Raw genomic sequence first — 50723 nt, forward strand, 5'->3', positions numbered from 1 at the left:
TTCACTTTCAAATTTTAACGAAATTGACATCGATGAGGTCAATTTTAAAGTGAATGTTGAAAAAATTTAATATGTAGCGTATTGTTTTTTTTTGAATTTCAATTAATAATTTAATTAAAAAGATAAGTAACATGCAAGACGAGAGAGTAAGATACAGCGATGCTGATTTACAGGAATTCAAATTAATAATAAAAGATAAAATAGAGAAAGCAGAAAAAGATTTGCAACTCATTAGAGAAAGTTTTATCAACGACCAGAATAATGGAACAGATGATACTTCACCTACCTTTAAAGCTTTTGAAGAAGGTGCAGAAACTCTTAGTAAAGAGCAAAATTCAATTTTGGCAGGTAGACAAGAAAAATTTGTTCGCGATCTCAGAAATGCTCTCATTAGAATAGAAAATAAAACCTACGGTGTATGTAGAGTAACAGGAAAACTGATCCCGAAAGATAGACTTCTGGCTGTTCCTCACGCTACCTTAAGTATAGAGGCAAAAAATATGCAGAGATAATACCTGTACTATTTTTTAATTTTAAACAAAAATTGGGTTTATAGAATGTTAACGTAACATTTTTGTAAACCTGATTTTTAATTTTATATAAATACAACTTTAAAAAAGAGTGATTTTCCTTTTTTATAAAAAACAACAATCAATACATAATGGAATCTATTATAGTACATACTAAAAATGCAATGGAACTTTCCGCACTAAGAACAGTGCTAAAAGATATGAATATCGAGTTTGAAAAATTCCATACCAAAAATGTTTTTCACAACAAGAAAACGATACAAAAAGTTATTAGCAAAAAAAATGAAAAAATAGGTAAACCATTTAAACCAAAAGGATAATCATGAAAAAGATTATTGCGATCACTCTTATTATATTATTAATAGATCAAATATCTAAAATATACATAAAAACCAATTTTCAAGTTAACGATTTTGTATCTATAATGCCTGGCTTCAAACTTACTTTTGTAGAGAATCCTGGGATGGCTTATGGATTTCATTTTGGAGGAATTATTGGTAAATATTTTTTGGTAATTGTAAGAATCTTCCTGATTGGAGGAATGGTGTATCTCTTCAAAAATTGGCTACAAAGAGGAGAATCCAATTACTTGATCATCCCAATGTCGATGATTTTTGCCGGTGCTATAGGAAATTTAATCGATGGAATGTTCTACGGGCTTATTTTTGATAGTGGAACGGTATATGACGAAAGCATCGACCAATGGATTGGATATGGTGGAATTTCTAAATTAGTACCATTTGGACAAGGCTATTCTTCTTTCATGAGAGGTTGTGTAGTTGATATGCTACATTTCCCATTGGTAGATTTTACTTTACCAGATAGTTGGCCAGTTATTGGTGGTAAACATATAGAGTTTTTTAAATATATCTTCAATGTAGCAGATTCTGCCATTACCGTAGGAGCAGCATTTTTATTAATATTTAGAAAGAAAGCATTTCCTAATGGACTAGAATTCTAGAAAATATAAAAGACAATGAAACTATCTTTTAAAAATAGTATTAAAATATTCCTGCTGCTTATCGTAGCAGGAATACTTTTTATTGCATTTGCCAATTACAATATTAGGAAGGAAAGTGATCCTTATTTGTACGATAAAATCGTAGAACTAGCAGAAGTACCTGTACCCAAGACAGCTTTACTTTTGGGAACTAGTAGAACGCTGAGTGATGGACGAAAAAATTTGTATTTCTACTATCGCATAGAAGCTGCAGTAGAACTCTATAAAAGTGGAAAAATAAATAACATCATCGTAAGTGGAGATAATGGTAAGAAAAGCTATAACGAACCAGAAGATATGCAGCTCACACTGATGGAATACGGGATTCCGGAGGATAAAATATTTTTAGACTTTGCCGGTTTTAGAACTCTGGATTCTGTAGTTAGAGCAAAAACAATTTTCGGACAAAATCAACTTATTATAATTTCTCAGAAATTTCATAATGAGCGTGCTGTATTTTTAGCAAGAAAAAACGGCATCCAAGCTTTGGGATATAACGCCACAGACGTCAACAAACAAATGGGACTGAAAACCAATACCAGAGAATATCTAGCGAAGGCAAAAGTATATTGGGATCTTATATTGGGTGTAAAACCGAAATTTGGAGGTGATAAAGTAGTGATTCCACAATAGAAAACACAGTGTGGCAATATCATTCTATTTGTAATAGGAATTAAATAGAATCTCGTAAATTTGTCAATCAAATTATTTTTATAAAATCAACAATCAATGTCAAGAATTCTTACCGGCATACAAGCCACCGGAACACCGCATCTTGGTAACTTACTAGGTGCTATCATCCCTGCTATAGAGCTTTCTAAGCAAGAGGGAAACGAGTCTTTTTTATTCATAGCCAACCTGCATTCTCTTACTCAGATAAAAGATGCTAAAGAGCTAAAACAAAATACTTACGAAATTGCTGCGGCTTGGCTTGCTTGCGGCGTTGATACGGAGAAAACTTTTTTCTACAGACAAAGCGATATCCCAGAAACGTGCGAATTATCTTGGCATTTATCATGTTTCTTCCCTTACCAAAGATTAACGCTAGCACACTCTTTCAAAGATAAGGCAGACCGTTTGCAAGATGTAAATGCAGGTTTGTTTTCTTATCCTATTTTGATGGCTGCAGATATCCTATTGTACGATGCAGAAGTAGTACCTGTAGGAAAAGACCAATTGCAACATCTAGAGATTGCCCGCGATGTGGCGTCTAGGTTTAATAACCAAATGGGTGAAGTTTTGTTATTGCCACAAGCAGAACTTCAAGAAAACACCAAGTATGTACCAGGCATAGATGGTCACAAAATGTCTAAATCTAGAGGAAACATCATCAATATTTTCTTACCAGAAAAACAATTGAAAAAACAGGTAATGAGTATAGAAACAGATTCTAAATCTCTAGAAGACCCAAAAGATCCTACTACAGACAAAACATTTGCTATTTTCGAGCTTATTGCAACCCCAGAACAAACCGAAGAACTTCGTGCAAAATACCTTGCAGGTAATTTTGGGTACGGACATGCAAAACTAGAATTGCTGAACCTTATTCTTACAAGATTTGAAAAAGAAAGAGAATTGTTCTCTTACTACATGGATAATCTTGATGTATTGGAAGAAAAACTTCAAGAAGGAGCCAAAAAAACTAGAGTAATTGCTAATGATACCATAAAAAGAGTAAGGGTGAGTTTAGGAGTTTAGAATACTACTTTTTTGACACCATAAAACAGTGATATCCATCATTGTATTCATAAACAATATCCCAATTGGGGTATTGTTTTATAATAGTCTTTATGATAGATAAACCCAAACCTGTGGAGCTTTGTTCTGTACCTTGTTTGTAAAATCTATTGAATATTTTAGCCTGATCCAAAGGCGCATCCAAACCTGTATTCTTTACAATTATCAAATTTTCTTTAATTTCAATTTCAAGTTCGCCATCAACTTTATTATATCGAATTGCATTTTTAAGCAAATTTGAAAGTAAAATTATGGCTAAATCAGGATCAAAGTTGGCAGAAAACTTTTCTTCCTCTATAACGTGTGTCGTTATTTCTTTATGTTCTATATAATCTTCGTAGTCTAATAACAATTCTTTTATAATATCATTAAAAATTATGTTTTCACTTTTATTAAACTGATTATTTTCAATTTTAGAAAGCATCAGAAGAGATTTGTTTAGGCTCGTCATGCGGCTCAAATTACTTTTCACTTCGCTCATTAGTTTAAGATGATCTTCGCTCAACTCATCATTTCGCATGGCAAAATCTAATTTATTAATAGCAATAGCCAAAGGTGTTTGAAGCTCATGCGAGGCATTTTCAATAAACTGCTTTTGTTGTAGAAAAACCAATTCATTACGACCAATCATACCTTCAATTTCGGTATTCAAATCATTAAACTCTTTGATGGCATACGTCTTCTTTTCATACACCGAATGCTGACCAAACTGATATTTTTTAAGGTTATTCAGAATGTGGTAAAATGGTTTTAAAGCTTTATTCAGAAGTAAACCATTTACCAAAATTACACTGATAACCAAAAGGAAATACAGAATTACCAATGCTGTAGTCAGATCGTAGATCAGTTCATCCTCCTCCACAGTAGAGGTACGTACCACCAACTTTTGGTATTTCCCATATTGATCTATAAAATCGGTCTCCAACACTCTATAAGGCTCATCTTCATCATCATACTCCATATAATACATCTTATTATAGAGTTTGTTTTTTTCGGTATATTTCAGCGGAGAAACCGGATTGATATTGAATTCATTAAAACCAAATTCGTTATTTTTTAGTAAATTCGGATCTACATAAACTGCTTTTATCAGCTGTATTTTTCTATTTTTCAGTCCGTCATCTACATTATCATACACCTCATCCAAAATATAAGCATAATACAACGCTGCCCATACAGCAATTACAGCCAATAGAATTAGCGTAAGGTATTTTATGGTGTAATATTTTAGAGAAATCTTCATTATAAAAATTTATAACCAATCCCGTATACTGCTTGAAAATCTGCTTGAGAATTATTTTGTTTCAGTTTTTTTCTAAGATTTTTTATTTGAGAATAAATAAAATCCAAACTATCAGCCTGATCTATATAATCTCCCCAAATTGCTTCTGCCAACATTGTTTTTTGCAAAGTTTTATCAGGATTAATGATGAAATAATACAAAAGATCGTACTCTTTTCTATTCAACACCAATTCTACATCATCTATCTTCACCTTTCTAATATCCGGAAAAACAACTATATTTTTGTATTGAATGGTATTTTCTCCGTCCTGATATTTTCTCCTAATAACCGATTTTACACGAGCTAATAATTCTGCTAGGTGAAATGGCTTTGCCAAATAATCGTCTGCCCCAACTTCTAGTCCGTTCACTTTATCATCCACAGAATCGTTTGCCGAAAGAATAATGACAGGATCTTTTTTGTGGCTGTTTTTAATTTCTCTCAAAAGATCCATTCCGTTTCCATCAGGAAGCATAATATCCAACAAAATACAATCGTATTCATAAGATATTATTTTTTCTAACCCCAATTGGTAATTTTCGGCAGTTTCTACAAGATATCGTTCGGCTTCTAAGAACTTTTGTACAACCGTTCTTATCTCGGGTTCATCTTCTACAAGGAGTATTTTCATAATGTGACCTCTTATATTATTCTACAAAATTACCTCTTAGAATTCTTAAGAGGTAATGTATTGGTGAGCGTTAAAATATTAATCATCTATTCTTGTAAAGTTTCCATTTGCATCAAATTCCAAGTCCAAACCATTAGAAAGTTCTGCTTTATAAGAATAAGTTTTTCTTTCTATTTTGATGATATGCGTGTTTGGAAATGTTTTAGCAATATGATTTCTTATCCCTGCGGGAATAAAATTGTAAGGCACTTTTTGGTGTTTACCATCTACTTCTTTCCAATTTCCCTTGCCATCAAATTCTATCTTCATACCGTTTGCCATATGGATTTTATATTCATCCACACCAAAGATTTCTCTATCTTCTAAGATACTACTCGTTTTTACGTTTTTAAAATTGGCTTTAATAAATTTCTGTGCGTTTTGTGGCAATTGGGTGTAAGTAATCGCTCTATCTTGAGCAAAAACCAAACTTCCTACTAATAAAAATAGTATACTAAATGCTGCTGTTACTTGTCTAAAATTTTTCATAATTTTTATTTTTGTTGAATTTTAATACTGCAAATTTCTACAATCATTTAGGAAAGATTTAGGAACAAAATAATATCATTACGTTTTACAAATAATTTTTAATTTCAGATAATTGATAGACCGATTTTAAATTTTCCTCTACTCTATTTTCATTCAAAACATCAAAGAAAATAACATCCATACCAAACTTTTGCGCGCCTGTAACATCAGCAATCCAATCGTCACCAATCATTATACTTTCATTTTTTTCGGCACCAGCTAACTGCAGAGAATACTCGAAAATTTTGGAATTTGGTTTTCTTATTCCAATAGAATCTGCACTTGTAATTGTACTAAAATACTTTGAAATGCCAGATAACAAACACTTTCTCTCCGTAACTTCTTGGAAGCCATTAGAAATAACATGGAGTGTGTAATTTTTATTATTCAAATAATTAAGCAAATCTTCTGCTCCATCCAAAAGATGATTGTATAGCAGAATGGTATCCAAAAAATGGGATTCAAAATACTGAGAAAGCGCTTCATCATCTACACTAAAACTTTTGAAAGTATCATAAAATCTGTGTTTTCTTAGATAATCTTTATCAATGATTCCGTCTCGGATTTTTTCCCACAAAACTTCATTCACGTCATAGAATACACGATGAAACTCCTCGAAATCTATAGCGTATAATTGCGCAATTTTTTGTTGCTCGAAAAGGTCTTTTATAGTGAGATAAGCGTTCTTGCGATGATCCCAAAGGGTATTATCAAGATCAAAAAAAATGTGCTGAATTTTCATACAGCACAAAATTACTCATTAATTTTTTGTGATTTGACATAAATTATTTTTAATCTTTATCACTTCTAGATTTTTAGAAAATCTCAGTAAAAAATCAATAATTTCTTTTTTTGGTTTTAAATTTTTTGTTTTCAAAAAGTCATTTGATTTCATAGGCAAATTGTATTTTCTTAAAAACGCAAAATTATAAAAATTATTGCCTTGTGAGCATAATATTGTTTTCGTCCATGATTTTTCTAAGATTGATCAATGCATATCTCACGCGTCCCAAAGTTGTATTAATACTCATATTAGTTTGCTCTGCAATCTCCTTGAAGCTAAGACCATCATAAAATCTGAGTTTTATCACCTCCTGCTGATTTTCGGGAAGATATTGTAGCATTTTTTGTAAATCATCCTGTATTTGGTTGCTAACCAATCGGTCTTCTATATTTTCTGAAGGCTCTCGTATCAGATCGAAAATTGAATATTCTTCATTGTCAAAGGTAGTTTCAGATACTTTTACGGTTTTAGATTTGGCTCTGAAATAATCGATAATTAAGTTGTAGGCAATTCTTTTTGCCCAAAGTATAAATTTACCTTCTTCACTATAACGCTTCTCTTTTAGCATAATAATAATCTTCATAAAGGTATCCTGAAAAATATCATTGGCAAGCTGCTCATCGTTTATTTTGTACAATATAAAGGTAAAAAGCTCTTTTTGATGACGATGAATTAGAAGAGACAATGCTTCTTCTTTACCATTTTGATACTGAGAAATAAGTAGACTATCTGTAGATTTCATGACTTTTCTTTTCTATTATTATTCCTAGACAAAATTTCTCGGCAAGTAACCAAGTGATAATAATGTCGCGAAATAGATTTAAAGTAAAGTCTTCTCGATAAATAAAAATTATGCCGTAAATATATATAAAATATTAATAACTGTTAACAATTTGTTATTATTTTATATACTATTTATAATTAAACTCTACTTTAGCATATCGTGTAAGAAGGTAGTTGGGATATTTAGTGTAAAATTGATATTTAATCCTTTTAGTTCTTTTCCGTTTAGATTTGAAATAGGGAAAGCATAACCTCCCGTAAGATCTAGAATCCCGAATAAGCTGACACCAATTTTTGGAGCTACATACTTGTTAGTTCCTTCCACACCTGCTAAGAAATAATAAGAGTGATAGAAATCTACATTTTTTTCGAAGTTCAACAGGATATCAGCTTGTATTTTTGGCATAATGGCATATTTCGAATGGGTAGAACCCATCAATGCAGAAGCACCTAGACGATAGATCATATCATCATTTTTTAGAAATAACAATTTTCCTCCTACTTCACCAAAGCTTTGGTTTTGGTATACGTAACCTACATTTACCAATTTGTGTACTGTGAGCTGAGCTTTCGCAAAACTACTCATCACCACCATTACTCCAAAAGCGAGAACCCAACAAAAGTTTTTCATGATATTGTATTTAGAATGTAAATTTAAAAAAACTGCTTTATCACAAGTAGGATAAAGCAGTATATATAGTAACTAAGAAAGTATTAAACTCCGAAAGCGGCTTTTATAGCTTCTACTTTATCTAATTTTTCCCAAGTAAAGAATTCTAGTCCTGTAAGAGTAAGCTCGTTCTTTTGTCCCTTATTAAAGGTTTTATCTGCAATATAGTGCTCTCTTCCCATGTGCCCGTAAGAAGCAGTTTCTTGATAAATAGGGTTTCTCAATTTCAAGTTTTGCTCTACTGCATAAGGACGAAGATCAAAAATAGTTGAAACTACTTTAGCAATTTCCCCATCATTGATGTCTACTTTAGCTGTACCGTAAGTATTAATGTACAATCCACAAGGTTCTGCAACACCAATTGCGTAAGAAACCTGAACCAATACTTCGTCAGCAATACCTGCTGCTATCAAGTTTTTTGCAATGTGTCTGGTAGCATACGCTGCACTTCTATCTACTTTTGATGGATCTTTACCAGAAAACGCTCCGCCTCCGTGCGCACCCTTTCCACCATAAGTATCTACAATGATTTTTCTTCCTGTAAGACCCGTATCTCCATGAGGTCCTCCAATCACGAATTTCCCTGTAGGATTGATGTGATATTTAATTTCATCATTAAATAATGCTTGTATTTCCAAAGTTTGTTTTGCAACCACTCTAGGAATAAGAATATTTTTGATGTCTTCACGAATTTTTTCCAACATTTCTTGTTCTGGAGCAAAATCATCATGCTGAGTAGAAACCACGATAGAATCTATTCTTACTGGTTTGTGATCATCAGAATACTCAATAGTTACTTGGCTTTTTGCATCAGGACGAAGGTAAGGAATCTCGGTATTTTCTCTTCTTAGAGCAGAAAGCTCTTTCAAGATTGTGTGAGCCAAATCTAATGCCAAAGGCATGTAGTTTGCCGTTTCGTTGGTAGCGTACCCGAACATCATCCCTTGGTCACCTGCACCTTGTGCGTTGGCTTTGGTTTCGAAACTTTCGTCTGCAGCTATTCTATCTACTCCTTGGTTGATATCAGGTGACTGCTCATGGATTGCTGAGATTACTCCACAAGAATCTCCATTGAACATGTATTCTCCTTTTGTATATCCAATACCATTGATAACGTCTCTTGCAATGTTTTGTACATCTAGATAAGCATCAGATTTTACTTCACCTGCCAATACCACTTGCCCAGTAGTTACCAGTGTTTCGCATGCCACTTTAGAAGCTTTATCGTATGCCAAAAAATGGTCAATTAATGCATCGGAAATTTGGTCGGCAATTTTATCTGGATGCCCTTCTGAAACAGATTCAGATGTGAATAAATAAGACATATTTTTCTTGTATTTTTTAAATTAAAATAAATGAAGAAAAAAATGATGAATTGCCCAAAATAGCTAAAAAGAATTACTGTTTTAGCGATTTTTTAGAGAGGTTGCAATCAGGTCAAATTTTTCCTCGTTAATAAACTTCAGCAAATTTAAGTACTATTTTTTTAATACTCAAAACTTTTATATGATAAATGTCTATTTCTTCACATTGATTGATAAAGTACCAATCAATTATGGTTTTATGTTTACAAAATCTTTTGGATTTTCGTTGTAATTCAATGTATTAGCAAGGGAATTTCTAATGAATTCTGATAACTCATCAATAATCTTTTGCTTAAAAGTAGGTTTGTAATAGATAATGCTAATTTCTCTGAAAGGATAAGGTTTTTTGAATCTAAATACTTTTTTCTTTTGGTCTCCAGAAAGCTGATTGAGTGCTAACTCTGGTAAAACACTGATGCCTCCTACTTTATCTATCATATACACCAAAGTATGAATGTTTGCAGCGGTAAACTCTAGATTTTTTGGCTTTAGACGATTTTCTTTTAGGTGACAAATATTTTCAAACTGATTTCTCAAGCAATTGCCTTCTTCTAGCAGCCAAACTTTCTCTGTATTGATCTCTTCTGGAATAACAAAACTGTTCTTCTTCTCGGCATCTGTAGTATCTGAGCTATAAACCATCAGTTCTTCATTGAAAAGGAAATCTCTATAGAATTCCCCAGCAGTCTCGTATGGAGTAGAAATAATACCCGCATCCAATTCTCCTGCCTTTAGAGCTTTGATAAGATTATCAGTAGTCATTTCTTTTACATTCATTTTAATCTTAGGGTTTTGCTCCAAAAAACTAAAAATCTCTGTAGGAAGGATAAATGAAGAAACGGTAGGAATAATTCCGAGATTAATGGTTCCTCCTAAGATATTATTCAGTAAATTAGCCTTGTTTTTAAGCTCATTTACAGACTCAATGATCACCTTGGCTTGATCTATAATTTGTAACCCAACGTCCGTTGTACGAATGGGATGCGTAGTTCTATCAAAAACTTTGACATCTAGTTCGTCTTCAAACTTTTGTATCATTGCACTTAATGTAGGTTGGGTTATAAAACAGGCTTGTGCAGCTTTACCAAAATGCTTGTACTTATCTACAGCGATAAGATATTCTAATTGCTGAATGTTCATTGATTAATATTATCTATTACAAAGATATAATGTTTTTGTAATAACTAATTATAAAAATTTTTAAATTTATTTTGAAGCTTTTAATAGCAAAACTTTATCATCATTAAAAAAACAAAATTCAAAACATATAATATGAATTCTAAAAAATTGACGACAAGTAGTGGCGCCCCATACTACGAGCACCAAGATTCTCAAACCGTAGGAGCAAGAGGTCCTGTATTGTTGCAAGACTTTATACTACAAGAAAACTTGGCCCACTTTGTAAGGGAAAGAATACCAGAAAGGATAGTACATGCCAAAGGTAGTGGTGCCTACGGGAAGTTTACAGTTACCCATGATATTACAAAATATACCAAAGCAAAAATTTTCTCACAAATAGGGAATACTTGCAAAATGTTTGCTCGTTTTTCTACTGTAGGTGGAGAAAAAGGAAGTGCTGATACGGCAAGAGATCCTAGAGGATTTGCTTTGAAATTCTATACACAAGAGGGCAATTGGGATTTGGTAGGAAACAATACCCCAGTGTTCTTTATTAAGGATGCAAAGAAATTCCCCGATTTTATTCATACCCAAAAAAGAGTTCCAAAGACCAATCTGAAAAGTGCAACCATGATGTGGGACTTTTGGAGTCTGAATCCCGAATCTCTTCACCAAGTTTTAATCTTGATGTCGGATAGAGGAACACCACAAGGTTATAGACATATGCATGGCTTTGGCTCTCATACTTTTTCTATGATTAATGAAGATAACCATAGGACTTGGGTAAAGTTTCATTTTAAATCTAAACAAGGCATCAAAAACTTTACTGATGCTGAAGCAACGAAAATGGCTGGAGAAAATCCCGATTATGCACAAGAGGATCTTTGTAATGCAATAGATAATGGCGAATTTCCTAAATGGACTATGTACATCCAAGTAATGACAGAAGAGCAAGCCAAAGAGTTTAGATGGAATCCTTTTGATATTACGAAAGTATGGTTTCAAGAAGATTTCCCACTTATTGAAGTTGGTGAAATGGAACTGAATGAAATTCCTGTCAACTACTTCGCACATGTAGAGCAATCTACGTTTTCACCTAGCAACTTGATTAATGGAATTAGCTTTTCTCCAGATAAAATGTTGCAAGGTAGATTGTTCTCCTATCCGGATGCACATCGTTATAGAGTTGGCGTTAATGCTCATCAATTGGAAGTAAACAGATGTCCATTTGCTGTTAATAATTATCAAAGAGATGGCTATATGGCAGATTCCTCATTATACCAAGATCAACCCAATTATTTCCCGAATAGCTTTGATGATACCGTAGCAGATAGTGCTTATAAAAATTTGGATTACGAATTGGACAATAGCCGCGTTGCCAACTACAACCGCAATGAAAACGATAACGATCATTACACACAACCAGGCTTACTTTACACCAAGGCATTAAACGAAAAAGATAGAGAAAATCTTGTGAATAACATCATTGGAAGCATGAGCAAAATAGACGGACCGAAGAGAAATGATATCATCAACAGGCAAATGTGTCATTTCTTCAGAGCAAATATAGAGCTTGGCATGAAAGTAGCATCAGGGTTGAAAATTAATATCGACTCTAATATGATGAATCATATGAAATAGTGATTAAATAATTCATATATTTTTAAGAATTATCAAAATTTTCTTCATTATTTATTAAAAAAGCATTAATTTGCAGAGTGTAAAATCTTAAGAACTAGTATGGCTTATCATAATATATTATTATCAAAAGAAGAAAAAATAGCTTCAATCACGATCAATAGACCCGAAAGCTTAAATGCTTTAAACGCTGTTACAATAAAAGAACTGAGTATTGCGTTAGATGAACTAGAGAAAGATACAGAAGTAAGGGTTATCATCATTACTGGAAGTGGTGAAAAATCCTTCGTGGCAGGTGCGGACATTAAAGAGTTTATAGATTTTGATCAAGAGAAAGCAGAACAATTAGCCATCAATGGGCAAGCTTCTGTATTTAATAAAATTGAAAACTTATCCAAACCCGTCATTGCAGCCATCAACGGTTTCGCACTTGGTGGAGGGTTAGAACTTGCGATGAGTTGCCACATCAGATACGCTTCCGATAATGCTAAACTTGGGTTACCAGAAGTGACCTTGGGTCTTATACCAGGATATGGTGGTACACAAAGATTACCAAAATTGGTAGGAAAAGGACTCGCCAACGAAATGATCTTTTCTGCAAAAATGATTTCTGCATCTAGAGGAAAGGAAATCGGGTTGGTAAATGAGGTTTTCCCTATCACTGAATTATTAATTAAAACAAAAGAACTAGCCAAGACCATTAGCAATAATTCTCCGATGGCTATTTCTAAAGCGATTATAGCAACGAATCTATCTGACACGGATAAGGGTTTTGAAACTGAGATTAAAAGTTTCGGTGAACTCTTTGAACTAAACGATAAGAAAGAAGGAGTTTCTGCTTTTCTAGAAAAAAGAAAGCCTAACTTCTAATTATCATTTTTAAAATTATTTCGAAAAAAAACAAACCGATGCAGATGTATAATAAGTTTGACAAAGCTTATCTAAAAATGGCTCTCGAATGGGCAAAACTTTCCTACTGCGAGAGAAAACAGGTAGGAGCTCTTGTGGTAAAAGACAGGATGATTATTTCAGATGGTTACAATGGTACTCCTTCTGGTACCGAGAACTGCTGTGAAGACGCTGATGGGAAAACACATTGGTACGTACTCCATGCAGAGGCAAACGCTATATTGAAGCTGGCAGGTTCTACACAGTCTGCCAAAGGGGCAACGTTATATCTTACGTTATCACCCTGCAAAGAATGTAGCAAACTAATATTACAAGCTGGCATTTCGAGGCTTGTTTATATCAATGCCTATTCGGACGATGAAGGAATAGCGTTCTTGAAAAACCATCATATTGAAATAGTGCAAGTTTCTGAAAATGAATTATAAAAAATAAAACACAATGACTTGGGATGAAAAAATTAAAGATTTTGAAATATTTCTTAGATTCGAAAGAAATTTTTCAGAAAACACACTCGACGCTTATGTTCGAGACATTAAAAAACTTAAAGAATACGCAGAAGAGCAGCTAGAAGGCATTGGGCCAGACACTATCTCTTATGACAATTTGCAGGAGTATATTTTTAAGTTGTCTAAACTAAAATTTAGCGAAAGATCTCAGGCAAGATGGATCTCCTCTATTAAGGCATTTTTTAAATATCTTTTAGAAGATGAAGTGCGTACGGATAATCCTTCTTCGCTATTGGAAGGTCCAAAATTAGGACTATACCTTCCAGATACTCTGAGCCTATCAGACATCAACAAAATTATTGATGCCATAGATGATAGTACAGAAATAGGACAGCGTAACCATAGTATTATTGAGGTATTATATGGGTGTGGTCTCCGTGTATCTGAACTTATTGATGTTAAAATTTCTAATATTAACTTCAAAGAAAACTACATCAAAGTAGTAGGTAAAGGGAATAAAGTGAGATTTGTACCATTAGCAGATTATACCGCACAATTACTTCAAAGATACATTGTAGAAGTAAGAGCTAAAAACAAAATCAACAAAAAATTTGAAGATATTTTATTCCTAAACAGTCGTGGAACCTCTATGTCTAGGGTGATTATATTTATAATCATCAAAGAACTTACGGATAAGGCAGGAATTAGCAAGAAGATTTCTCCTCACACTTTTAGACATTCATTCGCAACGCATTTGCTTCAAAATGGTGCCGACCTAAGGTTTATCCAAGAAATGTTGGGACATTCTAGCATTACAACTACCGGAATATATACGCATTTGAAAACTGAAGAATTGAGGGATGTAATTTTAAATTATCACCCAAGAAACAAAGCCAAAACTGTATAATGAAAATACTAAAATACTGCCCTAGCTGTGGAAAAGAGACATTGCAATGGGATGGCGAAAAGAAATGGAACTGCCCGTCTTGTAATTTTAATCTGTATAATAATGTGGCAGGCGCGGTAGCGGTAGTGATACGTTGTGAAAATGAAATATTTTTTACTCGAAGAAACCAAGAGCCTAAAAAAGGCAAATTGGATTTAGCTGGAGGTTTTGTAGATCCTAAAGAAAGTGCTGAACATTCTTGCAAAAGAGAACTTTTTGAAGAACTACAGCTGGATGTTGATACAAGCATGCTAAAATATCTTACCAGTCTACCCAATGTATATCAGTACAAAGAAATAGACTACAATACCATTGATTTGTTCTACGAGTATACTGTTCCCGAAAAATTCCAAGTAAGTTTGGAACTGGCAGAAATATCCGAAACTGTATGGATTTCGATGAAAGATATTTCACTAGATGACCTAGCTTTCGATTCTCAGAAAATATTTTTCAATGAATATCTGAATCCATAATTTTTGGATATAAACATTATGAAACCTCACATTATAAAGTCTTTATCACTGAAGAAACTCATTATGTGAGGTATTTTTATGTAAGAATTTAGTATTTCTTTGTCTTCTGCAATTCTTCAAAATACGCAATCAATAAGGCACGTTCGGCATCCGTAAGTTTGGCTTCATCATGATACACCAAATAGCCTGGCAATGGCATATTTTTATTCTTCAGAGCTTGTATCGTACCATCTACTATATTATCTTTTAGATAGGGATTATAAGTAGTCCAGGTAGAGAGATTGAATCTTCTTCTACCCTCATTCACATGGTTTTTAATAGACCATGAGATAGGCGCTATAGAAGCGTATTTCGGGTATACTGTCTCATCAGAATGACAATCGTAGCAAGCTCGTTTTAGAAGTTCCTTAACCTTCGTTGGAGATTTTTGCACATCCACGAAGTTGGTGGTACGATCTACTGGTTTGTTCACTTTATCTATTGGTATAAATTGTATCAACGCAAATGACACAAAAGTCCACAGTAGTATTTTTTTAAACGTTTTCATTATCTTATGGGTTGTAATTGCCCTGTATTATTAAAGTTTCTATGGTTATTCAGATTAAATTCCTTTGAATTTTGATTCAAAGAATTATCATTATCATTTTTGGGTTTAGCTGTTGCTTTAATACCATCAAAAACCCTTTTATCAGTAAGATCCCAATCTTCCTTGGATTCCCACAAAGGCCTCGCGATTACCATTTTGTAGAAAACATAAGAATCTTCAGCAAAAATTTCTTTGGCAAAATCTGCTTCGTCCCAATTTTTGTTTTCGTTACTATCTACCAAAATTTTCGCAATGTATTCTCCCGGCTTTATAATACCAAATTTCACACTATTGCCTTTAGTATATTGTTGGTACACCACTTTCTCGGATGAATCTAGCAACTGTAACCAATAGCTGCTACTTGGTGCATTAGAAATCGTAAATTCTATGCTTCCATAATTTTCAATCTTATCAGCCTCAAAATCGAATCTTTTGGATTCGGCATTTTTTTCGTAATATGAGGAAGCGGTAGTTTTTGGTATTGTAAGTTGATATTTTTTTCCTGGAACAAAATCCGAACTGATGAGAACCTGATAAGGATTGGTAGGAGAAATCTTTGCAGTGAACTCCTGCGTCGTTAAACTATCTACTTTCAGTGTCCATTTTTCCGGTTGTATCTGGTCTAAAATATAATTAGAAACAATTTTAAATTCAGTTTTTGGAGGTAACAATGCTCCACCATTATCACTATTTAGATCCATCTTATTTTTAGAATTGTATTTATAAAATAAAGAGGCTGGACCTTTTAGCGTATCTGCTTCATAAGTGAATTTCAAATTCTCTGTTACAGTTTGTCCGATATCACTTTTTACAGCATCAAACCATATCCTTACAGAATCAGAGTATGCATTATGCGTTACTTTATAGTCTTTTAATTTCTCATTTAGTGAGTTGATTTTAACTTCCTTTGGTTTTCCTAAAAACGTCATAATAATACCTCCTTCAATTTCTTTCATTTGGTCGTATTTCACTGTGCTTTTAGTAGGATAGAGACTCAACTTCATGCCAGATATAGATTTATCTATATCCAACAACTCCTTTGTAAATGCTACTTTTTCTTTTCCAGAATCGAATATAGAGTTTTCATTTTGATCATCAAATGCAAGAATTCTATACTTTCCCGGAGAGAGATAATTTAGTTCGAAATATCCATCATCATCTACTTTGGAGATATAATAGGGTTTTTGTTTGTAATTTATAGTATCTTTTACCTGATACAAACCTACTACTACTTTATTTTCACCGCTATTTTGTTTTTTGATATTCAAAACATCTTTTACATCACCAGCTACGTACAAATCGTCTAGTTTTTCTCCTGTAGAAAAAGCGAAATTATAATATCTAAGGATGTTGCTTTCGTTATTATCAACGATCGAATTTCCGAAGTTAAAGTTGTAAGTCGTATTTGCTTGTAGCGTATCAGACCATTGTATAACCAAATATTTGTTAGCAATATTAGAAGGTAAAATTCTTGTAATATTTTTAATCGGTGGCGAAATTATTAGATTTTTGTTGATGTCTTTTAGGGTTATATATTCATCAAAATCTATTCTCAACTCTTTAATATCTCTTCGAACATTAATTCTTGTAGTATCAATATTAGAACTCAAAAATTTGGGAGCTAAGGTATCTTTCGTACCACCAATAGGAGATCCTACCCTTGCACAAGAGTGCAAAATAAGACCAAAAACCAATAAGAGAAGAAATCTTTTCATGAAAATATTTACGCAAAATTAAACATTATTCTCCGAAACTTTCATTTCCGGATTTCAAAGTATCTTGGCTATCATTCATCACACTGAGAATCTTATCTCTTTGTGCAGGAAAATCTTCGAACAAACTAGAAAGTGCCAAAGCAGTATATACTCTACCAGAATATCTATTTCCGATAGCGATAATGGTTACTTTAGATTTTAATAGATGGGCAAATACCGAATTGGTACCATGCCACCAACCATTGTGGTATGTTAGTTTTTCTCCATTATCAAAAATTTTCATTCGGAACCCCAATCCATAGTTATTCATCCCTGCTTTTTCATTGCTATAAGGCTGAAAAACCATATCCATCAATTCTGGTTTTAGAAAATCTTTAGAATACATTGCTTTAGAAAAATTAAGCAAATCTCTAGGCGTTGTATAGACATTTTTGTCGCCATAGATAAGGTCTAGACGATCTAGCGGATACAATTTGTTGCCCACTGTATAAAAAGATTGTGCAGCTGTAGGAATATCCTTTTCCTGAAAAATATAAGAATCTTTCATTTTCAAAGGAGTAAATACCATCTCTTGCATTGCTTGTGGGAAAGATGTTTTGGTCACCTTTTCTATCAATAAAGCCAACAACGCAAAATTGGTATTACAATACATAAAACCCGTGTTAGTAGGTCTTGCCAACTGTGGTTTGTACTGGATAATCATATTCAGCACATCTTGGTTGGTAATAAAGGGTTTGGATAATTCTGCTGGCGCAGGAGTAATTTTGGTAATAAAATATTCGTATTTGGGTAAACCGCTTCTTTGCGACAACAAACTTTGTACAGTAACTTCTGGATAAGGAAATCCTGGAAAATACTGAGTGATAGGATCTGAAAGTTGTATTTTCCCAGCTTCTACCAATTTTAGCATCGCCATTGCCGTCATTGTTTTGGATACTGATGCTACATGTAGAGCTGTATTTTTGTTAATCGGCATTTGTTTGCCTTCTCTTGCAAATCCTCTATAATTCTCGTATAAAATTTGATCTCCTTTTGCCACAAGCAATCCACCACTTAGATCGCCTGCATCCCATACTTTTTTGTAGTACTGATCTATATAATTGACGATATAATCCTTATTAGAAAGGGTAACTTCCGAAGGTGTAAATATTTTGTCTAAATCTACATTTCCGTAGTTGGGCAGATTGGTAGTACTTTGTACTTTAGATTCTTTATTTGCAGATTTATCTTTACAAGAAAAAAAGAACAAAGATATAGTGGTAGCAAGGATAAGATTAAACTTCTTCATGGGGGTTTCAAAAAATGAATGGCAATTTAATAAAACTCAATATCAAATGAGATTGAGCGCGATAAATTGTGAATTATTTAACATAATTAAAATATCATTATACTACAAAAGAAGCCAAAATCTTATCTACAATAAACTGTGCTAATTTTTCTTTGCTTTGGTGCGTCCATCCTCCAATATGTGGCGTAAGAAGCGCTTTCTCAGATTGCAAAAGATAAGTGAAGTCCTCGTTTTCAACTTCTATATTTTCGAAGGATGATTTTTCGTATTCTATAACATCTAGGCAAGCTCCTTTCACTTTTCCAGATTTCAAAGCTTCAACGAGGTATTTCGTTTCCACATTTTTTCCTCTTGCAGTATTTACAAAGTAAAAATCGTGTTTCATGTCTTGGAAGAATTTCTCATCAATCATATAATGGGTTTTCTCTGTAAGAGGAACATGCATACTAATAATTTGTGCGGAATTTTTCAATTCTTCCCAGCTTACTTGTTCTGCATATTCGTCTGCAATATTAGGTAAGATATCGTAGAAAATAACTTTGCAACCAAAACCCGAAAGTCTTTTTGCCGTAGCTTTTCCCATATTTCCATAACCAATAAGCCCAAAAGTTTTCCCCAACAATTCATCGCCACGATTTTCTTCGCGAAGCCAAATTCCGTTTTTTACCTCTTGTGAAGCAATAAACAAACGATTCATCAGCACCAAAAGCATCCCAATTACATGTTCTGCTACAGAATCTCTATTACCCTCTGGAGAGTTGATCAATTTAATTCCTAACTTTTCAGCCACAGGAATATCGATATTTTCCATACCTGCGCCTACTCTAGCAATAAATTTTAGGTCTTTACCTTTCGTTAAAAAATGAGCATCCAAAGGAATTCTACTCCTAATGATTACCCCATCATATTGATGTATTTTCTCGCAAACCTCATCGTAAGAGGAAGCAAAATCTTCTTCTAGCACAAAGTTTTTGGCTAAAAGTTGCTCGGTAATTAAAGGATGATTTTTATCTAAAAGTAGAATTTTCATGAGTGTAAATTGATCTTGTTTAAAACAATACAAATTTAACACTTGAAGACTGAAAAATTGATTCTAAAAATATATATTTTTGTTAAAAATCCACATGATGAAACCATCAAAAATAAGTGTAGTATTTCTTTATTCAAGTTTTGCAATTGTAATCATTCACTTTTTGATTCTATCAATTATATTCAACAAAATTCCAGAAACTGTTCCAACACATTATTCAGGAAGCAATCCAGATGCATTCGGACCTAAAAATACACTTTGGTTAGAACCAATAATAAGCGCCATTATTTTACTGCTAATTTCGTTTTATATTTACAAGCTGAAAACACCCAATTCATTAGATTCATATTTAGAAAATTCTGAGGAGGAAGCAATAAAAAACCGACAACTTTTGTTATCGGTTTTAGAGTTAGTAGTGATACTTATAATCAGTGCAATATCTTTTATTTTTCTTCTTGAGGCTCGCTGAATAGTTTTTTAAGCTCTACAGAATCCAAAGGGTTCATTCTACCAGATAAGATAAGAGAAAGTTCTTTCCTTCTTAATGCGGCTGCATATCTTTCTATTTCTAGCTCTGTTTCTGGTACCATATCTGGGATTGGTATTGGTCTATTGAACTCGTCTACCGCCACAAAAGTATAAATCCCTTTATTAGTTTGTACTTTTTTATGATTGATAGGATCATCCAACCATACATCTACATAAATTTCCATAGAAGTAGAGAATGCTCTAGAAACTTTAGATTCCATCACTACAATTCCACCTTCTGGGATTGGCTGATCGAACGATACATGATTCACAGAAGCTGTTACCACTCTTCTTTCACAATGTCTAGTAGCAGAGATAGAAGCACATCTATCCATTCTCGCTAATAATTCTCCACCAAACAGGTTTCGGAGTTGGTTGGTATCGTTCGGGAGAACAATATTCGTCATGATCGTTAGCGATTCTGATGCTGTTTTTACTTTTGCCATTTAGATCTTCTTTTGTAAGGAGTTTTGGGGTTGATAACTTTTGGGGTTGCTTTTAGGATAGAATCCTTTCTTATAGAATCTATTTTTATAGAATCTGCTTTCTTTATTAATGTAGAATCTATCTTGATAGGAGCTACTTTTTCTATTCTTTGAGTTTTGGTTTTGATGGATACCTCATCAAAAGACTTTTTACCAAACAGAAATTCTCTTTGTGTAAAACCAAAATACCCAATTGCAGATACAGGCACTATGACTAAAAATAGCCATAAGATGGATTTTCCTAGTTTATAATCTTTCTCTGTATTTTGTATTTTTTCTGATGTATTGCCTTGGTGAATATCCGCAAATTTGATTTCTTCTAAACCATAAAAATCGGGATGATCTGTTGCCAACCTATTTCCCTTGAAATGCAAATCGCCTTCCTCCAAGAAAAAGCTTCCTAAATCCTGAATTTCTAAAGTTTGATCCGATTGTATTTTCTTTTTCCAAAAATCTACCTGAATTTGCAATTCGTTTTCCGCGGCTTCTTTTGTTATCCCTTTTTCTGAAATAATGAACTGCAACAAATCATTAGAAACTGCCTGATAATCGGGGTAGAAACTAATTTTTGTAGAGGGAGGAAGTATACTTCCTGTTTCAGAGTTGAGAATTGCCTTGGTGTTCTCCATAGAAAACACGCCAAACTTCGGAACTATTACAGTTCCAAATTGTTTGAGATAATTGAGGATACAAGCAGAAATATTCATTTGGACGCAAATTTATAACTTTTTCGTGAGTTTTAAATATATTTATTTTTAATGAAAATATACATAAAACGCATTTTAAAAATATTTAAATTTAAAATTCAATCTCAAAAAAGAGTTTACCAATTCCTTTAGTTTTTACTGAATTTTCCAACTAATCCCGAACATAAAATTAGTTCCTGCTTGCGCAAAATAGATAGGATTATGATCGTAAACGTATCCGTTGTTTACGTATTTTTGGTTGAATATATTATTGACAAGTAATTTCAGAGCAATATCATTTTTATTGATTTTAAACTGATACTGCGCATTAAAATCGGTAAGAAGATAATCTGACAATTGCAATTTTGAAGATTCTGTATTATCTAGATATTGTTTCCCGACATATTGATTAGATAGTCCGAATTGGAAATTTTCTGTAGGATTGTATTTTAAATTGATATTAGCAATAATAGTTGGCGAAAAAGAAATGGATGTATTTCCCAATGTATTGATAGTAGCTGCATTTTCAGATTTGAAATCTATATTTTTGTTCTGGCTAAGACTCACATTACCTGACAACTCCCATTGTTTGGATAATTTTGCCAAAGCACCGATTTCAATTCCTCTCCTGTAGCTTTCTCCTGAGTTGGTTCTTATAAATTCTCCAATATTATTGATCTGTCCATTCAGCACCAATTGGTTGAGGTAGTACATATAATATAGATTGGTAGTAAAAGATACTTTGCCAAATTGCTTTTCTATACCAGCCTCGAAATCATGCAGTTTTTCTACTTTCAGATTGTTGTCTGCCATCAGATCATCACGATTCGGTTCTCTTTGAGCCAAAGCGTAGGATACAAATATTTTCCCAGCTTTTATTTTATAATTAATTCCGGCCTTAGGATTAAAGAAAGTCCACTTTTTATCCAAGTCAGCACCCTCGTCATCACCCGCCAAAAGTACAGTAGTTTTATAGTTGATATTTCTTAGTTGCAGGTCTCCAAAAATTTCAAAATCATTTATTTTCACCAAAGCTTTTGCAAAACCACTTACTTCATCTTTTCGAGATTGATTAAAATAATATTCATGATCTTTTATGTGAGGAAAAATAACATCAGTTACCCTTCCAAAATGATCACCTTTGTATTGATTGGCAACTAATCCGAAATTCAAATCTACTGAATCAAACTTTCCGTACAAATTGGATACGACTCCATAAAAATCATTATCCAACCATTTTTTTCTAATAAAATCTGAACTCTTTATAATTGAGGAATCATCTATAATATTAGGAAGATTGTATCTGGAAAATTTATTGTCTTGTTTGTAATTTTCATAATATCCTTTTCCTTTGGTATAATGTAAAGTAGTTTCTAAATTCCAATGATCATTAAAGCCTTGTTGCCACATCATTTGATAATGGTTTTGTCTATAATTATCGGTTTCATTATCATAAAAGCCTACTACATTTTGCCAGTCCGTATCATATATCGCTCCAGAAAGATTAGTTTTGGGTTGAGAGTCCCAAGTTGCTCTATCAATACCATTCCAAGCTTGGTACGTTTTTTCTTTTCCCCCAAATGCCATAAATCTTATTTTCGTTTTTTTGTCTTCAAATAATGCGGTAAAATTATAAGAATTAAGGTCAGCAAAAGCACGATCTATATATCCATCAGAATGGATATGGGTGTATCTTCCCATAAGAGAAAGTCGGTCTTTCCAAAATTTTCCCGTTCCAATTTCTCCCGAATATTTATAAGTTCCAAAAGATCCGTAGCTATCGTCGGTTTTTACATAAAAATGCTCTTCTGGATTATTAGAAATTACATTTACACTTGCTCCAAATGAAGAAACGCCATTGCTAGAAGTTCCTACACCACGCTGAATAACGATTTGAGAAGCCGAGCTTGTAAGATCTGGAACATTGACGAAGAAAGTTCCCTGACTTTCGGAATCATTGATGGGAACTCCGTTCATCATTACATTAATACCTCTTGCTTCTACTCCACGAATTCTAAAACCTGTATATCCTACTCCGTTTCCTGCATCAGAAGTCGAAATAATAGACGTTTGATTTTTCATCAAAATAGGTAAATCTTGTCCTAAGTTTTTAGAATCTAAAACCTTCTTTACATTAATGATTTCCTTGGCGACAGGAAGCCGCTTGGTAAAGCGTATGGCCTCTATATCCTTACTGATAATAGAATCTGTTTTTTGTGTTTGTGCAAAACAAAATGAACTTGCGGTAAGTCCTAAAAAAAATAAACCTTTCATTCTTATAAATTTTTAAAATTTAATGGAATAAAAGGGGTGATTATAAGCAATGTAACAATTTATAAATCTATCAATTACCAAAAAATTGTTTAATCTACAAATTGGTAAATTGTTACATACTAAAAAAATTCCCTAAACAGCATTACCTGTTCTAGGTTCATTGGGTATAATCTCAGCCTTTATTGAAAAGCACCCCTTTAATTTCAACTACGAAAATACAAAAATATTCTATATTAATAGGCTTTATTATTCACGTCTACGAAATAATAATTCTTATCATCTTTCGTCACCTCAAACATTTTTCCAAGTTTCCAGCTAAAATTTCGTTTAATATCCGAATACATAAACGGAATGATAATATTATTATTAATATCTATTATCCCAAACTTGTTATTGAGCACTGCTATAATCATCGGATCATTTTGATCTTCACTTTGCAAAATAAAAAGGAGATCGTATTTCGGCGCCAATTTCAATTTGTTGTAAGGCATCTGGTTATTAATTTTCACCTCTTCTATAATACCATATAGTCCGTTTTCCTTATATGCTTTAAAATTTTGCTTTTTATACGCAGATGTACATTTTCCTAAATGTGAATTATCATATTGATAAACTTTTTTACCTTTTTTATCAATTCTGTAGGATATTTTATTTTTTTCTACAGTAGCATACTCCGCTGTGCCAAAACTTTTAGCGTTCTCATTTTCAGAGTTTAAAAGGTTGCAATCTTCAGCAAAAAACATAGCAATTTCGTATTCTGCAGGAATTACCATACGACTAGAATGATTAATATAACCATACTTTCCCTTATTTTTTTGCGGAATCAATAATGGTGCATTTTTACTAAAAGTGATAATCTTTTCGCTGGTAAGAGTATCAGAGATGGGCCTGGAATATGCACGAGATTGAGATAAGTGACTACCATTCACACTATTACCCTTGGCAAAAAAAGACATGGGAAGTAGTATGAAGAGTGCTCCATAATTTTTAATCATAATTGTGTGTGTTTTGTTTTCGATGCAAAAATAGAAAATATAAATATAAAATTTATATAGAATCTAAATAATTTAAAGGTTTAAAAAAATTTAAAAGTCGTAAATTTGGGGAACATTTATTACTAACTAAATTTTTATAGAGAAAGCCTTATGATTGGAAAATCAGACGGATAAGACTTCTATTATTATTATGAGTATTTATACAGATTATCTTAAAGAGATTGAAGAAAGAAAAGGTCTAGGATTACACCCAAAACCAATTGATGGTGCTGAACTAGTAAGCGAAATCATCGCCCAAATTAAAGACGTAAACAACGCAGAAAGAGAAAACTCTCTAAAATTTTTCATCTATAACACACTTCCAGGTACTACACCCGCAGCAAGTGCTAAGGCTCAATTTCTAAAAGAAATTATTCTTGGAGAAGAGGTAGTATCAGAAATTACTCCTGATTTTTCATTCGAGTTATTATCTCATATGAAAGGAGGTCCTTCTATTGAAGTTCTTTTAGATTTAGCTTTAGGAAATAATGAAGTTATCGCTAAGCAGGCAGGTGAGGTGTTAAAAACTCAGGTTTACCTTTATGACGCAGATACAAAACGCTTAAAAGATGCTTATGATGCAGGTAACGCTGTAGCAAAAGAACTTTTAGAAAGTTATGCAAAAGCAGAATTCTTCACAAAACTGCCTGAAGTAGCAGAAGAAATAAAAGTGGTAACGTATATCGCTGCAGAAGGTGATATCTCTACAGATCTATTATCTCCAGGTAACCAAGCACACTCTGGTTCGGACAGAGAATTGCACGGACAATGTATGATTACTCCAGAAGCTCAAGCGGAAATTACAGCGCTTAAAGCTCAGCATCCAGATGCATCTGTAATGCTTATTGCAGAAAAAGGCACAATGGGTGTAGGTTCTTCTCGTATGTCTGGTGTTAACAACGTTGCACTTTGGACAGGGAAACAAGCTTCTCCATACATTCCTTTTGTAAACATCGCTCCAATTGTAGCAGGTACAAACGGTATTTCTCCTATTTTCTTAACTACGGTTGATGTAACTGGAGGTATTGGTATCGATTTACAAAACTGGGTGAAGAAAACGGACGAAAACGGAAATGTAGTTCGTAACGAAGCTGGTGACCCAATTTTAGAAGAAGTTTATTCTGTAGCAACTGGTACTGTATTAACAATCAATACAAAATCTAAAAAATTATACAACGGTGAGGTAGAATTAAAAGATATTTCTAAATCTTTCACACCGCAAAAATTAGAATTTATCAAAGCAGGTGGTTCATATGCTATCGTATTTGGTAAAAAAATACAAACTTTCGCGGCTCAAACTTTAGGAATCGAAACTCCTCTAGTTTTTGCTCCATCTAAAGAAATTACGAATGATGGTGTTGGATTAACAGCAGTAGAAAAAATCTTCAATAACAATGCAGTTGGTGTAACGCCAGGTAAAGTATTACATGCAGGTTCTGACGTAAGAGTAAAAGTAAACATTGTAGGTTCTCAGGATACTACTGGATTGATGACTGCTCAGGAACTAGAAGCTATGGCTGCTACTGTAATTTCTCCAGTTGTAGATGGTGCTTACCAATCTGGTTGTCACACTGCATCTGTTTGGGACAAAAAAGCACAAGCTAACATTCCTAAATTGATGAAATTTATGAATGACTTCGGTTTGATTACTGCTCGTGATCCAAAAGGAGAATATCATGCAATGACGGATGTTATCCACAAAGTATTGAATGATATTACAATTGACGAATGGGCAATTATCATCGGTGGTGACTCTCACACTCGTATGTCTAAAGGAGTTGCTTTCGGTGCCGATTCTGGTACTGTAGCATTAGCCTTGGCAACTGGTGAGGCGTCTATGCCAATCCCAGAATCTGTAAAAGTAACTTTCAAAGGAGAAATGAAATCTTATATGGATTTCCGTGATGTAGTACACGCTACACAAGCTCAGATGTTACAACAATTTGGTGGCGAAAACGTATTCCAAGGTAGAATTATCGAGGTTCATATTGGTACTTTATTAGCTGACCAAGCATTTACATTTACAGACTGGACTGCAGAGATGAAAGCTAAGGCATCTATCTGTATCTCTCAAGACGAAACTTTAATTCAATCATTAGAAATTGCGAAATCTCGTATCCAAATTATGATTGATAAAGGTATGGAGAACAAAAATCAAGTTCTTCAAGGTCTTATCGACAAAGCAAACAAACGTATCGAAGAAATAAGATCTGGTGCAAAACCAGCCCTTACTCCAGATGATAACGCAAAATACTATGCAGAAGTTGTTATCGATCTAGATATTATCAATCAGCCAATGATTGCAGATCCAGACGTAAACAACGCTGATGTTTCTAAGAGATATACGCATGATACTATTCGTGAATTATCTTTCTACGGAGACAACAAAACGGTAGATTTAGGTTTTGTAGGATCTTGTATGGTTCACAAAGACGATTTAAAAATCGTTTCTCAAATGTTGAAGAATGTAGAAGCTCAAAAAGGTGAAGTGAAATTCAATGCACCATTAGTAGTTGCTGCACCTACTTACAACATCATCGACGAATTGAAAGCGGAAGGTGATTGGGAAATGTTACAAAAATATTCAGGTTTCGAATTCAACGATAACGCTCCAAAAGGTGCTGCACGTACAAAATACGAAAACATCATGTACCTAGAGCGTCCAGGTTGTAACCTATGTATGGGTAACCAAGAGAAAGCTGAGAAAGGTGATACTGTAATGGCTACTTCTACTCGTCTTTTCCAAGGTCGTGTAGTAGAAGACAGAGATGGTAAAAAAGGTGAATCTTTACTAGCATCTACTCCAGTGGTTGTACTTTCTGCTATTTTAGGTAGAATCCCAACAATCGAAGAGTACAAAGCTGCTGTAGAAGGCATCAACTTAACCAAGTTTACTCCAATTTCTTGTCACTAAGAAATGACCAATAATATTAGAGAAAGCTACCCAATTTGGGTAGCTTTTTTTTATTTCGGGCGGCTGCTAAAGCATCGGGCTGTCCGTTACTAGTCCTCGCACCAAGGCTTTCCAACATCAATTCCAATACTTCCCCAAATCCATGCTGTGGGCTATCCATTACCATCCCTGCCGAAAAAATTACACCCCATTAATATGAATTTAAGAGATGATAAATTTTATAAATTAGTACATTTGAATCCTACAACTACTCTATTATGCTATATAAATATAAAAATATAATTTACACACTAAACTCATCCTATTTCTAATCATATTTTTCATTTTTGCTTTATTATTATTTACGGGAAAAGATGAAAATTATGATTTCCAGAGACAGTCTATAAAAATAAATAGAATTTATAGTAAAATAGATGGTAAAATATTCGCATCAGTTCCAAGCAATGGAGACTATTTGATACAAGATGCAAACGAAAATTCTTTTAGAACATTTGGAAACTCTATTAAGGATAATCAAATTGGGTTTGATGACAAAAACGTATATGCAGGAAATATGATTTTAGAAGACCTCAAGCCTCAAAATCTAAGAGCATTGGGTAATAATTACTATACAGACGGAAAAACCACCTACTATTGTTCAAGCATTTCAGATAACAATCCAAAAATGTCTGTAGTCGGATTTTTTATAAGCTATACTGGTTATAATTTGGGACTTAGCCAAAAACCTAAAACATATTGGTATCCTCATATAAAATTGCCATCAAATATTACTTACCAATCATACGCTAATTATGAAATTGCTATAAGTTCAGAAAAAGCGTATTTCAAAGGCCTAGAAATGCCAAAAGCAATTCCACTACAATTGAAACCTATCTTATTAAAAGAAAACAATGGACGCAATAGAGAAAGTTTACAATATTTCACTGATGGAAAACACGTTTACTTTGAAGAAAAATTGTTGGATTTACCTTATAACCCTCACCTATACCAATTAGATATTGCCGGTGACCTCCCTTCTAGACAGGCTTATTTGATAGATCCTCTACATGGAAACGTTATAGTAAATGATGAACAATTTAAAGCTTCAGACGCACCTTACAATTTATTAGGGCGAACTTTTAATCATAGCAGTCACTTGATTTTCAAAGGAAAAAACGGCTTTTATTATTACGATTATGATGATAAAAAAATCAAAAAAGCATCTAAAAATATATTTGGCGATAAGAAAATAAATCTACTTAGCGATGAAGTTTTTGAGATTGATAATAAAGTATATTTTTTAAGTTCAAAAGAAGTATGGAAAAAGAAAGGTGGATTAATAAGTAGAAATACAGAGTTTTTATTATTAGAAGATGTTCCAGCAAATCAATTAAGCTATTTTTCAAAATTGAAAAATAATTCTGGTAGCATTTGGAGAAGTGGAGATCGCTATTTCTATTTTGAAACTTACGGGAGCTTAAGTAGATCAAACAGTGCTATCTATGAAATAAAAAATTTAGCTACCGCGAATAAACTTATTCAATTAGATGTCATTAGAAATGATGATTTTTTGAATTTGATAAATAATAAAGAATTGATTGAGCCTAAATCGAAGGTGATCTTTAGCGCAATTTCAAAATATCATAATGATAACTTTAAAATTTTTATTTACATCATTCTATTCGGTGTAATTGTATACGGAATTTTAAAATTATCTTTAAAAGACAAAGACCTACCTCCCTTTGAAATTATTGGAAATACCTTAATAATAAATAATTTATTTTTTAAAAAATACCAAATAGAAACCCTCAAAAATATTCATTTTTCAATAAAAACAAATTTCAGAAATGGCTATTCTGGCTTAATGAAAATTGAAACTGTAGATGGAAAAAAATCAAAAAATTATATGTTTGTACCAAGGTTCACTATCGGATATGTATCTAGAGCAGTAATTATTAATCATATCTACGATTTACAAAAAACACTTTCTGAACACGGAATAAACTCCCATTTCGAAGATTGAATTGAATTGTGGTTCATTTCCAATTCCAACTTATTTATTAAAACACTCATCATCAGTATCATCCTTTACTTTTTGCAAACAAATGAATATTATGTCTTTTATCAAAATCTACATCAGTGATTGTACTTTCTGTAGAAGGCATCAACTAAACCAAGTTTACTCCAATATCTTGTCACTAAGAAATGACCAATAATATTAAAGAAAGCTACCCAATTTGGGTGGCTTTTTTTTATTTTGGGCGGCTGCTAAAGCATCGGGCTGTCCGTTACTAGTCCTCGCACCAAGAGCTTTCCAACATCAATTCCAATACTTCCCCAAATCCATGCTGTGGGGTATCCACTACCATCCCTGCCGCAACAGCAAACCGTATAAATTTATACCTATATTTTAAGTTGAGGGATAATTTAGGAACAATATTTACATTTAACAATAGAAATTAATTCAATAATTCTGAGGTTATAATTCTCGTGCAATATTCTGCACCCAAATATCTCGGATCTCCATGTTTTTCAGACCAAAATCCATCCAACGTATTCTCGTCCAAACAACGATAAACTGCAACTCCTTTGAAGATTTTCTTATCATCACCCAAATAATGAAAATTAATCACGAGAATATCATCTCTGAAAAATCCATTGCCATACTGTGTGTGATCTCCAATTCTCCACTCAGCGACAATTCTACTATTTTCATCCAACTCCAAAGTCAATACCCCTTCATAAGAATATCCTTCACTATCATCCTGATTTTTGCCTTCAAAATAATATTGTCCTACTAATTCTTCAACATTCATTTTTTCAACTTTACTCTTCAAAATTACTATATTTCCAATATCAAATCAATGATTTTTCATGAGTCTATTGCAATTCATCAGGATTCTTCAGATAAAACCGAACTTAATTTCATAATTTTTATTGTAAATAAAATGAAAAATTTGCTACAAACAAACACTATAAATAACGTGGAAACAGCAATCCTTAAAAACTCATCAAAATATCGATTAATACAACAAAATTGGCACGAAATTATCTGTAACAAAATTTAATAAAATACAAAAAACTGGAGTATTATTTATAATAATTCCAAAGAACCTATTAACAATCAAAGGATTAAAAATTATTTGTAATTTGTAGTACCTTAAAAATCAAAATTTAAAACAATAAAAATCACTTATATGACATTCGATATTGATATGATCAAAAAAGTGTATGAGCGTTACCCAGAAAGAATCGCAGCAGCGAGACAGGTAGTGGGAAAACCTTTGACACTTTCAGAAAAAATTCTTTACACTCACCTTTGGCAAGGAAACCCAACGCAAGCTCATGAAAGAGGAAACTCTTATGTAGATTTCGCACCAGACCGTGTAGCGATGCAAGATGCAACAGCACAGATGGCATTATTACAATTCATGCAAGCTGGAAAAACCAAAGTAGCTGTACCTTCTACCGCCCATGCAGACCACTTGATTCAAGCGAGAGTTGGCGCAGAACAAGATTTACAAGAAGGATTAAACAAAAACTCGGAAGTTTTCAACTTTCTAAGTTCCGTATGCGATAAATACGGAATTGGATTTTGGAAACCTGGAGCAGGTATTATTCACCAAGTAGTTTTAGAAAATTACGCATTCCCAGGAGGAATGATGATTGGTACCGACTCTCACACTGTTAATGCAGGTGGACTGGGAATGGTAGCGATTGGTGTTGGTGGTGCTGATGCAGTAGACGTAATGGCAGGTATGGCTTGGGAACTGAAAATGCCAAAACTAATCGGTGTAAAATTAACTGGTAAAATGAGCGGGTGGACTTCTGCAAAAGATATTATCCTAAAAGTAGCTGGAATCTTGACGGTAAAAGGAGGAACAGGTTGCATCGTAGAATATTTCGGCGATGGCGCACAATCTCTTTCTTGCACTGGAAAAGGTACCATCTGTAATATGGGAGCAGAAATTGGAGCAACTACTTCTACTTTTGGATATGACGATTCTATGAGAAGATATCTAGCTGCAACTGGCAGACAAGATGTTGTAAATGCAGCAGATGCAGTAGCAGAACACCTTACGGGTGATGCTGAAGTGTATGCAAACCCTGAACAGTATTTCGACCAAGTGATAGAAATTGATCTATCTACCCTTTCTCCTCACCTTAATGGACCTTTCACACCAGATTTGGCAACACCAGTAGCAGAATTTAAAGAAAAAGCAATAGCTAATGGTTGGCCAATAGAAGTAGAATGGGCACTTATTGGTTCTTGTACCAATTCATCTTACGAAGATTTGTCCAGAGCTGCTTCTATTGTAGAAGATGCTGTAGCAAAAGGCGTAAAACCAAAAGCAATCTTAGGAATTAACCCTGGATCAGAGCAAGTAAAATTCACGGCAGAAAGAGATGGATTTTTAAACTCGTTTAGAAAATTTGAAAATACAAGAATATTTACCAATGCTTGTGGACCTTGTATTGGACAATGGGATAGAGAAGGCTCTGAGAAAGGAGAGAAAAACTCTATTATTCACTCATTTAATAGGAATTTCGCGAAAAGAGCAGACGGAAATCCAAATACCCACGCATTTGTTGCATCACCAGAAATGGTAGCAGCAGTGGCAATTTCTGGAAGATTAGATTTTAATCCAATCACAGATACTTTAACCAATGAAGCAGGTGAACAAGTAAAACTTAATGAGCCTAATGGTTCCGAGCTTCCAGCAAAAGGCTTTGCGGTAGATGATAACGGCTACCAAGCACCTTCTGAAGATGGTTCTAGTGTACAAGTTGTTGTTTCTCCTACATCTGATAGACTTCAATTATTAGAAGAATTCCCAGCATGGGACGGACTCAATATTACTGGTGCTTATGTTTTAATTAAAGCATTTGGAAAATGTACTACAGACCATATTTCTATGGCTGGACCTTGGTTGAAATACAGAGGTCACTTAGACAATATCTCGAATAATATGTTGATAGGCGCAGTAAATGCTTACACTATGGAGACTAATAAGGTGAAAAACGAACTTACTGGTGCTTATGATGAAGTTCCGAAAGTTGCGAGAGCTTACAAAGCAGCCCAAATTGCCTCTATTGTTGTAGGTGACGAGAACTACGGTGAAGGTTCTTCTAGAGAGCACGCAGCTATGGAACCAAGACACCTTGGAGTAAAGGCAGTTTTGGTAAAATCTTTCGCGCGTATCCACGAGACCAACCTTAAAAAACAAGGAATGCTCGGTCTTACGTTTGCCAACAAAGCAGACTATGATAAAATAAGAGAAGACGACGTTGTGAATTTCTTGGATTTAACTGATTTCGCCCCTGAAAAACCATTAACGTTAGAATTTGTACACAATGATGGAACAAAAGATATTATCATTGCCAATCATACCTATAATGAGGCGCAGATTGATTGGTTTAAAGCAGGATCTGCATTGAATTTAATTAAAAGAATGGAGTCTAACTAAACTCTTCTTAAATATTTTACTAAAACCGTTTCTTTAGAAGCGGTTTTTTTATTTTAGTTTAGAAATTAAATTCTGCTTAAAAGTTTCTCCTATTGGGCATTCAAAATTATAAATTATACATCGTTGTTTGGGAATCTATTGTTTTTATTTTGTTCAAATAGCCACCTGATTGGTTCATACATGTATTATATCCAAGTGAAAAATAACCTCTAAACTTTTATAGAGCTTTATTGGGCATAAACCAGTTTAGAAACCAATAATAGATTATTAAGATGAAAATTTTAAAATAAAATATTAATTAATAATTAGCACCCTAAATGTTCAGTAATTTACAGTTACTTTTGTTATATAAATTAAAAATAAACTTTTATATTGTATTATTGAAAACAATCCATCACTACACATTTGTTTTTCTCGTACAACTATAAATAATTAATGCACAAATAATGATAAGATTCTTGGTTAGCCTTTTTCTTCTATTTTATTCGGCACACTTTTTTTCACAAGCCACAATTGATGAGAGTAGAAGAAGATTATTTTATGATCGATATCAAGAGTTTATATTAGACAATACAAAAGCTTCAATAGTAGGGAATGAGATGATCAAACTCGCCCAAACGCCTTATGAAAGTTCTATTTCCTATCTTACTGTTGGTAGGTATTACTATGATAATTGTGATTATGTAAAATCAGTAGACTACCTTCAAAAGTCTTATGATTTTGCGGCCTCGGTAGACTCTGTAGACACCCAATTGGATGTTCTTACAAACCTCATCCCCGCCTATCGAAGAGCAGGTCTTACACTACAATCTGATGAGAATTTCAGTCTTTTGAAGAAAGTAGCAAAAAAAGCTACAGAGAATGTACAGAAGATGTACATTTCATTTGCTCAGGCAAAAATTGCAGATATAGATCGTGATTTTTGTACCTCGGCAAAAGTGAGGAAAGACTTCTTTGACCATTTGAAACCTATAGACAAGAATGCGGATATCGATTTGCGATATAAATTTTCGGTTCTCAATCAGCTTTGTTATGTACAAATCAAATGTGGAACCATCGCTATTGCAAAGGAATCTATGATTTTACTGGATAAGATGTACTCTAAGATAGATAAGAGTAAACCTATTAAATTGATTGATTTTTACTACCTCAATAAAGCGCTTATACATAACCTAGAGGGTAACAAAAAAATGGCTAAGGAAAACTTTGATGTCGCTACAGAAATCGCTTTAAAAACAGAGACTAAGGTAGTAATAAAAGACATACTAACGGAAAGATTAAACGCGAACATAGATGCTGCTGAAGAACAATTAAAGTTCACTAAAATAGTTTCAGAGATTGATGCTAAAATGGTAACTGTAACCCAAAATCTCACCTATAAAGAATCTATGATGCAAAATCTGACATTTAAAAGGTTAGAACAAAAATCTAAAATTCTTATTTCCATTTCCATCATTGCCTTTATATTAATGATTATAGTTATTGCAGTCTTCAGATATAATCGTAAAAAAGCACAAATGAGATTTAATGAAATAATTCGAGATTTAAATAATTCAAAAAATAATATTACGCAAAAATCTGGTAATTATAAAGAGAATTTAGCTACAGATATCATTAAGAACAATGATACAGAAATAAATATACTAAGAAAATTAGAATCTTTCGAAAGAAAAAATCTCTTTACTACTAAAGGAATATCTAGTGCACAGATGGCAGTAATGCTAAAGACCAATACAAAATATTTAAGCCATATCCTTAAAAAATATAGAAATTCAGATTTTCCAAATTATATTAATGATCGTAGGATAAACTATATTATAGATGAATTGAATAATAACCCTCTCCTTTTGAAATACAAAATTTCTGCATTATCAGAACTGTGCGGATATACATCACATAGTCAATTTACTATGATTTTTAAATTAAAGAAGGGGGTTTCACCGTCTCAATTTATTTATTTCCTATCAAAAGAAAATAATGTTTTATAAGATAAACTTTTTTCTTTGCTCTGGAGTAGGCAAAACACAATGATCCGTCCCTATTTTTTTTCTATTTCTAGCAACGAGATCATACATTGAATCTTTGATGACTTGGGGAAAGATTTTTAGAATATTCAAAATTATCAAAATACCTCCCAAAGTATTCCCAATTTTGATAACGGCATCTAGTTTTTTTCTAAATTTACCATTTTGCTCTAATAGATACAATGTATCTAAATTCACAGATTCTAAATTATTTTTATGCAAAAAATCTTGACCAAAATCACTTTGAAGTGAAGCAAAATTGAATTGATCTTTATGATCTCTATCTAAAATCCATTGTACCCAAAAATTGCAGAATCCGCAATCTCCATCATACAAAACTATGTTTTTTGTCGTATCTATCATTTGAATTATTATTTTTTCAAAAGTCCTTCTGTCAAGCTTTGCCATTGCATTTTGCTAAGACCAAAGAAGCCACCACTAGCAACTATTTTATTTCTTACACGCTTCCAAATTTGTCCTTTTTTATTATTGGGCAACTCGTTTCTTCCATGGATAGAAAATTGTAAGATACCCGATTTTTCAATTAAAACAAAAGTGTTAGAACTTTCATCCGTCAGAAAGTGTGCCACAGTCTCATTTTTTGCTCCAGGGCAAGGGTAAGGCACCAATTGAAAAACCACCATCTTCTCTTTGGTTGTATAATTTATTTTCAAATTTCGAATTTGAACCCAATCATATCCTTTTTCAAAGAAATTGAACAATCCTGGCACTTTTATTTTTATTAAATCACCATTGCTAGGATCTCTATCTAAAGTATTTCCTTGGCTATCAACGTGTGAAAATTCTGCTTTTTCTTTTCCAGAATAATTTGCCCAATGGTTGATATCAAATAGTCTGTCCTTATAGATTTCAAATGTTACTTTGCTTTTTAGGCTATCATTTATTTCAATGCAATACAAGGAATCACAGAGCTTTCCTTTGTTCTGCTTAGGAATCCATCTCGATACGTCTATTCTCTTAACCATACTCAAATTTACATCTTTATATATAAATTATCAATGTATTATACACTTATTATGATCAAATAATCTTTTTATGGTGATATCTGTATATTTTTTAAATAATATGGAATTAAAACAAAAAAGCGACTCATTTTCATGAGTCGCAATAGTAAAATAAGATAAGGCCAGCTTATTTCTTAATCACCTTATGAGATGAAATAGACCCGTCTTTATAGGTAAGTTGTAAGATATACAGCCCTTCTTTAAGATCAGATAAATTCACAGAATTAGCAGTAACTTCATTTATCTTTCTTATCACTCTACCAGAAATATCCATCACTGACAATGATTTTGCATTAGCAATATCTGATATAGAAATCACATCATGGAAAGGATTAGGATAAACCTTAATTTCGTTCTTCTTTGTTGCCTCAGAAGTTCCTAGACATGCTGCATCTAATGTTGCAGTTACCTGCTGACGTGGAGATTCGCATTTAGCAGAAACTTTCCAATTATAAAGATAATAGTAAAATCCAGTAGTAGTAGTATCTTTCATTGTACATATACCCGAAAGAATATACGGGAAAGAGTAATTAGCCGCACCACTTTCTCTAATGAAATTACCAATTGTGGTAGATTTAGCTGTAACCACAAGTTTATAATCGGTTCCGGCTGGAACAGCAAAATTCAAAGGAACTGCATTATATGCTCCTGTCGGACTAACTGCTACATTCTCTGTTGCAGATGCTAAGGTTGCTCCTCCAGCGTTTCTCAATTCTATGGTAATAGTTCCTGTTGTATTCGAAGCATGCATAGGATACACGTCAACGGTTTCTATCATCATATCCTGATGCGCATCAAAAATCATCCCTAGATTACTTACTCCACTGTTACCTGATGTAGATACAGGAACAGATATCCCCACATATCCTTGTGATCCTACAGATGAGGAAACCCAATAGTTAGTTGTAGCTGTAAGAGCAGGCGTAGTAAAAGTAGTACCTGTTGCTAAAGGGGTGGCAATTGTATTATCTTCATACCAATTGATTGTTGCTCCAGAATCAGTCATTGCACTTAAAGTTGCTGTTTGACCAGAACAAAAAGTTGCGCCCGTTACAGCTGACAATGATGGTGGCTGACAAATAGTATTAAATGATGAACCATCTAGCGACCATGCACTCATTTCAGTAGCAGAACATTTTGATCTTATCCATACAAAATATTGAGTTAAGGGCAGTAGCCCTGTTATTGTTGTTGCAGTAGACATTACTCCTGTAATAGATGGAGATGTAGAAGCTGTAGGTGAAGTATTTGATGTGGAATAATATATCTCATATCCATTGGTTGGAATTGGCGTAGCTGCATTCCAAGCAATGCTGATAGAATTGCTAGTATTTGCAGTTGAAGTAATTCCAGATGGCGCAAAACATGTTGGCACAGCTTCCCAATATAATTCGTCTATATAAAAGTATTTTCCATCATTAGCCGTTCTCAAAGCAAGACGAGCACCTGCTGGAATGGTAACTCCTGCAGGAATTTGATATATTTTCTCATCATTACCTAAACTCCATGCTGTATTAGTAACTAAGATATCACCTAATAAATTGAAGGTAGTCATATCATTACCATTCGTAACATAACCTACTTGTAATGTTCCGGTACCAGCAACGGTAATTCTAGTACGAAAACGTAACCAATGTGTACCCGCATTTAAATTATCTAATTCTGGTAAAACTGCCACTGAAGGGGTATACGTTGACGTGGCACTGGTATACAAATAAATTCCTTTCGCACCAGCTGCTGGTGTTGTTGTAGATGTGGTAAGAGTACCAGGTAATGAGGAACTCACTAATCTATTCCAACACAAAGGCAAGTATGCACCCGTAGTGGAATCCTCAAAGCCAGTATAATAAGAAGATACTGGTCCACAAAGTGTTTCTACTTTCAATGCATCTGTCCATTCGCTTTTTTGCGTTACAGAACATAATGATCTTACATATATATAATACGTCGTTCCCGAGGTAAGAGTAGACAATTGTACAGAATTACCAGATATGTTAGATAGAGATGCTACAGTCGTAGCATCTGGCGCTGTAGCACTCGTACTATAATATACCTCGAAACCCGAAGAAGGCATAGGTGTTGGTGCTTGCCAACTTATTGTCATACCGTTTGTGGTAGGTGTATTACTTGATAACTTGGTGGGACGAAAACACGAAGGCGGAGTCCAAGTATAGGTAAGACCAGAAGAAGGCATACCCGGAGTTGCAGCCGTAGTATTGAAAGCTTGCGTACTCGTTGCTGCAGTCCCTATAGACGAATTACCAAATAGAAGACTTGTTGCATTAAACCTATTATTGTAATCTGCTATTGTTTCTCCTCTTAATCCCATTTGTGCAGTTCCTGAGATAGCACTACTACCTAATGCATAAGATCCATTATCATATACCATATCAATAGTATTTGATGTTTCTTTTAATCGTATCTGAAAAGAGAAAGCATATACATTAGAAATTGATGTAGCATAAATTGGTCTAAAATTTTTCCATTGTATTACGAATTCTCTATTGGGAGCACTACCTACTACATCGGTAGAAATATCACCTGTTTTTCCTCCAATATTGGAGAAACTATTAAGAGATCTTCCCCATGCAGAGATGGCACCATCATATGCCCCGACATAAGATAAAGGTAAAGTTGTAGAATTAAGTGCAGATGTGGCTCCGAACGTAATAAATCCATTAGAAGAAATAACTAAATTGGAATAGTTTTCACCATTAAAATTAAATGCAAAAGGCATTGTTACAGGTATTGGTGCTATATTATAAAGACCAGCTGCAGTAGCTCCCGCAGCAGTGGCAGTAGCCAACACATTTCCTCCTGTAAGAGGGGTAAAGTTTCCTGTAGATTGTGAAAATCCATACGATGATACTTGGGCATTAGCACCATTAGAGCCTAAAAACAGAGCTATTCCTAAGGAAATTTTTTTGAGTCTGCTCCGAAGATTCGTTTCTCTAGAGAATAATTGATAAATTTGCTTCATTTATTATAATTTTAAGCAAATATACAATTATTTTAATTTAATGAAATAATTACGTTATTATATTACCAAATAAACAATATAAATGTAGATTATTGATAATATTTCGCAAATCATATATTTATATTGATTTATTACTAAAATAATACATTTTAGGATTAATTCAATTTTTCACAAGCTTTCCAAATCGCATCATTCTGAGGCACAGGTGCTACAATAGCCATATCTTCTTTAGTGACTGGATGAACAAATTCTAATTTTCTAGCATGCAAATTGATTCCACCATCAGGATTAGACCTTGGCGAACCATATTTTAAATCTCCTTTGATGGGAACTCCCGTTTTTGATAGCTGCGCTCTGATCTGATGATGCCTACCTGTTTCCAAATCTACCTCCAAAAGCATATAGTTTTCTAGAGTTTTGATGATGGTATAAGTAAGAATAGATTCTTTTGCACCTTCGGTTACTTTTGTAAAGATACTCGCCTTGTTATTTTTTTCGTTCTTCTTAAGATAGTGCACCAACCTTTGAGATTTCGGAATCGGCTCTTTAGGAACTACCGCCCAATACGTTTTTTTTACTTCTCTATTTTTCACCATCTGCGTAAGACGAGAAAGTGCCTTGGAGGTTTTGGCATAGATTACCAAACCCGACGTAGGGCGATCTATACGATGGACTAAACCCAGGAACACATTCCCAGGTTTTTCATCTCTTATCTTTATAAAGTTTTTTATAGATTCTAGCAAAGATTCATCTCCTGTTTTGTCTCCTTGCACCAGCTGTCCCACTTTCTTATTGACAACCAAAAGATGATTATCTTCATACACAATTTGTTCTTTCATATATTATTGTCGAGAACCAGATCTGCTCGCAAAAGATATAATCACACCACCCAGAAGACCAATAGTTTTCATAATACCTAGACTAGAATCATAGGGTAAAAAGGCACCAATGATGCATAGTAAAGCAGCACCGTACATAGGATACACAAATTTAGAATTAGGTAATAACGGTGCTTGTAAGATAAAACTTAGTCCGATAAGGATGTAAAAAAGTTTATTAGAAATGAGTTCGTTCATTTCCGGCGAAAATATTTTAAACCATCCAATCATTAGGCAAACTATTGCCAATACCGACACAACCCCTTGTGCTGTTTGTAAATTATTTCTCATTAGTAGCTTTCGTTAGTGTTAGGAAAATTAGCATCTTTTACATCTCTTACATATTGTGATACTGCTCCTGTAATTTCTGTATGTAAATCTAGATATCTTCTAAGAAATTTTGGAGAAAAACCTTTATTCATACCCACCATATCATGATAAACCAAGACCTGACCATCACAATCTTGCCCCGCACCAATACCAATAGTAGGAATGGCAACACTTTCTGATACCTTCTTTGCAAGATTTGCGGGTATCTTCTCTAAAACTAAAGCAAAACAGCCTAGTTCCTCTAACAGTTTGGCATCGCTTATTAGTTTTTCGGCTTCTTCATCTTCTTTAGCCCTTACTTTATAAGTCCCGAATTGATATATAGATTGAGGCGTAAGTCCCAAATGCCCCATTACAGGAATTCCCGCATTAATGATCTTTTCTAAAGATCTAGATATTTCTTTTCCCCCTTCAAGTTTTACGGCATGTGCACCACCTTCTTTCATCATTCTTACAGAAGACTTCAAAGCTTTTTTAGGATTACTCTGGTAAGTCCCGAATGGTAAATCTGCTACCACAAGGGCTCTTTCTACTCCTCTTACTACACATTGCGTATGATAGATCATTTGGTCTAGTGTTATAGGTAAAGTAGTTTCATGTCCTGCCATCACATTTGCAGCAGAATCTCCTACCAATACAGCATCTACTCCACCAGCATCTACCATTTTTGCAGTTGTAAAATCATATGCTGTTAGCATGGTAATTTTTTCCTTATCGAATTTCATTTTTCGTAAGGTTTCAGTAGTAACCCTTTTTATTTCAGAATGTACAGACATAATGTATGTATGATTTTTTAAATTTTAAAAAAGTCGGCATGTGCCGACTTCCATTTTTTTGGTAATTTACAAAACTACGTGACCTAGTTTCATGAGTTTATCGTGGTTCAAAATTTTAATATTACGTCCATCCACCTCAATCAGACTATCTTGTTTAAATTCTGATATCAATCTTATAGCGCTCTCTGTGGCTGTTCCAATAATATTTGCAATCTCCTCTCTTGTCAGAGATATTTTAATAAATCCTTCCGGATCCGTACCCAATTTCTGTTCTAGTAAAATGAGAATTTCTGCTAATCTTTCTCTGACTGTTTTTTGCGCTAAAAAAGTGATCGTATTAGAGGACTCGCCCAATTCGTAAGCAATCTTTTGTAACATCACGAATGATAATTGAGAATCTACCTCCAAAAGATCCATGAAAATTTCTGCGGGCATGAATGTACAATCTATATCTGTCATTGCTTCTGCTTTTGCTTGAAAATTTTCACCACAAAGTAAAGCTCTATATCCTATGATATCTCCCTCTTTTATAAACCTTAAAATCTGATCTTTTCCGAATGCTCCAGACTTCGAAAGTTTAGCTGCACCTTTTTCTAAAAAGTAAACACCTTTTGGTATTTCTCCATCATCGAAAATGATATCATTTTTTTGAAAACTCAACTTCTTTTTAGCTTTGTAATACCTCTCAAAATCAGTACTAGTAAGCCTATCTTTAAATGAATTATCGTTAAAGACCCTAGCAAATCTCTCTTCTATAGCAATTTGTTGTTCCTGCGACATTTTAATATGACATTTATCACAAAAATAGAACATTTTAACCCGATAAACAAAAAAAAATGTTATAATTTTGTAAGTCAATAATTTATGAAGGTGAGCGACTACTGTTTTCATTGTGGACAATACGTTGAAAAGGAAAGGATTCTATTTGATCAGAAGAATTTTTGCTGCAACGGATGCAAATCTGTTTACGAGATTTTAAATATCAATAATCTAAGTAATTTTTACGAATTAAATAAAAAAGCGGGAATCAGACCGAATGACGAAAACTCTTCGCAGTTTGATTATCTCGATGCGCCTGATATATTTAATAAACTAACAGATTTTTCTGAAGGGAAAACCAGCCTTATCACATTCAAAATCCCTGTAATACATTGTTCTTCTTGTATATGGCTGCTCGAAAGTCTACATACCTTGAATGAAAATATTAAATATTCACAGGTAAATTTTACCCGAAAAACCATACAAATCGCTTTTAATCACAACGAATTAAAACTAAGCGAGCTAGCCAATTTCATCACGAATCTAGGTTACAAACCAGCAATTAGTCTGGAAACTGCGGATAAAAACGAGGAAAAACTAGACAAATCCCTACTTATAAAACTTACCGTGGCAGGATTTGCTTTTGGTAATGGGATGTTTTTCGCGCTGCCTGATTATATTGGTGGGGAAGATATTTGGATGCAACACTACAAAGGCTTGTTCAGAACATTGATGTTCCTATTTTCCCTGCCAGTTGTGTTTTATTCAGCTTCAGATTATTACAAATCGGCTTGGTATGGCTTGAAAAATAAGATTGTAAATATTGACGTACCAATTGTTTTAGGTATTTTTGTGCTTTTTGGCAGAAGTATCTATGAAGTTGTAACCGATTATGGTCCAGGATATTTTGATACGCTTTGTGGTCTACTTTTCTTCATGCTCATGGGGAAAATGTTCCAAAAAAGAACCTACAGTTCGCTCTCATATGACAGAGACTACAAATCTTTTTACCCTATTGCGGTAACCAAAGTGGATTTTGGAGGAAAACAAGAAAATATTCTTTTATCTGAAGTCAAAGTAGGCGATAGAATTTTGGTTAGAAACCAAGAAATTATTCCCGTAGATGCTATCTTGATCAATGGAGAAGGGAATATCGATAATGGTTTTATCACCGGAGAGAGCGAAAGCATTAGCAAACAACCTGGCGATAAAATATTTGCTGGTGGTAAACAAGTAGGGTCTTCGCTAGAACTAGAAGTTATCAAAAACGTTGATCAAAGTTACTTAACCCAACTTTGGAACAAAGAAGCATTCAAAAAGCATGAAACTGGCCTAGATACTATTATCAATGATATTAGTAAGTATTTTACTTTCATTATATTGGGTATCGGCTTTGTGGCGGGAATCTATTGGGCATTTATAGATTTAGAAAAAATGTTTCAGGTAATTTCTGCGATACTCATCATAGCTTGCCCTTGCGCATTGGCACTATCTTCCCCATTTACTTTCGGGCATATCATGAGAATTTTGGGTAGAAATAAGTTCTATGTAAAAGACACCATTACTATTGAGAAAATTGCAAAAATCGACTCTATTGTTTTTGATAAAACAGGAACCATCACTCAGCGAAAAAAGACTAATATTAGGTTTGAAGGCACAGAATTATCTGATTTCGACTTAAAAAATATTAAAACCTTACTAAAAAACTCCAATCACCCACTTTCCAAATCTTTGTATGATTTTATAGAAACCGAAGATGGCTACTTTCCTGTAGAACATTTTGTTGAAATCTCCGGAAAAGGATATGAAGCAGATATTAGAGGTGCAAAATATAAAATTGGTTCGGCAAAATACAATAATCAAACTTCAAAAAATTTAGAGACTGCTGTATTTATTAGTAAAAATGATGAATTTTTAGGGAAATATATTTTTAAAAATGAATATCGTGAAAATTTAAAAGACCTTTTCCGTCATCTTAATTTATATAAAATATTCATTTTGAGTGGTGATAATTCTTCGGAAGAAAAACAATTGAAGGAAATTATCCCGAATATTCATGCGATGGCTTTTAATCAAAGTCCAGAAGATAAATTAAATTACATCAAAGATTTACAAGATACAGGATCCAAAGTGATGATGATTGGAGATGGATTGAATGATGCAGGAGCATTGAAACAAAGTAATGTAGGAATAGCCATTTCGGATGACTCTAATTCATTTACACCATCTTCTGATGTTATCATGAATGGTGAAAAAATAGACAAATTGCATCAATATTTAAGGGTCTGCAAAGGATCTATAACTATTGTAAAAATGACCTTTATTATAAGTTTCTTGTATAACATCGTAGGGCTTAGTTTTGCAGTTACTGGACATATGTCTCCGCTATTTGCCGCAATTTTGATGCCACTCAGTTCTATTACCGTTATTTCATTTACCACATTATCGACTTGGATATTGGGTAGGAAACACTTTAAAAAAGCCCAATAGATAACCTTATTTAGACTGATTTTAAATTAATTCTATGCCTAATTTCGTGATTAATGTCATTATTTTTCACTAATTTTGAACCCCGAAAATAGGTTAATTTTGTTGTCGAATGGATATTCTATATTTAATGATCTTATGCAGCGTTTCTTTGGCTGTAGTTTTCTTGGTCGTTTTTATAGTAAACGCTAGAAAAGGGCAGTTTGAGGATGATGAATCCCCAGCTGTGAGGATACTTTTTGATGATGAAGTAAAGGAGAAAAAAGAGTCTGGCAACACAACTGAAAACGATAGTGATATAGGCGAAAATAATAAATTTGTAGAAAAAAGTGAATAGATAATATGGAGACACAAAAGTTTAGTTATGACAACAGTATTGTTCGGGCATTCCTATACGCGACCATAGTTTTTGGGATTATAGGATTCGTGTTTGGGCTTACAGCCGCACTAATGCTATTCTACCCTGAACTTCCTGAATTTTTGTTCGGGACCGATGATACAACTATTAACAGTTTGTCATCTGGGAACATACAGGGGTTGATAAATACGCATGGAGCGTTTGGTTTTGGTAGAATAAGAATGCTGCACACCAATACAGTAATTTGGGCATTTGTATGTAATATCGTTTATACCGGTATTTATTACTCATTACAGAGATTACTTAAAACAAGAATGTATAGCGATACACTTTCTTGGATACATTTTTGGACATGGCAATTTATGATTATTGCTACGTTCATCACCTTCTTTATGGGGATCAACACCTCAAAAGAATATGCAGAGCATGAATGGCCTATCGATATTTTGATAGCATTCTCTTGGATCATTTTTGGAGCTAATATGTTCTTAACAATAGCGAAAAGAAGAGTAAGACATTTATATGTAGCTATTTGGTTCTACATCGGTACTTGGATTGCAGTAGCAATGCTTCACATCTTCAATAACTTAGAAGTACCATTAAGTTTCACTGGATGGAAGTCTTATTCAGCATATGCAGGGGTAAAAGATGCAATTGTACAATGGTGGTATGGCCATAACGCAGTAGCGTTTGTATTAACAACACCTGTCTTAGGTTTGATGTATTACTTCTTACCCAAAGCTGCGGATAGGCCAGTATTCTCATACAAACTTTCGATTATTCACTTCTGGTCATTAATATTCGTATACATCTGGGCTGGTCCTCACCACCTTCAGTATACTGCATTACCAGCATGGGCACAAGCAGTAGGAACAGGTTTCTCTATAATGCTTATTGCACCATCTTGGGGAGGGATGCTAAACGGTCTATTGACACTAAGAGGAGCTTGGGATAAAGTAAGAGAAAATCCTATCTTAAAATTCTTCGTGGTAGCAGTAACTTGTTATGGTATGGCAACTTTCGAAGGACCATTATTAGCAACTAAAAATATCAACAAAATTGGACACTTTACTGATTGGGTAATTGGTCACGTACATTTAGGAGCACTAGGTTGGAATGGATTCATGGCATTTGGTGTTATCTATTATTTAGTTCCAATTATGTGGAGAACCAAAATTTGGTCTGTAAAACTTGCCAATTGGCACTTCTGGTTGGGTACTTTAGGTATTATTTTCTATGCAGTACCATTATACATTGCAGGATTTACGCAAGGTCTAATGTGGAAGCAATTCAACCCAGACGGAACTCTATTATGGAAAAATTGGTTGGATACTGTTACAGCTATTATACCTTACTATAAATTAAGATTTTTAGGAGGAGCATTCTACTTGTCTGGTGGATTATTGATGGTAGTTAACGTGATTGCAACAGTAAGAAAAGGATCTTTCCAAAAAGAAGTACCTGCTGAAGCACCTGCATTAGCCAATATTACTAAAAACAGAAAAGAAGGAGAAGGTACTCACCTTTGGTTAGAAAGAACACCTGTATTATTAGGTATCTTATCTTTTATCACAATATCCATCGGTAGTTCAGTAGAGATCATCCCTACTCTATCGCTTAAAAAAAGTGTACCTACTATCTCTGCTGTGAAGCCTTATTCACCGTTAGAGCTAGAAGGTAGAGATTTATATATCCGTGAAGGATGTAATTCTTGTCACTCTCAAATGATTAGACCATTTAGAGATGAAATTATCAGATTCAACGGTAAAAATGGACAATATTCTAAAGCTGGAGAATTTGTTTATGATAGACCCTTCTTATGGGGATCAAAAAGAACGGGACCAGATTTACATAGGGAAGGTGGTAAAAATCCAAGTTCATGGCACTATAAACATATGTATAACCCGAGATCTACGTCTGCTGGTTCTATAATGCCACGTTACCCATGGTTAATATCTTCTGATTTGGATAGATCTCAGATGGTAGATAAAATTTCTTATATGAAGCAAATTTATGATGTACCTTATACAAAAGCACAAATAGATTCTGCTGATAAATGGGCAGATAATCAAGCTGCAAAAATTGTAAAGGATATCTATACAGAAGCTGCAGACTTAAAAGAAGCGTATGCGAAAAGACCTGCAGGAGAACTTGAGAAGAAAGAGATTATAGCACTTATTGCCTACTTACAAAGGCTAGGTACTGATATCAAAACTACAGAGATAAAAACAGCAAGTAATAACTAAAAATATTAAGATCGCTCATGATACCTCAGAACTTTAAAGATATATTATCCAATACTGAAAATGCAGGTTTTTATCAAACTTTGGCTCTTATTTTCTTTATGATGTTCTTCATAGCATTGTTGATATATGTGTTTAGTAGACCAAAAAAATACTACAACGAAGAAGAACGTGCACCTCTGGGGGATGAAGAGGATGATTTTAATTTAAAAAATTAAACTATTTATTATGAAACAAAGAACACCAGTTTTTGTAAACATTTTAATAATAATAGGACTGCTAACGGTTTTTTATTATTTATTTGTACAAAGCTATCAGTTTTTATCTTCACCTTATTTCTGGGGTACTGTAGTGATAAGTGCAATTCTTGCTTATATCCATAGTGCAATTGGAGATTTGATTGAAAACAATAAATTCAAAAAATTATCTGACGAAGAAAAGAAGGCTTACCTTGCAGAAAAGAAAATACCTTTCTTGACTAGACAATATAATGCAGCCTTCAAAAAGCAATCTGCTACTGAAGAAAAGGATATATTAATTGATCATGGCTTCGATGGAATTATGGAATTGGATAACCAATTACCAAAATGGTGGTTAGGTTTATTTTACTTCGGAACTGTATTTTGTATTGTTTATATCTGTGCCTATTCGTTTACAGACTTTGCTAATCCATTAAAAGAGTATGATGCAGAATACAAGGAACAAACTGCTAGTGTTGCAAAGTACTTAGCTGAGCAACCCCCAGTAACTATAGAGTCTGCTGTGTTCTCTGAAGATAATATAGCAGCAGGTGAGGAGATTTTCAAATCCAACTGTGTCTCTTGTCACTCTGATGGAGGAAAAGGAGGAATCGGACCAAATTTGACTGATAAATTCTGGCACAACCAAGTAGAGAAAACATTATTCAAGAACGTATTCAACATAGTAGATAATGGTATTGCTGGAACTGCAATGCAGGCATGGGGTAAAAATGGAGTTCTTACCGGTACGGATATACAAAATGTAGCAGCATATGTGTACCATATCAATCAGGAGGTTGCTCCAATTACAACAGACAAAGGCGGAGCACCAGCTTATGGTGATGAAGCACATTGGGAGAAACAGTAATTATTTAAATTTAAAATATATGATTAAACATAATTTGTTATTAACTAAAAAATAATAACGAATTATGTTTTTTCTTTTTTATAAACAAAATAAAGATGTCAAATAGAGAAGAACAAACAGCAAGAGGCGGACAAGGGCAAGTTTTGGATCCCGAAACCTACAGAGACTCTATAGGTACTATGGAGCAATCTGGTAAACGAAGGTGGGTGTTTCCTAGAAAACCAAAAGGTAAATATACCAACTATAGAAATTTGGTTGCTTATCTCCTACTTCTTATTTATTTTATAGTTCCTTTTATAAAAATTAATGGAAATCCTTTCCTGATGTTTAATGTTATCGATAGAACCTTTTTCATAGTTGGACAACCATTCTATCCACAAGATTTTTTTATTTTAACTTTAGGGGCTATTGCTTCTCTTTTATTCATTATTATATTTACGATTGCATTCGGAAGAATTTTCTGCGGTTGGATATGCCCTCAGACAATTTTTATGGAATCTATCTTTCGTAAAATTGAATATGCAATAGAAGGAGATCGTAACAAGCAAATGAAGCTCGATCGACAAGAGTGGAATTCCGAAAAAATATGGAAAAGATCTTTGAAATGGTCAATCTATGCGGTAATATCTATAGTTATCACTCACGTTATGTTTATGTATATTGTGGGCTATGAGAAGGTATTACAAATTGTATCAGAGGGTCCGTTTGCTCATACCACCAATTTTATTGTGATGATCTTGTTTACTGCTGCATTTTACTTTGTATTTGCATGGTTCAGAGAACAAGTTTGTACCTTAGTTTGTCCCTATGGTAGACTACAAGGTGTTCTTATAGATAAAGAAACCATTAATGTTTTCTATGATTTCAAAAGAGGGGAAAATAGGTCCAAATGGAAAAAAGGAGAAGATAGAAAAGCCGCTGGCAAAGGAGATTGTATAGATTGTAACCAATGTGTGGTGGTTTGTCCCACAGGAATAGACATCCGTGATGGTCAACAGTTGGAATGTATTAACTGTACAGCTTGTATTGATGCTTGCGACGAGGTTATGGAAAAAGTAGGTCTTCCAAAAGGTTTGGTACGTTATGCTTCCGAAAAAGAAATAGAAGAAAATATACCATACAAATTTACTGGTAGAATGAAAGGTTTTGCTGTTGTGCTGGTTTTATTGGTAAGTTTTCTAGGATTCCTGCTTGGAAATAGAGGCGAGATGGAAGCAAAATTCATCAAACCAGCCGGTAGTACATTTTTCGTTAGAGAAGGACAAATTACAAACACCTACAATTATACTTTTCTTAATAAAACCAATAACAAAAAAATAGTTACAATAAAAGTAATAGAACCCGCAAAAGGGGAAGTAAGCCACAGTGCGTCTAGCAAAATTGTTGTGGAGAGAGATAAAATTACTAAAGGAACAGTAAACATCAGCTTCCCAGAGGATGCAATGAAACTTTCTAAGCAAAATATCACCATCGGCGTCTATAATATAGATGGTAGATTGATAGATTCTTACAAAACTTATTTTGAAGGACCGTTTAAACTACAATTTTAAATAAAAAAGTATAAAATGAAAAATTTCACTTGGGGACATGGTATTGTATTAGCGCTAGCTTCATTCATGATTTTCATCTTATCCATGTTATTTCTTTTTCCAAATGGACAAAAAAATTCTGAGATGGTGACCGAGCATTATTACGAAGAAGAATTAGAATATCAATCTGTAATTGATGCCAAAAAACGTGCTGACAGCTTAGCAGAAAAACCAGCTTATTTACAGGATGCTAGTGGCATGAAAATAACCTTCCCAACCATTTATAATAATGGCAATACCAAAATAAATTTTGTTCTGAATAGATCTGATGATCAAAATTTGGATATCAAAAAAACAGTTCAATTAGATACAAATCATTCTTTCCTTATTCCTGCAAACGTATTGGTGAAAGGAAATTATACACTACGCCTAAATTGGACAAAAGATAAAACAGATTATCGTCTAGATTATGATGTGATATGGAAATAGCACTCGTTTTATCTGCAATTGCATTAGGTTTTGCTTCTGGCTTTCACTGCGTAGGAATGTGCGGACCTATTGCCTTGTCGATGGGATTAACAAAAAAACAAGCTACCAACTTTTACCTACAGAATCTTACCTACCAATTCGGGAGAATTCTCAGTTATTCTTTGTTGGGCGCGGTGCTTGGTATTGTGGGTGAAGGCTTTGAAATGGCTGGCATACAACGTTATCTTACGATTGGCGTTGGTGTATTGCTCATCATTATGGCTCTATTTTCTTTTGGAGGAAAGGATTTTGCTTCTAAAATTCCGTTTTTATCCAAATTTTTATATTTTGTAAAAATGAATTTGGGCAAACTTTTGCAAAAAGCAGATTATCGTTCTAGATTCACTACTGGGATTTTAAATGGCTTTCTACCTTGTGGCATGGTTTATATGGCTCTTACCGCTAGCCTAGCAAGTGGAGGAATATGGCAAGGAGCTTCATATATGGCTTTATTTGGTTTGGGCACACTTCCGTTCATGTTTACGGTAGTTTTGGTCGGAAATCTCATGAATCAAGCTTTTAGGCTAAAAATTTTAAAAGTAATGCCTATCATAATGATAATTTTAGGCGTATTATTTATCGTTAGAGGCTTAGAATTGGGCATTCCATACCTTTCTCCAAAAGCAGAAGCTATGAAAGTATTGCCTAAGGGACAAATGCAAAATCACAATGATATTAATTGTCACTAAGTATTTAATGATTGTCCGTTTATTTACCTAATCCTGTAATATTAGCAATAACGAGCCTATCAAACAATTTTTCTCCAAAATATCTTCTATTCAGCTTATAAACAAACTCATTTAAGTACAATTGAAGATATTTTCTTTTTATT

48 protein-coding genes, 1 pseudogene and 1 riboswitch (1 of these 50 only partly in view) are annotated in these 50723 nt (G+C 33.7%); of the genes and pseudogenes, 24 read left to right on the forward strand and 25 right to left on the reverse strand.

Features of this window, described 5'->3' with window-relative positions:
* From ileS to trpS, 6 genes are all read left to right on the forward strand, one after another.
* A protein-coding gene (gene ileS, locus ACKI42_RS11820) for an isoleucine--tRNA ligase (protein WP_407405680.1) crosses the window boundary here: on the forward strand, window positions 1–70 show its final stretch. The gene continues 3320 nt to the left of window position 1, outside the view; 70 of the gene's 3390 nt are visible here — the last part of the coding sequence; its start codon lies off the left edge, out of view; the stop codon is at window positions 68–70.
* A gap of 61 nt (window positions 71–131) precedes the next feature.
* Window positions 132–512 carry a TraR/DksA family transcriptional regulator gene (locus tag ACKI42_RS11825; protein WP_407405682.1) on the forward strand — a complete coding sequence of 127 codons (381 nt, stop codon included), beginning with the start codon at window positions 132–134 and terminating at the stop codon, window positions 510–512.
* A 149-nt stretch (window positions 513–661) separates the two neighbouring features.
* Window positions 662–850 carry a hypothetical protein gene (locus tag ACKI42_RS11830; RefSeq protein ID WP_407405684.1) on the forward strand — a complete coding sequence of 63 codons (189 nt, stop codon included), beginning with the start codon at window positions 662–664 and terminating at the stop codon, window positions 848–850.
* 2 nt (window positions 851–852) lie between these two features.
* A complete protein-coding gene (locus ACKI42_RS11835; protein WP_407405686.1) occupies window positions 853–1491 on the forward strand; it encodes a lipoprotein signal peptidase in 639 nt (212 codons plus the stop codon).
* 15 nt (window positions 1492–1506) lie between these two features.
* The gene (locus ACKI42_RS11840) at window positions 1507–2163 is read left to right on the forward strand and encodes a vancomycin high temperature exclusion protein (protein ID WP_407405688.1); all 657 of its coding nucleotides are present in this window, start codon (window positions 1507–1509) and stop codon (window positions 2161–2163) included.
* A 96-nt stretch (window positions 2164–2259) separates the two neighbouring features.
* Window positions 2260–3228, forward strand: coding sequence for a tryptophan--tRNA ligase (gene trpS, locus ACKI42_RS11845; RefSeq protein WP_407405690.1), 969 nt, complete (start codon window positions 2260–2262; stop codon window positions 3226–3228).
* 4 nt (window positions 3229–3232) lie between these two features.
* On the opposite strand, the gene ACKI42_RS11850 is transcribed toward trpS, so the two are convergent.
* From ACKI42_RS11850 to ACKI42_RS11885, 8 genes are all read right to left on the reverse strand, one after another.
* Window positions 3233–4510: a sensor histidine kinase gene (locus tag ACKI42_RS11850; RefSeq protein WP_407405692.1), complete on the reverse strand. Its 1278-nt coding sequence runs from the start codon at window positions 4508–4510 to the stop codon at window positions 3233–3235.
* Window positions 4510–5181, reverse strand: a complete 672-nt coding sequence (locus ACKI42_RS11855) for a response regulator transcription factor (protein ID WP_407405694.1) — start codon at window positions 5179–5181, stop codon at window positions 4510–4512. The genes ACKI42_RS11850 and ACKI42_RS11855 overlap by 1 nt, the downstream gene beginning before the upstream one ends.
* 78 nt (window positions 5182–5259) lie before the next feature.
* Window positions 5260–5709 (reverse strand): PepSY-like domain-containing protein, encoded by a 450-nt coding sequence (locus ACKI42_RS11860; protein ID WP_407405696.1) that lies wholly within the window; start codon window positions 5707–5709, stop codon window positions 5260–5262.
* 85 nt (window positions 5710–5794) lie between these two features.
* Window positions 5795–6490, reverse strand: coding sequence for a YjjG family noncanonical pyrimidine nucleotidase (locus tag ACKI42_RS11865; protein WP_407405698.1), 696 nt, complete (start codon window positions 6488–6490; stop codon window positions 5795–5797).
* 193 nt (window positions 6491–6683) lie between these two features.
* A complete protein-coding gene (locus ACKI42_RS11870; protein WP_407405700.1) occupies window positions 6684–7274 on the reverse strand; it encodes an RNA polymerase sigma factor in 591 nt (196 codons plus the stop codon).
* A gap of 186 nt (window positions 7275–7460) precedes the next feature.
* Window positions 7461–7946 (reverse strand): hypothetical protein, encoded by a 486-nt coding sequence (locus ACKI42_RS11875; RefSeq protein ID WP_407405702.1) that lies wholly within the window; start codon window positions 7944–7946, stop codon window positions 7461–7463.
* Window positions 7947–8029: 83 nt separating this feature from the next.
* Window positions 8030–9310 carry a methionine adenosyltransferase gene (gene metK, locus ACKI42_RS11880; protein WP_407405704.1) on the reverse strand — a complete coding sequence of 427 codons (1281 nt, stop codon included), beginning with the start codon at window positions 9308–9310 and terminating at the stop codon, window positions 8030–8032.
* A gap of 228 nt (window positions 9311–9538) precedes the next feature.
* The gene (locus ACKI42_RS11885) at window positions 9539–10489 is read right to left on the reverse strand and encodes a hydrogen peroxide-inducible genes activator (RefSeq protein ID WP_407405706.1); all 951 of its coding nucleotides are present in this window, start codon (window positions 10487–10489) and stop codon (window positions 9539–9541) included.
* 132 nt (window positions 10490–10621) lie between these two features.
* Between ACKI42_RS11885 and ACKI42_RS11890 the strand changes: the two genes are divergently transcribed.
* The 5 genes from ACKI42_RS11890 (at window position 10622) to ACKI42_RS11910 (ending at window position 14880) form a co-directional block, all read left to right on the forward strand.
* Window positions 10622–12109, forward strand: coding sequence for a catalase (locus ACKI42_RS11890; protein WP_407405708.1), 1488 nt, complete (start codon window positions 10622–10624; stop codon window positions 12107–12109).
* A 99-nt stretch (window positions 12110–12208) separates the two neighbouring features.
* Window positions 12209–12976, forward strand: a complete 768-nt coding sequence (locus ACKI42_RS11895) for an enoyl-CoA hydratase-related protein (RefSeq protein WP_407405710.1) — start codon at window positions 12209–12211, stop codon at window positions 12974–12976.
* A gap of 38 nt (window positions 12977–13014) precedes the next feature.
* Entirely contained in the window at window positions 13015–13440 is a 426-nt protein-coding gene (locus tag ACKI42_RS11900; protein WP_407405712.1) for a deoxycytidylate deaminase, read from the forward strand.
* 13 nt (window positions 13441–13453) lie between these two features.
* Complete coding sequence (gene xerD, locus ACKI42_RS11905) at window positions 13454–14368, forward strand: site-specific tyrosine recombinase XerD (protein ID WP_407405714.1); 915 nt, start codon at window positions 13454–13456, stop codon at window positions 14366–14368.
* Window positions 14368–14880, forward strand: a complete 513-nt coding sequence (locus tag ACKI42_RS11910; protein ID WP_407405716.1) for an NUDIX hydrolase — start codon at window positions 14368–14370, stop codon at window positions 14878–14880. Before xerD ends, ACKI42_RS11910 begins: the two co-directional genes overlap by 1 nt.
* Window positions 14881–14968: 88 nt before the next feature.
* Here the strand turns inward: ACKI42_RS11910 and ACKI42_RS11915 are convergent, their stop codons facing one another.
* From ACKI42_RS11915 to ACKI42_RS11930, 4 genes are all read right to left on the reverse strand, one after another.
* Window positions 14969–15427, reverse strand: coding sequence for a heme-binding domain-containing protein (locus tag ACKI42_RS11915; RefSeq protein ID WP_407405718.1), 459 nt, complete (start codon window positions 15425–15427; stop codon window positions 14969–14971).
* Entirely contained in the window at window positions 15427–17181 is a 1755-nt protein-coding gene (locus ACKI42_RS11920; RefSeq protein ID WP_407405720.1) for an Ig-like domain-containing protein, read from the reverse strand. Before ACKI42_RS11920 ends, ACKI42_RS11915 begins: the two co-directional genes overlap by 1 nt.
* A gap of 25 nt (window positions 17182–17206) precedes the next feature.
* A complete protein-coding gene (locus tag ACKI42_RS11925) occupies window positions 17207–18469 on the reverse strand; it encodes a serine hydrolase domain-containing protein (RefSeq protein WP_407405722.1) in 1263 nt (420 codons plus the stop codon).
* 97 nt (window positions 18470–18566) lie between these two features.
* On the reverse strand, window positions 18567–19499 hold the full coding sequence (locus ACKI42_RS11930; RefSeq protein WP_407405724.1) for a 2-hydroxyacid dehydrogenase: 933 nt from the start codon (window positions 19497–19499) through the stop codon (window positions 18567–18569).
* Window positions 19500–19593: 94 nt separating this feature from the next.
* Between ACKI42_RS11930 and ACKI42_RS11935 the strand changes: the two genes are divergently transcribed.
* Window positions 19594–19968, forward strand: coding sequence for a DUF1648 domain-containing protein (locus tag ACKI42_RS11935; RefSeq protein WP_407405726.1), 375 nt, complete (start codon window positions 19594–19596; stop codon window positions 19966–19968).
* On the opposite strand, the gene ACKI42_RS11940 is transcribed toward ACKI42_RS11935, so the two are convergent.
* The 4 genes from ACKI42_RS11940 to ACKI42_RS11955 all read right to left on the reverse strand — a co-directional run bounded on the left by ACKI42_RS11940 (window position 19943) and on the right by ACKI42_RS11955 (window position 24467).
* The gene (locus ACKI42_RS11940; RefSeq protein ID WP_407405728.1) at window positions 19943–20473 is read right to left on the reverse strand and encodes an acyl-CoA thioesterase; all 531 of its coding nucleotides are present in this window, start codon (window positions 20471–20473) and stop codon (window positions 19943–19945) included. The two genes, ACKI42_RS11935 and ACKI42_RS11940, sit on opposite strands and share 26 nt — an antisense overlap.
* Window positions 20461–21219, reverse strand: coding sequence for a hypothetical protein (locus tag ACKI42_RS11945; protein WP_407405730.1), 759 nt, complete (start codon window positions 21217–21219; stop codon window positions 20461–20463). Before ACKI42_RS11945 ends, ACKI42_RS11940 begins: the two co-directional genes overlap by 13 nt.
* 135 nt (window positions 21220–21354) lie before the next feature.
* Window positions 21355–23472, reverse strand: coding sequence for a TonB-dependent receptor (locus ACKI42_RS11950; protein WP_407405731.1), 2118 nt, complete (start codon window positions 23470–23472; stop codon window positions 21355–21357).
* Between the two features lie 112 nt (window positions 23473–23584).
* Window positions 23585–23679: riboswitch (TPP riboswitch) on the reverse strand.
* A gap of 26 nt (window positions 23680–23705) precedes the next feature.
* Window positions 23706–24467, reverse strand: coding sequence for a WG repeat-containing protein (locus ACKI42_RS11955; protein ID WP_407405733.1), 762 nt, complete (start codon window positions 24465–24467; stop codon window positions 23706–23708).
* Window positions 24468–24657: 190 nt separating this feature from the next.
* Between ACKI42_RS11955 and ACKI42_RS11960 the strand changes: the two genes are divergently transcribed.
* Window positions 24658–27420, forward strand: coding sequence for a bifunctional aconitate hydratase 2/2-methylisocitrate dehydratase (locus ACKI42_RS11960; protein WP_407405777.1), 2763 nt, complete (start codon window positions 24658–24660; stop codon window positions 27418–27420).
* 409 nt (window positions 27421–27829) lie between these two features.
* Window positions 27830–29422 carry a DKNYY domain-containing protein gene (locus ACKI42_RS11965; protein WP_407405779.1) on the forward strand — a complete coding sequence of 531 codons (1593 nt, stop codon included), beginning with the start codon at window positions 27830–27832 and terminating at the stop codon, window positions 29420–29422.
* Between the two features lie 436 nt (window positions 29423–29858).
* Here ACKI42_RS11965 and ACKI42_RS11970 read toward each other — a convergent pair whose 3' ends face one another.
* Window positions 29859–30215: a hypothetical protein gene (locus ACKI42_RS11970; RefSeq protein ID WP_407405735.1), complete on the reverse strand. Its 357-nt coding sequence runs from the start codon at window positions 30213–30215 to the stop codon at window positions 29859–29861.
* Between the two features lie 381 nt (window positions 30216–30596).
* Here ACKI42_RS11970 and ACKI42_RS11975 point away from each other — a divergent pair, with 381 nt between their 5' ends.
* Both ACKI42_RS11975 and ACKI42_RS11980 read left to right on the forward strand, forming a co-directional pair.
* The gene (locus ACKI42_RS11975; RefSeq protein WP_407405737.1) at window positions 30597–32867 is read left to right on the forward strand and encodes an aconitate hydratase; all 2271 of its coding nucleotides are present in this window, start codon (window positions 30597–30599) and stop codon (window positions 32865–32867) included.
* Between the two features lie 446 nt (window positions 32868–33313).
* On the forward strand, window positions 33314–34855 hold the full coding sequence (locus tag ACKI42_RS11980) for a helix-turn-helix domain-containing protein (protein WP_407405739.1): 1542 nt from the start codon (window positions 33314–33316) through the stop codon (window positions 34853–34855).
* Here ACKI42_RS11980 and ACKI42_RS11985 read toward each other — a convergent pair.
* The 7 genes from ACKI42_RS11985 to ACKI42_RS12015 all read right to left on the reverse strand — a co-directional run bounded on the left by ACKI42_RS11985 (window position 34850) and on the right by ACKI42_RS12015 (window position 41660).
* A complete protein-coding gene (locus tag ACKI42_RS11985) occupies window positions 34850–35254 on the reverse strand; it encodes a thiol-disulfide oxidoreductase DCC family protein (RefSeq protein WP_407405741.1) in 405 nt (134 codons plus the stop codon). The two genes, ACKI42_RS11980 and ACKI42_RS11985, sit on opposite strands and share 6 nt — an antisense overlap.
* 8 nt (window positions 35255–35262) lie before the next feature.
* Window positions 35263–35877 carry a hypothetical protein gene (locus tag ACKI42_RS11990; RefSeq protein WP_407405743.1) on the reverse strand — a complete coding sequence of 205 codons (615 nt, stop codon included), beginning with the start codon at window positions 35875–35877 and terminating at the stop codon, window positions 35263–35265.
* A 166-nt stretch (window positions 35878–36043) separates the two neighbouring features.
* Window positions 36044–38896: a fibronectin type III domain-containing protein gene (locus ACKI42_RS11995; RefSeq protein ID WP_407405745.1), complete on the reverse strand. Its 2853-nt coding sequence runs from the start codon at window positions 38894–38896 to the stop codon at window positions 36044–36046.
* 155 nt (window positions 38897–39051) lie between these two features.
* Window positions 39052–39735 carry an RluA family pseudouridine synthase gene (locus tag ACKI42_RS12000; RefSeq protein WP_407405747.1) on the reverse strand — a complete coding sequence of 228 codons (684 nt, stop codon included), beginning with the start codon at window positions 39733–39735 and terminating at the stop codon, window positions 39052–39054.
* 3 nt (window positions 39736–39738) lie between these two features.
* On the reverse strand, window positions 39739–40065 hold the full coding sequence (locus tag ACKI42_RS12005) for a hypothetical protein (protein ID WP_407405749.1): 327 nt from the start codon (window positions 40063–40065) through the stop codon (window positions 39739–39741).
* A complete protein-coding gene (panB, locus tag ACKI42_RS12010; RefSeq protein WP_407405751.1) occupies window positions 40065–40880 on the reverse strand; it encodes a 3-methyl-2-oxobutanoate hydroxymethyltransferase in 816 nt (271 codons plus the stop codon). Before panB ends, ACKI42_RS12005 begins: the two co-directional genes overlap by 1 nt.
* Before the next feature lie 66 nt (window positions 40881–40946).
* On the reverse strand, window positions 40947–41660 hold the full coding sequence (locus tag ACKI42_RS12015; protein ID WP_407405753.1) for a Crp/Fnr family transcriptional regulator: 714 nt from the start codon (window positions 41658–41660) through the stop codon (window positions 40947–40949).
* 90 nt (window positions 41661–41750) lie between these two features.
* On the opposite strand from ACKI42_RS12015, the gene ACKI42_RS12020 reads away from it, so the two are divergent.
* The 8 genes from ACKI42_RS12020 (at window position 41751) to ACKI42_RS12055 (ending at window position 50580) form a co-directional block, all read left to right on the forward strand.
* Complete coding sequence (locus ACKI42_RS12020; protein WP_407405755.1) at window positions 41751–44129, forward strand: heavy metal translocating P-type ATPase; 2379 nt, start codon at window positions 41751–41753, stop codon at window positions 44127–44129.
* Between the two features lie 109 nt (window positions 44130–44238).
* Window positions 44239–44463, forward strand: a complete 225-nt coding sequence (gene ccoS, locus ACKI42_RS12025) for a cbb3-type cytochrome oxidase assembly protein CcoS (RefSeq protein ID WP_407405757.1) — start codon at window positions 44239–44241, stop codon at window positions 44461–44463.
* Window positions 44464–44468: 5 nt separating this feature from the next.
* Window positions 44469–46730, forward strand: coding sequence for a cytochrome-c oxidase, cbb3-type subunit I (gene ccoN, locus ACKI42_RS12030; RefSeq protein ID WP_407405759.1), 2262 nt, complete (start codon window positions 44469–44471; stop codon window positions 46728–46730).
* A 17-nt stretch (window positions 46731–46747) separates the two neighbouring features.
* Window positions 46748–46945: a cbb3-type cytochrome oxidase subunit 3 gene (locus tag ACKI42_RS12035; protein WP_407405761.1), complete on the forward strand. Its 198-nt coding sequence runs from the start codon at window positions 46748–46750 to the stop codon at window positions 46943–46945.
* Between the two features lie 10 nt (window positions 46946–46955).
* Window positions 46956–47834: a c-type cytochrome gene (locus tag ACKI42_RS12040; RefSeq protein WP_407405763.1), complete on the forward strand. Its 879-nt coding sequence runs from the start codon at window positions 46956–46958 to the stop codon at window positions 47832–47834.
* 95 nt (window positions 47835–47929) lie between these two features.
* Entirely contained in the window at window positions 47930–49384 is a 1455-nt protein-coding gene (ccoG, locus tag ACKI42_RS12045) for a cytochrome c oxidase accessory protein CcoG (RefSeq protein WP_407405765.1), read from the forward strand.
* Window positions 49385–49399: 15 nt separating this feature from the next.
* Window positions 49400–49852: a FixH family protein gene (locus ACKI42_RS12050; RefSeq protein WP_407405767.1), complete on the forward strand. Its 453-nt coding sequence runs from the start codon at window positions 49400–49402 to the stop codon at window positions 49850–49852.
* Complete coding sequence (locus tag ACKI42_RS12055; RefSeq protein ID WP_407405769.1) at window positions 49843–50580, forward strand: sulfite exporter TauE/SafE family protein; 738 nt, start codon at window positions 49843–49845, stop codon at window positions 50578–50580. Before ACKI42_RS12050 ends, ACKI42_RS12055 begins: the two co-directional genes overlap by 10 nt.
* Before the next feature lie 19 nt (window positions 50581–50599).
* Here ACKI42_RS12055 and ACKI42_RS12060 read toward each other — a convergent pair.
* Window positions 50600–50723: pseudogene (locus ACKI42_RS12060) on the reverse strand (IS1595 family transposase); the annotation flags it as partial.

It is taken from the genome of Chryseobacterium sp. (assembly GCF_045629545.1).
In the GTDB taxonomy this organism is placed as follows: domain Bacteria; phylum Bacteroidota; class Bacteroidia; order Flavobacteriales; family Weeksellaceae; genus Chryseobacterium.

What these genes read in the sequence shown, in the direction of transcription:
- ACKI42_RS11830 (WP_407405684.1), top strand. Translation starts at nt 662, where the DNA reads ATGGAATCTATTATAGTACATACTAAAAATGCAATGGAACTTTCCGCA.
- ACKI42_RS11860 (WP_407405696.1), bottom strand. Translation starts at nt 5,709, where the DNA reads ATGAAAAATTTTAGACAAGTAACAGCAGCATTTAGTATACTATTTTTA.
- ACKI42_RS11930 (WP_407405724.1), bottom strand. Translation starts at nt 19,499, where the DNA reads ATGAAAATTCTACTTTTAGATAAAAATCATCCTTTAATTACCGAGCAA.
- ACKI42_RS11885 (WP_407405706.1), bottom strand. Translation starts at nt 10,489, where the DNA reads ATGAACATTCAGCAATTAGAATATCTTATCGCTGTAGATAAGTACAAG.
- ACKI42_RS11840 (WP_407405688.1), top strand. Translation starts at nt 1,507, where the DNA reads ATGAAACTATCTTTTAAAAATAGTATTAAAATATTCCTGCTGCTTATC.
- ACKI42_RS11925 (WP_407405722.1), bottom strand. Translation starts at nt 18,469, where the DNA reads ATGAAGAAGTTTAATCTTATCCTTGCTACCACTATATCTTTGTTCTTT.
- ACKI42_RS12050 (WP_407405767.1), top strand. Translation starts at nt 49,400, where the DNA reads ATGAAAAATTTCACTTGGGGACATGGTATTGTATTAGCGCTAGCTTCA.
- ACKI42_RS11875 (WP_407405702.1), bottom strand. Translation starts at nt 7,946, where the DNA reads ATGAAAAACTTTTGTTGGGTTCTCGCTTTTGGAGTAATGGTGGTGATG.
- ccoS (WP_407405757.1), top strand. Translation starts at nt 44,239, where the DNA reads ATGGATATTCTATATTTAATGATCTTATGCAGCGTTTCTTTGGCTGTA.
- ACKI42_RS12000 (WP_407405747.1), bottom strand. Translation starts at nt 39,735, where the DNA reads ATGAAAGAACAAATTGTGTATGAAGATAATCATCTTTTGGTTGTCAAT.
- ACKI42_RS11985 (WP_407405741.1), bottom strand. Translation starts at nt 35,254, where the DNA reads ATGATAGATACGACAAAAAACATAGTTTTGTATGATGGAGATTGCGGA.
- ACKI42_RS12015 (WP_407405753.1), bottom strand. Translation starts at nt 41,660, where the DNA reads ATGTCGCAGGAACAACAAATTGCTATAGAAGAGAGATTTGCTAGGGTC.
- ACKI42_RS11825 (WP_407405682.1), top strand. Translation starts at nt 132, where the DNA reads ATGCAAGACGAGAGAGTAAGATACAGCGATGCTGATTTACAGGAATTC.
- ACKI42_RS11865 (WP_407405698.1), bottom strand. Translation starts at nt 6,490, where the DNA reads ATGAAAATTCAGCACATTTTTTTTGATCTTGATAATACCCTTTGGGAT.
- ACKI42_RS11995 (WP_407405745.1), bottom strand. Translation starts at nt 38,896, where the DNA reads ATGAAGCAAATTTATCAATTATTCTCTAGAGAAACGAATCTTCGGAGC.
- ACKI42_RS11850 (WP_407405692.1), bottom strand. Translation starts at nt 4,510, where the DNA reads ATGAAGATTTCTCTAAAATATTACACCATAAAATACCTTACGCTAATT.
- ACKI42_RS11980 (WP_407405739.1), top strand. Translation starts at nt 33,314, where the DNA reads ATGATAAGATTCTTGGTTAGCCTTTTTCTTCTATTTTATTCGGCACAC.
- ACKI42_RS11940 (WP_407405728.1), bottom strand. Translation starts at nt 20,473, where the DNA reads ATGGCAAAAGTAAAAACAGCATCAGAATCGCTAACGATCATGACGAAT.
- ACKI42_RS11970 (WP_407405735.1), bottom strand. Translation starts at nt 30,215, where the DNA reads ATGAATGTTGAAGAATTAGTAGGACAATATTATTTTGAAGGCAAAAAT.
- ACKI42_RS12035 (WP_407405761.1), top strand. Translation starts at nt 46,748, where the DNA reads ATGATACCTCAGAACTTTAAAGATATATTATCCAATACTGAAAATGCA.
- ACKI42_RS11945 (WP_407405730.1), bottom strand. Translation starts at nt 21,219, where the DNA reads ATGAATATTTCTGCTTGTATCCTCAATTATCTCAAACAATTTGGAACT.
- xerD (WP_407405714.1), top strand. Translation starts at nt 13,454, where the DNA reads ATGACTTGGGATGAAAAAATTAAAGATTTTGAAATATTTCTTAGATTC.
- ACKI42_RS11910 (WP_407405716.1), top strand. Translation starts at nt 14,368, where the DNA reads ATGAAAATACTAAAATACTGCCCTAGCTGTGGAAAAGAGACATTGCAA.
- ACKI42_RS11960 (WP_407405777.1), top strand. Translation starts at nt 24,658, where the DNA reads ATGAGTATTTATACAGATTATCTTAAAGAGATTGAAGAAAGAAAAGGT.
- ACKI42_RS11935 (WP_407405726.1), top strand. Translation starts at nt 19,594, where the DNA reads ATGATGAAACCATCAAAAATAAGTGTAGTATTTCTTTATTCAAGTTTT.
- ACKI42_RS11895 (WP_407405710.1), top strand. Translation starts at nt 12,209, where the DNA reads ATGGCTTATCATAATATATTATTATCAAAAGAAGAAAAAATAGCTTCA.
- ACKI42_RS11855 (WP_407405694.1), bottom strand. Translation starts at nt 5,181, where the DNA reads ATGAAAATACTCCTTGTAGAAGATGAACCCGAGATAAGAACGGTTGTA.
- metK (WP_407405704.1), bottom strand. Translation starts at nt 9,310, where the DNA reads ATGTCTTATTTATTCACATCTGAATCTGTTTCAGAAGGGCATCCAGAT.
- ACKI42_RS11835 (WP_407405686.1), top strand. Translation starts at nt 853, where the DNA reads ATGAAAAAGATTATTGCGATCACTCTTATTATATTATTAATAGATCAA.
- ACKI42_RS11870 (WP_407405700.1), bottom strand. Translation starts at nt 7,274, where the DNA reads ATGAAATCTACAGATAGTCTACTTATTTCTCAGTATCAAAATGGTAAA.
- ACKI42_RS12040 (WP_407405763.1), top strand. Translation starts at nt 46,956, where the DNA reads ATGAAACAAAGAACACCAGTTTTTGTAAACATTTTAATAATAATAGGA.
- ACKI42_RS11975 (WP_407405737.1), top strand. Translation starts at nt 30,597, where the DNA reads ATGACATTCGATATTGATATGATCAAAAAAGTGTATGAGCGTTACCCA.
- ACKI42_RS11900 (WP_407405712.1), top strand. Translation starts at nt 13,015, where the DNA reads ATGCAGATGTATAATAAGTTTGACAAAGCTTATCTAAAAATGGCTCTC.
- ACKI42_RS12055 (WP_407405769.1), top strand. Translation starts at nt 49,843, where the DNA reads ATGGAAATAGCACTCGTTTTATCTGCAATTGCATTAGGTTTTGCTTCT.
- ACKI42_RS11955 (WP_407405733.1), bottom strand. Translation starts at nt 24,467, where the DNA reads ATGATTAAAAATTATGGAGCACTCTTCATACTACTTCCCATGTCTTTT.
- ACKI42_RS12005 (WP_407405749.1), bottom strand. Translation starts at nt 40,065, where the DNA reads ATGAGAAATAATTTACAAACAGCACAAGGGGTTGTGTCGGTATTGGCA.
- panB (WP_407405751.1), bottom strand. Translation starts at nt 40,880, where the DNA reads ATGTCTGTACATTCTGAAATAAAAAGGGTTACTACTGAAACCTTACGA.
- ACKI42_RS11990 (WP_407405743.1), bottom strand. Translation starts at nt 35,877, where the DNA reads ATGGTTAAGAGAATAGACGTATCGAGATGGATTCCTAAGCAGAACAAA.
- ACKI42_RS11950 (WP_407405731.1), bottom strand. Translation starts at nt 23,472, where the DNA reads ATGAAAGGTTTATTTTTTTTAGGACTTACCGCAAGTTCATTTTGTTTT.
- ACKI42_RS11920 (WP_407405720.1), bottom strand. Translation starts at nt 17,181, where the DNA reads ATGAAAAGATTTCTTCTCTTATTGGTTTTTGGTCTTATTTTGCACTCT.
- trpS (WP_407405690.1), top strand. Translation starts at nt 2,260, where the DNA reads ATGTCAAGAATTCTTACCGGCATACAAGCCACCGGAACACCGCATCTT.
- ccoG (WP_407405765.1), top strand. Translation starts at nt 47,930, where the DNA reads ATGTCAAATAGAGAAGAACAAACAGCAAGAGGCGGACAAGGGCAAGTT.
- ACKI42_RS11915 (WP_407405718.1), bottom strand. Translation starts at nt 15,427, where the DNA reads ATGAAAACGTTTAAAAAAATACTACTGTGGACTTTTGTGTCATTTGCG.
- ccoN (WP_407405759.1), top strand. Translation starts at nt 44,469, where the DNA reads ATGGAGACACAAAAGTTTAGTTATGACAACAGTATTGTTCGGGCATTC.
- ACKI42_RS11890 (WP_407405708.1), top strand. Translation starts at nt 10,622, where the DNA reads ATGAATTCTAAAAAATTGACGACAAGTAGTGGCGCCCCATACTACGAG.